Here is a 56854-nt window from a genome sequence, read left to right as displayed (position 1 = left end):
CGACGACGAAGGAGGAGACGACCTAATCGAGCAGCAGCGCCGGTTCCTCCAGCACGCTGGCCACGTCGGCGACGAAGCGGCTGACGACGTCGCCGTCGACGACGCGGTGGTCGAAGGATCCGCCGACCGTCGTGACGAAGCGAGGGCGGACCTCGCCGTCGACGACCCAGGGCTTCTGCTTGATGGTGCCGAGGGCGATGATCGCGACCTCGCCGGGGTTGAGGATCGGGGTGCCGGTGTCCATGCCGAAGACCCCGATGTTCGAGATCGTGATGGTGCCGTTCTGCATGTCGGCGGGCTGCGTCTTGCCGTCGCGGGCGGCGAGGGTCAGGTTCTCGAGGGCCTGCGCGAGTTCGAGGAGGCTCATCGACTGGGCGTCCTTGACGTTCGGGACGATGAGTCCGCGCGGGGTGGCGGCCGCGATGCCGAGGTTCACGTAGTGGCGCACGATGATCTCGGAGTCGGTCCACGCGGAGTTGACGGTGGGGTTCCGCCTGACCGCCCAGATGATGGCCTTGGCCATGATCAGCAGCGGCGAGACCTTGACGCCGGCGAAGTCGGGCGAGTTCTTCAGCCGCTTGACGAACTCCATCGTGCGGGTCGCGTCGACGTCGACGAAGACGCTGACGTGCGGGGCGGTGAAGGCGCTGTGCGACATCGCCGCCGCGATGGCCTTGCGGACGCCGCGGACCGGGATGCGCTCCTCGCGCGAGTCGCCCCACTCCGGCGTCTGGATGTTGCGGAAGACGCTGGCCTGGGAGGCGTGGCGGATGACGTCGTCGCGGGTGACCTCGCCGGCGAGGCCGGTGGCCTGCACCTGGAGGAGGTCGACGTCGAGGTCCTTCGCGAGCTTGCGGATCGGCGGCTTCGCGATGACGGGCAGCGCCGCGGCGGCGGGGACGGACGTGGGGCGCACGGGGGCGGCCGGGCGGGCAGGCGCCTCCGGTGCGGCAGAGCCCGGGCGGCGACGGCGGGTGGCGACGTGGCCGCCCGCGGTGCCGTAGCCGACGAGCGCGGCTCCCGAACCCTCTCCGGGCTCAGTGGTCGAGGGGGCGGGGAGCGCCGCGGTCGCCGCCTGAGCGGGCATCGCCGGGATCTCGGAGCCGACGGCTCCTGCGCCGGACTGCACCGTGATGATCGGGGTGCCGACGTCGACGGTCTGGCCCGGTTCGACGAGCACGTCGACGACGGTGCCCGAGAAGGGCGAGGGCAGCTCGACGAGCGACTTCGCGGTCTCGATCTCGACGAGCACCTGGTTGACGGCCACCTCGTCGCCGACCTTGACCTTCCACTCGACGATCTCGGCCTCGGTGAGGCCCTCGCCGACATCGGGGAGGAGGAAGTGTTCGGTCATCGCGGGTTCTCTGCTTTCTGACGCGGGGGCCGTCCGACGCGGGGAGCCGTCTGACGAGGGGAGGACGCGGGGAGCGTCAGTAGGCGAGGGAGCGGTCGACGGCCTCGAGCACGCGGTCGACGTCGGGGAGGAAGAGCTTCTCGACCTTGGCGGGCGGGAACGGGGTGTCGAAACCGGCGACGCGCAGCACGGGCGCCTCGAGCGAGTAGAACGCCTTCTCGGTCACGGTGGCGGCGATCTCGGAGCCGAGGCTGACGTTCGCCGACGCCTCCTGGGCGACCACGAGGCGACCGGTCTTGCGCACGGAGGCGAGGAGCGGCTCCCAGTCGATCGGCGACAGCGAGCGCAGGTCGACGACCTCGACGCTCGTGCCCTCCTCGCCGGCGAGCTCGGCAGCCTGCAGCAGGACCGAGACCATCGGGCCCCATCCGACGACGGTGACCTCCTCGCCCTGGCGGACGACCCGGGTGGAGTGCAGAGGCACGGCGGATCCGGAGAGATCCACGTCGCCCTTGGGCCAGTAGCGGCTCTTGGGCTCGAAGAACATCACGGGGTCGTCCGACGCGATGGCCTCCTGGATCATCCAGTAGGCGTCGTTCGGAGTGGAGGGACTGACCGCTCGCAGCCCGGCCGTGTGCGCGAAGTACGCCTCGTTGCTCTCCTGGTGGTGCTCGACGGCCCCGATGTGCCCGCCGTAGGGCACGCGGATCACGACGGGCATCGCGAGGGTGCCCTCGTGCCGGTTGGTCATCTTGGCGAGCTGCGAGGTGATCTGGTCGAAGGCCGGATAGATGAAGCCGTCGAACTGGATCTCGCACACGGGCCGGAAGCCGCGCATCGCGAGGCCGATCGCGGTGCCGACGATCCCGGACTCGGCCAGGGGGGTGTCGAGCACGCGTTTCGGGCCGAACTCGGCGTGCAGGCCCTCGGTGATGCGGAAGACGCCGCCGAGGGGGCCGATGTCCTCGCCCATGAGCAGGACCCGGTCGTTCTCGACCATCGCGCGGCGGAGGCCGGCGTTGAGCGCCTTGGCCATGGACATCGACTCCAGCTGCACCTCGGTGAGGGGCTGGGCGGTCGTCGTACCGGTGTCGATGGTCATCGCGGGTCGCCTCCGAAAGAGTCCTCGTAGCGGTGCAGCCACGCCTTCTGCTCGGCCACCTGGGGGTGCGGCTCCGAGTACACGTGGTCGAAGATCACGTCGGTGGGAGGGGCCTCGAGCGAGAGCAGTCGGCGGCGGATGTCGGCCGCGTAGTCCTTCGCCTCCTCGTCGACCTCGTCGAAGAACGACTGGGGGGCGCCCTCGCTGCGCAGGTACGCGGCGAAGCGCGTGATCGGGTCCTTCGCCACCCACGAGGCAAGCTCGTCGTCGGTGCGGTACTTCGTCGGGTCGTCGCTCGAGGTGTGCGCGCCGATGCGGTAGGTGAGGGCCTCGATGAACTGCGGGCCGCCTCCGGAGCGTGCGTCGTGCAGGTGCTTGGCGGTGACGGCGTAGCTCGCGAGCACGTCGTTGCCGTCGATCTGCACTCCCGGGATGCCGAAGCCCGACGAGCGGAGGTAGAGGGGACTGCGCGACTGGGTCGCCACGGGCACCGAGATCGCGTAGTGGTTGTTCTGGAGGAAGAACACCTCGGGGGTCCGGTAGCTGGCGGCGAACACCATCGCCTCGCTCACGTCGCCCTGGCTGGAGGCGCCGTCGCCGAAGTAGACGACGACCGCGGCGTCCTTCTCGGGGTCGCCGGTGCCGGTAGCCCCGTCGAAAGTCAGCCCCATGGCGTAGCCGGTCGCGTGCAGCGCCTGCGAGCCGAGGACCAGGGTGTAGAGGTGGAAGTTGCCGTTGGCCGGATCCGTCGGGTCCCAGCCGCCGTGGGTCACGCCGCGCAGGAGCGCCAGGACCCCGAGGAGGTCGATACCGCGGATCTTGCCGACGACGTGCTCGCGGTAGGAGGGGAAGACGTGGTCCTGCGGTCGCATCGCGAACGCGGAGCCGACCTGCGCCGCCTCCTGGCCGTGGCTCGGCACCCAGAGACCGAGCTGCCCCTGCCGCTGCAGGTTCGCCGCCTCGATGTCGAACCGGCGGACGACCGCCATCTCGCGGTAGAACGACCTGTGCTGCTCCTCGCCGATCCCGTCGAGGAAGGAGGAGTACTCCTCCGCCGCCGGGGTCGGCGCGAAGCGCCCGTCCGCAGAGAGGAACTGGACCGTCGGCGACTCCGTGCTGGTGGCTACCACCCGACTAACCTATCCGCCTGGCCGGATGACCCTCGGGGAGGGTTCCGACAATCTCGGCCGCCGCGCGGAGGAGCTTGTCGACAGAGCCCGCCTCTCCGACGGACACTCGGATGCCCTCGGGAGGGAACGCCCGGACCACCACTCCCGCGCGCTCGAAGACGCCGGCCGCCCACTCCGTCTCGTCGCGCGTGTCGAACCAGAGGAAGTTGGCCTCGGACTTCGGGAGGGTCCAGCCCTGGTCGAGGAGCGCCTGCCAGAGCTGGTCGCGCAGCAGCACGATGCGGTGCACGCGCTCGAGGAGCTCGTCGCGGTGGGCGAGCGACGCGACGGCCGCGGTCTCGGCGAGGCGGGTCACCGAGAGCGGGATCGCCGTCGACCGGGCGGCGTCGAGGATGCGCGGGTGGCCGATCGCGTAGCCGACGCGCAGTCCCGCGAGCCCGTAGGCCTTCGAGAAGGTGCGCGCGATCACCAGGTTGGGGTGGCGGCCGAGGAGGCTCGCGCCGTCGACCGCGCGCTCGTCGCGGACGAACTCGGCGTAGGCCTCGTCGAGCAGGACGAGGACGTCATCGGGGACGCGCTCGAGGAACGCCGCCACATCGTCGGCCGACGCGACCGTGCCCGTGGGGTTGTTGGGGCTGCAGACGATGACCAGGCGGGTGCGCTCGGTGATCGCCTGCGCCATCGCATCGAGGTCGTGCGTGTCGTCGGCCCGCAGCGGGACCCTGACGCTCGTCGCCCCGGCGGTGGTCACGAGGGACGGGTAGGCCTCGAAGGAGCGCCACGCGTAGACGACCTCATCGCCCACTCCCGCCGCCGCGCTGATCAGCTGCGCGATGACCGCGACCGAACCGGCGCCGACGATCACCTCGTCGATGCCGACCCCGTAGCTCTCGGCGAGCGCCGTGCGCAGCGCCGTCGCCGCGGCATCGGGGTAGCGGTTGAAGTCGTCGATCGCCCGCACCTTCTCGAGTACGGAGGGCAGGGGCTCGAAGGGGTTCTCGTTCGACGACAGCTTGAAGGCGTCGGCCGAGGCCGCGCGCCCCTGGCGGTAGGCGGGGAGGGCGAGGATCTCGGGTCGGAGGCGGACGGGAGGCCCCTGCTGGTCGGTCACCCGCACCATGCTAGGCGGAGGCGCCCGCTGCGGCTCGGTGGGCTCGTCGGCCTGGTCACGATCAGGTGTCGAAGCATCGCCGTCCCCCTTGGAGGGGTAACCCCCCGGCGACGCCGCGATTAGGGTGCGACCATGCGGAGTCGACGGCGGACCGAGCGGCGCTCCCGGGCGCGCCGTCTGCTCCCGCGAGCGCCTCTCGTCGTGATGGCCGCACTCGTCGCCGGGACCCTTGTCGCCTGCACGCCGGCGGTCGATCGGGCGGAGCCCAGTCCCACCGTCCGCGTCACGGCGGTGGAGGTGGCCGCCTCCGCCGAGTTCGTGGCGGCGAAGGAGAAGGGGCTCGCGATCCGGGACGAGGCCCTCGCCCTTCTGACGGCGACGGACGGCTCGGTCGAGGGGGCGTCGCGCGCCGATCTGATCGCCGCGCTCTCGGCGCTGAACACCGCCCTCGGCGGAGTCTCGGCCGATGCGATCACGTCGGCGACCCTGGCGACGTCGGACGCCGAGGTGGCGCTCGCCGATCGCGTGCTCGGACTCGCCGAGGCGACGCTCGCCTCCGGGGGCGGATCGTCGGCCCGACGGGCCGCCCTGACCGCCGCGATCGCGCAGCTCGAGTCGGCCAGGGACGGGCTGTCGGGGCTCGGAGCGGCCGCGCAGGCCGTCCTCGACGCGCGCGAACCGCTGGTCCCGCCTCCCGGGAGCGGCGGGGCCCCGCCCCCGCGGCAGACCGCGCCGGCGCCCGCACCCCCGCCTGCTGCCCCGACGACTGCGCCTCCCGCCGAACCGGAGGCGCCGGCGACCCCGCAGCCTGTCCCCCAGCCGACGGCCCCGCCGCAGCCGACCACAGCGCCCGAGCCGGAGCCCGAACCTCAGCCCGAGCCCGAGCCGACCCTCGAGCCGGAGCCCGACTGCTCGACCGACCCCGCCCTCTGCGCGCCCGCACCGACGCCGTCGATCGACGACCCCGTCACCTGAGCGGGTGCTCGCGGCTCGGCCCGGTGCCCGCGATAGTGGACGCATGCTCAGACTTCTGCTCGGACTCCTGACCAGCGCCCTCGCCCTCTGGCTCACCACGCTCGTCGTGTCGGGCGTCCGCGTCGACCCGTACGCCGAGGGGACGACCGCCGCGATCCTCACGTACCTCCTCGTCGCCGTGATCTTCGGCGTCGTCAACTCGGTCGTGGGCGGCGTGATCAGAGTGGTCGCGTTCCCCCTGTACCTGATCACGCTGGGACTGGTGTCGTTCCTGGTCAACGGCCTCCTCCTGCTTCTGACGGCCTGGATCAGCGGGCTCTTCGGTTTCGGCCTCGTCGTGGACGGGTTCTGGTGGGGGGTCCTCGGCGCCCTCGTGCTCGCGATCGTCAACTGGTTCATCGGGCTCGTCGTCCGCCCGCTGCTGCGCCGTCGCGAGGAGTGACCGGCACCGTCGTCAGCCGGGCCGCCGACCGGGAATCGGGTGCGGCCGCCCAGAGGCCGAAGAGAGCCGCGCCCGACGCGGCGAGCCGCGGATCGGCGTCGAGCGTCTGCGCCGTGGCGACGTAGGCGTCGAGCCCGTGCGCCGGCACGGCGCCCTCCCGGGGAGTCTCCTCGGGCGAGGACCGCTCGACGACGACCACGCCCGGCTCGAGGGCGGAGGTCCGTCCGAAGCCGCCGAGCGCCGGCACGAGGTCGTCGGAGTGCTCGATCGACACCGACCGCGTCCCGTCCGGGAGATCGAGCCCGCGCACCGGGCTCCCGAACGTCACGACGTCGTGGACCCGGTACTTCTCCGACTGGGCGACTCGGAGCGCGACCAGGCCGCCCTGCGAGTGCGCCGCGAGGGTCACCGGTGCACCCTCGGGGATCCCGGCCGCCTCCATCGCCGCGAGGGTCCCGGCGACGGAGGCGGAGCCTCCGCCGCTCATCGCCTGCAGGTTCGAGACGGCCCCGAACGCCTGCTCCGGGTCGCTGCTCCAGTCGGTCGTCCCCGAGACGGTGACGAGCCACTCCTCGCCGTACCTCTCGATCACGACCTGGGCGCCCTCCGGATCGCTGGGCGGGATCCGCGCGGCCAGCTCGCCCCAGCTCGACGGCGCCGAGCCCTCGTATCCGAGGGCGATCGGAGGCGGCGCGACGGATTCGACGCGCAGTCGCCGCTCCCCCGCGGCCGGCACGATCCCGAACAGCGTGCCGAGGACGACGAGCACGTTCGCCGCCGACGACACCCCGCTGCCGATGACCTGCTCGGAGGAGGGCCTGCCCAGTGCGTCCGCGATGGGGGGCGGCAGCAGCAGCACGCCGATCTCGGTGCCCAGCCCGATCGTCGAGATGACGCCGCGGATCCCCTCGACGACGAGCGGATCGCCGAGCAGCTCGCGCACGAGCTCCTCGCCCTCCTCGGCGAGCTCGGCGCCGGCGGCCTCGTCGCCGGTGAGAGCACGAGCTGCCGCGCGGGCGGATCCGTACGCCGCCTCCGCCGTCGCCCGGACCAGTCGTCCCGCGTCCTCCCTCGCCCCCGGAGCACGGCGCTCGAACGACTCCACCGCTCGCGACCCGAAGCTCCAGAGCGAGACGAGAGGCGCGACCGAGTAGGGGATGCCGTCGGGCTCCGAGGGAGATCGGAGCGCCTCCTCGGTGCGCTCGTAGGCCGAGGCCGCGTCGAGCAGCGCGGAGTGCAGCTGCGCCGCCTCGTGCTCGAGCGCCCGCAGTCGCCGGGTCAGCAGTGCGAGCTCGCCGACCCGCGGCCCGGCGGCGAGCTCGACTGCGGGCGCCGCACGCCCCGATGCCGCCGCGCAGTCGGCCAGAGCACCCCGGAGGCTCTCGAGCACTCGTCGACGCTCGTCCAGTTCGCCTGTGTCCACCCGCCCGGGCGCGAGCGCGGTGGCCGTCACGCGGCGCCCCCGACCGCCATCGCCCGCGCCGCGCCCTCGGCGACGGCGAGGCCCGCCAGGAACTCGGCCGCCCGGTCGGCGTAGCGGCGCGCCGCCTCGTCCTCCCAGTCGGCGTCGGGGAGGAGCCCGCCCGCCGCAGCCCGCAGCCCGCCGATCCGCTCGGCGAGCGCCGCCAGCTCCGCCCCCGGCCACGCCGGAGCCACCTCGGCCACCGCCTGCTCGACACCCATCCGCACCGCCTCCGTTCCACCCCGACAGCGCCCAGCATCGACGAGCCGTCGAGGCGCCGGAGCCGCTGCCGCCGAACCGGTGGAGAGCTCCGGATCCGGCCGGGTGTGGAGAAGCCGCCGTGCGCCACAATGGGCGGGTGACCCCCCGCTCCCCCTCGCCCTCGGCGTTCGCCGTGTGCTTCGTCTGCACCGGCAACATCTGCCGGTCGCCGATGGCCGAGGTGGTGATGCGGTCGCTCGCCGAGCGCGCCGGACTCGCCTCCGCGATCGAGATCACCTCGGCCGGCACGGGCGAATGGCACCTCGGCGAGCACGCCGATCACCGCGCGCTCGACGCGCTCGCCCGCCGCGGCCTCGACGGAGGACGCCACCGCGCACAGCTCTTCGACCCCACGAGATTCCCCGAGTTCGATCTCGTCGTCGCCCTCGACCAGGGACACGAGCGCGCCCTGCGCTCGTGGGCCCGCACCGAGGTCGACCGGCAGAAGGTGCGTCGGCTGCTCGCGTTCGAGCCGTCCCTCTCGCCGCAGGGCGACGTCCCCGACCCCTACTATTCCGATGCGGCGGCGTTCGACTCGGTGCTCGCGCTGATCGAGCGCGCATGCCGGTCGCTCTTCGCCCAGATAGAACCCGGGCTCCGCGGCAACCGCGTCGTCCGGACCGACTCCTCCGACGCGCGCGCCGGCGTCGTCGCCGGCTCCGCGGCCCGTGCCGCACTCCCGCCGGACCCCCGTGAACCGGAAGGCCCCACCGCATGACCTCGCTCCCCGTCCAGCCGCTGAGCCCCCTCGACGGCCGTTACAGCGGTGCCGTCTCGTCGCTCGGCGAGTACCTGTCCGAGGCGGGTCTCAACCGCGCTCGCGTCCACGTCGAGGTCGAGTGGCTGCTCGCTCTGACCGACCGCCGCCTCTTCGGCTCCGAGCCGGTCGACGAGGCGAGCGCCGAGGAGCTGCGCCGCCGCGCCCGCGACTTCGGGCAGGCCGAGATCGACGAGCTGGCGACCCTCGAGGCGCGCACCCGCCACGACGTGAAGGCCGTCGAGTACCTGGTGCGCCACTGGCTTGCCGACCTCGGACTCGACCGCATCGCCGAGCTCACGCACTTCGCGGCGACGAGCGAGGACATCAACAACCTCTCCTACGCGCTCGTCGTCCGTCAGGCCGTCGACGAGATCTGGCTGCCGAAGCTGCGCTCGGTGGTCGACTCGCTCCGAGCGCTCGCCGTCCGCTACCGCGACGAGTCGATGCTGAGCCGCACCCACGGCCAGCCCGCGACGCCCACGACGATGGGCAAGGAGTTCGCGGTCTACGCCTTCCGCCTCGAGCGCGTCATCGCTCAGATCGAGGCGACCGAGTACCTGGGCAAGTTCAGCGGAGCCACCGGCACCTTCGCCGCGCACCTCGCGGCCGACCCCGACACCGACTGGCCGCGCCTCGCGGAGGAGTTCGTCGCCTCCCTCGGGCTCGTCTTCAACCCGCTGACCACGCAGATCGAGTCGCACGACTGGCAGGCCGAGCTGTACGGCAGGGCGGCGCACGCGAACCGCATTCTGCACAACGTCTGCACCGACGTCTGGACGTACATCTCGCTCGGCTACTTCCGGCAGATCCCGCAGGCCGGGGCGACCGGCTCGTCGACGATGCCGCACAAGATCAACCCGATCCGCTTCGAGAACGCCGAGGCCAACCTCGAGCTCTCGAGCGCGCTGCTCGACTCGCTCGCGCAGACCCTCGTGACCTCGCGGCTGCAGCGCGACCTCACCGACTCCACCACGCAGCGCAACATCGGAGTAGCGTTCGGCCACTCCCTCCTGGCGCTCGACAACATCGCACGCGGTCTGCTCGAGATCGACCTCGACCCGCTCGCGCTCGCCGCCGATCTCGACGGCAACTGGGAGGTGCTCGCCGAGGCGATCCAGACGGTGATCCGCGCAGAGGTCGTCGCGGGCCGCTCCGACATCACCGACCCCTACGCGATGCTGAAGGACCTCACCCGCGGCAAGCGGCTCGGCGCCGACGACCTCGCCGCCTTCGTCGAGGGCCTCGACATCGGCGACGCCGCGAAGTCCCGCCTGCTCGCCCTCACGCCGGCCGGCTACACCGGGGTCGCCTCGGCGCTGGTCGACCGCCTGCCCTGACCCCCCGGAGGCGGATGTCGGCGGTCGTCCGTACCGTCAGGGCATGAGGTGCGCGATCGACGGGTGCCCGTCCCGGGCCGAGGAGGGTGCTCCGATCGGTCTGTGCGCGCCGCACCTCGCGCTCGCGCACGACTGGGTGGACCGCGAGGACGGGGTCGTCGACGCCCTGCCGTCCCCCTGCCTCGTCTGCGGCTCGCGGCTCGGCGTGCGGCTCCCCTCCGCGTGGCTCTGCGCGGTCTGCGAGTGGCGCCTGGGAGACGTCCCCGACGGCGAGCTGCCGCCCCCGCGCATCGACGTCGTCTACTACATCCGCTTCGGCGAGCGGATCAAGATCGGCACCAGCGCGAACCCCCGCCAGCGGCTGCGCCGGCTGCGGCACGAGGAGCTGCTCGCGTTCGAACGCGGAGGGCGGGCACTCGAGCAGCACCGGCACGAGCAGTTCGCCGCCGAGCGGCTCGAGCACACCGAGTGGTTCGCCCGCAGCGCGGGACTCGACGCCCACATCGACGTGGTGCGCGCGGGAGAGCCGGATCCCTGGGCGCTCCACCGCCGCTGGTGGAGCGAGGCCCTGGCGCTGCGCACCTGAGCTCCGCGCGCTCGATCCGTCACTGCCGGCCCGTCGGATGCGGTAGAACGGGCCGGTCGCGACGTATCGAGAGGCGGGACGGTTCGAGGGGCGGGTGGACGGGAGCGCGGGTGGTCACCGCGACCAGGCGTCGACGAGTAGGGAGCCGCGGATCTCGCGCAACTCGTCGACGAGACGGTCGACGAGGGCGCCGGTGACCCCCGACGCGAGCAGGTCGTGCGGCCCGAGCGGCAGGAGGCGCCCGGTGCGGACGCGCACGACCTCCCATCCGGCGGAGCGGAGCGCGCGATCCTTGCGGCGATCCGCCTCCTCACGCCGGCCGACGTGCTCGAGCCCGTGCCTGCCGGTCGAGTCGTACTCGATCGCGACCCGCAGCTCGCCGAGGACGATGTCCGGCCACGCCTCGACGTGGTCGAAGAACGGCCGCCCGAGCCGCACCGCGGTGAGGCCCGGCTCGAACTCGAGGCGCTCGGCGAGCATCGCGCGCAGGCGCGCCTCGACCGCGGAGGCGGGCGGCGGCGCGCACCGGCTGACGAACGCCTCGCCGACGGGCAGCTCGGGCGTCTTCGCGCAGAGCCGACGAGCGCGGACCGGCGCTCGACGAGGTGCGACCGGAGGCGACGCCTCCGGAGGCGGTTCCGGCGCAGCACGCGGGCTCCGCGGCTTCGCGAGCACTGCGCACTCCGGGCACCACGACGACCGCCGCCGCTCCCGACCCGGGCGGCTGCGCTGCTCCTCCGGGGTCGCGACGAAGAGATGACCGGAGTCGCAGAGCCAGCACAGGAAGACATCGGCGGCGGGCGGGATCTGACTCAGGACGATGCCGTCGTTGTACTCCGGACGGTACTGCCGCACCAGCACCGGGTAGGAGGACCACGCCTCCCGATACGTCCCGACCGCATACGGCACGTCGACCCCGCGCGAGAACCGCCGCCGCTCCCACCACCGCCCGATCGCCTCCGCCATGCCCGCACGCTAGCGGGCACCACCGACGGGCCGTGCTCGTTCCGGAGGGGCGTCCCCGCCGCCCCTCCTAGTGAGCGGAGTCCTGCTCGTCGAGGTCGGCGATCTCGGCGTCGTCGGGCTTGAACGTCAGCGAGAACATCGCGATGGCGACCAGCGCGACGATAAAGGTCACCCCGAGGGCGATCAGGGCGACGACGAACTCGCGGGTCGAGAGCAGCACGACTCCGCCGACGAAGGCCGCCATGACGGCCGAGAAGCCGATCAGCTCGAGGGGGCGGAGGCGATCCTTGCGGGTCGGCTGGAAGGTGCGGGGCGCGAAGTCCTCCGGGGGCTCGGGGGTCTGGCCTTCGGCGGTCATCGGTCTCCTCCGGAGGTCGGTGTCGAGGGTGCGACGGCATCGGCACCGGCGGCCCACTTGAGCGAGAACGCGGCGATCGCGAGGTAGACGCCGACCATCACGGCGTAGGCGCCGAGGAGCCCGACCGAGACGACGGGGTGCGGCGGGAGGAGCGCGAAGGCGGCCCCGAGGAGGACCGTGCCGATCCCGACGACCACGGCGTCCCGGGCGGCGAGACCCTGCCGTCGGCGTCCGCTCGAGAACTCGAACGATCCCGACACCAGCGCCCAGCCGGCGACGAGGGCGACGAAGAGCGTGAGGGCGGCGACGGGCAGAGCCACGAGCGCCCCCACTCCGGCGAGGAGGGTGACGCCCGCGGAGGCGAGCGCCGGCGTCCGACCGGGACCGGTGATCGCCCCGAGGCCCAGCGTGAGCGAGACCGCTCCGGTGGCCAGCGCGAAGCCCGCGAACACGGCGAGGCCGAACGCGGGGCTGTGATCGGGCGAGAAGGTGACCACGCAGCCGGCGACGGCGGCGATGACGGCGCGAGCGAGCGGGAGGATCCAGGTGCTCGCCCGGTCGGCGGTGTCGTCGGCGTGGGCCACGGTCGAGCCTCTCTGGTGGTGCGGTGGGTCGGATTCGCGGGATCGCGAGCGGACCGAGCGGCGCTGCCTGGTCCGTCGGCGCTGAGCGCGCTGTCAGGAGGCCGCCCGAGGATCCCGGGCCCGCTCCGCGGACGACCTCGATTTTACGCTCACCGGGAGTGCCGAGGCGCCGCGGCGGCCCCCGGGGGCTCGGATGCTCGGCCAGCACGCAGGCGCGGACCCCTGCTCTCCTGTTACCGCGGCGTTAAAACACTCGGGCTTCGGGGGACGGACTCGTGTCGTTCAGGTGGCTCTCGCTATCGTGGGGCACATCCCGCCGTTCGGTCGCGCCCCCCGCGCCGCACGTTCCCAGGCCCGGAACGCACCACGCCTGCGTTCTGCCCGCCCCCCGACCCTGGAGTTGATGCCTTGAACGGACTGGATCTCGCGATCCTCGCCCAGCGGGCCCGCGATCTGGCCTTCAGCAAGCTGGTCGCCGGCGGTTTCCACCGCTTCGGCAAGGGCTCGCGCATCTGCCTCCCGTTCAGGATCGGCCCGGGCCAGGGCAAGCACATCTCGATCGGCGAGAACGTCCTGATCAGTGCGAACTGCATGCTCCTCGTCCCCTCCGCCGACGCTCCGACTCCCGCGCTGGTCATCGGCGACAGGGTCCGGATGAACACCACGGCGATCACGGCGGTCCTCAGCGTCGTCATCGAGGACGGCGTCGACATGGCCCGCGGGGTGTACATCTCGGATCACTCGCACGGCTTCGAGGACCCCGACACCTTCGTCCGGGATCAGCCGCTGAAGAAGATCGCGCCCGTGCGGATCGGTGCCGGGGCATGGATCGGCGAGAACGCCGTCATCATGCCGGGCGTCACCATCGGCCGGGGCTCGGTGATCGGCGCCAACGCGGTCGTCCGCGAGGACGTCCCCGACTACTCCGTCGCCGCGGGCGTCCCGGCCCGTGTGCTGAGGACCTTCGCATGAGCGGCGCCGGCACCCAGCGCGACGTCGTCTTCACCTTCTCGTACGAGACCTACACCGATGCCGCCAAGCGCGGGATGATGCGGCCGCCGGACCGGATCCTGCACACGCTGATGGAGAGCGACGAGGTGGGGCGGCTCATCGTCGCCAACCCGTTCCGCTTCCTCCCGACGACGCTCGCCCGGCGAGCAGCGGGCCGGGAGGTCCCCTTCCCCGCGACCCCTCTCCGCGTCCTCCACACGCCGATGCGGATGCGCCGCGACGATCCCCTGGACATCGCCGGCATCGAGCGGGAGTACCGCGCCTACGACCTCGAGCTCGCCCGCCTCGCCGACGAGCTCGAGCTCGTCCGGCCCGTCGTGATCACGACGCACCCGCTGGTGGCCGGGTTCTCTCCGTTCGAGTGGGCCGAGCACGTCATGTTCTTCGCCCGCGACGACTGGACGACGTCGACCCGCTGGAAGGCCCAGTGGCCGTCGTTCCAGGAGGCGTACCGCAGGGTCGCCGAGAGCGGGCGGTCGGTCACGGCCGTCTCCCAGGAGATCATCGACCGCATCGCCCCGACGGGTCCGCACGCGGTCGTCCCGAACGGGGTCACTCCGGAGGAGTGGACCGGGCCGGCCCCGGATGCTCCGGAGTGGCTGCAGCGGATCCCCGGCCCGCGCGCCCTGCACGTGGGCACGCTCGACGACCGGCTGGACGTCGAGGGGATCGTCGCCGTCGCGACCGCGCACCCCGAGCTGCAGATCGTGCTCATGGGCCCGCAGCCCGACCCGGGGTACCTCGCGTCGCTCGCGCCGTTCCCGAACGTGCACCTCCACCCCTCCGTCGGCCGCCGTGAACTCGTCGCGACCATGCGCAACGTCGAGCTCTGCCTCCTCGCGCATCGGCGCACGCCGCTGACCGAGGCCATGAGCCCCCTCAAGCTGTACGAGTACGTCGCGAGCGGCTGCCCGGTCATCTCCGTCGACCTCCCGCCTATCCACGGCATCAGCGACCGCATCCGGATCGTGCCGACCATGGCCGAGTTCGCCGGCGTCGTCGACGAGGCCCTCGCCGACGGACCGGCGACCGAGGACGAGCGCCTCGCCTGGATCCACGCGAACTCCTGGGCCGCCCGCCACACGACGGTCCTCGACATCCTGCTCGACCGGGGCGGTGCCCGATCCGGTCTCGCGGTGTCCTCCGGTGGTTCGACGGGCGCGTGATCCCGCCGACTCCGGTGAGTAAATCCTCCTCACGGCGGAGGCCGCGGAGTAGCCAAGGCCTGGGGGCCTGGATATCGTGGGAGCGGCACCGCTGCCGGCCCCCTCGATCTGCGCTCCGCCCGAGCACGCTCACCCTGCAGTTCCCCCGAAGGACGAGTGGGCCATGCGCTGCCGGCCCGCCAGCGTCGATCTCTGACGTCGCCTCCGCGAACCCGACCCGCCCGAGCTCCACCCGAACCCGACCAGGACCACATGCAGCGCAGGACCCCCCTCGTTCCGCGCGCCCGTCCGCCGGAGCACGACCTCCCCGGATCTCCTGACCACCCGCCGACCCCCTGAGCATCGACCGGCCCGAGCCGATGCGTCGGGGAACCCGCCCCCGCGGACACCCATCCGCTCGGGGCCTCGGCTCCGAACACCTGCGGAGCACGTGCTCTCGACCCGATGCACCATCCCGTACTGCAGTCCCATTCAGCATCCGCCGGAGACCCAGCCCCTGGGCTCGTCCCGGTAGGAGGAGGATCCCATGTCGCACTTCCTGTTCGTCTGCTCCGGCGGGGGGCATCTGAAACAGCTCTTCACCCTCTCCTCCCGCTTCGGCATCGACCCCGCCGACCAGCACTGGGTGACCTTCGACAACGGACTGAGCCGCTCGCTGCTCGAGGACCGGAAGGTGACGTTCAGCCGCTTCGCAGCGCCCCGGGACACCCTCCCTATCGCCCAGAACGCCGCTCTCGCCCACCGCATCCTGAACCGCGGCGACTACTCGGCCGTGTTCAGCACCGGTTCGAGCCCCGCCGTGTCCTTCATGCCGGAGGCGTCGCTCCGCGGCATCGAGTGCCACTACATCGAGAGCGCCGCCCGCGCCGACGGGCCCTCGATCACCGGACGCATCGTCTCGCGCTTCCCGGGGGTCAACACCTACAGCCAGTACCCGGTCTGGGCCGACGAGCGCTGGCAGTTCGGCGGATCGATCTTCGACGCCTTCGCCACCGGGCCCGCGACGAGCACGACCGGCATCAGGAGGGCGGTCCTCTCGGTCGGCACTCAGGACCTCTACCCGTTCGATCGGCTCATCGCCGCCTCCGTGCCCCTGCTGAAGGATGCAGAGGTCCTCTGGCAGACCGGCCTCGCCGACGTCTCCTCGCACGGCATCGAGGGCCGCCCGAGCGTCCCCCACCACGAGCTGCAGGAGGCGGTGGAGGCGGCGGACGTCGTCATCGCCCACGCGGGCACGGGAGCCGCGATCACCGCGATCGAGGCCGGCAAGGTCCCGATCCTGGTTCCGCGTCTCGTCGCGCGCGGCGAGCACATCGACGACCACCAGATCCAGATCGCCCGCGAGCTCGATCGACGCGGCCTCGCCATCGCGGCGGCGCCGGAGGAGCTCTCGGAGGAGCTGCTGCTGCGCGCTGCCGGCCTGTCGACGACCCGGGTCGAGGACGTGGCACCGTTCCGCTTCTCGCCCGCTCGTGTCCGCTCGAAGCGGCCGGGGTTCAGCGCCCGCCCCGAGCGTCGCGGAGAGGCTCGGCGCGAGGCGATCTGACCGCGCGCAGGGGGCCGTTGAGCCGGACGCCGGGGGTCGGCAGGCGTCGGGCGGCCAGCGCCCTGGCGTCGCCGAGCCCGGGCCGGTCGCGCTCAGAAGCGCGTCAGGACGCGTTCGCGAGCAGTGCGGTCCAGGCGATGTCGGCGAGCTTGGCCTGACCCTCGATCGACGGGTGGAAGTGGTCGACGTCCGAGATGTCGCCGGAGCCGACCTCGAAGTCGTGCAGCGCTCCACCGTCGTACACGCAGTTCTCGACCGCTGCGCACGCCTCGGCGAGGATCGCGTTGTAGGCGTCGATCGTCGTGTCGACGTTGGCGCGACGTGCGACGGCCTCCTCGGAGTCGGAGGTCGGCTCGTAGAGCAGAGAGTTGCAGCTGGTGCTGCTCCCCCACCGCTGGATCGCCTCGGCGTCGCCGCGCTCCGCCTCGAAGAAGGCGAGCAGGTTCGGGATCGACGACACGAAGACGGTCGCCTCCGGTGCCCCCGTCGAGAGCGTCGTCAGAGCGGTCGTCACCGACGCTCGGAAGGTCTCGGGCGGCGTGATCTCGCTGCTGCGCTTGCGGCAGACGTCGTTGGAGCCGATGAGGACGGTCACCAGATCGGGAGACGCGGCCACCGCCTTCTCGGCCTCACGCGGCAGCTCCGCTGACGTGGCTCCCTTGAAGGCGAAGTTCTCGACGGTCGGCACCGCGCCGACGGCCTCGCCCGCGCGTCGGGCGATCGAGTCGACGGTCTCGTCCTCACCCGTCGTCCACGAGGCGCTCGGGCAGGGCTTGTTCTGCCCGCAGGCGGCCACGCCCACCGAGATGGAGTCGCCCATCGCGACGATCACTCCGGCCTCGAAGGGCAGGGCTCCGGCTGCGGGTTCCGCCGACTCCTCGGGCGCGGGACTCGACGTGCAGCCCGAGAGGAGGGCGGCGGCGATAGCCACCGCGGCGAGGACACCGACTCGACGGGCGCGGGTGGTGCGGATCATGCAGCGCCTCCCTCAGCGGCCGGAGTCGTCTGCGGAGCCGGAGTGCTCGGCCCCTTGGGCTTGGGCTTCCTGACCTGCTTCACGAAGGCGAGGATCTGCTGCACATCGCGGCGGTAGGCGGGGATCGCCATCGCCAGCGCGACCGGGACGAGGGAGGCGAGACCGCCGACGACGAGGTGCACGATCGACGGCAGGTCGGTGTAGGCGCCGACGGCCCAGGCGGCGGCGTACATGAACGGCACGATCAGCGCCGGGCGGAGGACCGGCACGATGACGTCGGCGCCGGTCACGAACGTCCCGCGGATGGCGAGCCAGAATCCGGGTACCAGCAGCGCCAGGGTCGTGAGCCCGTAGAGCAGGGCGAGTCCCTCGACGCCGTTCCACCACAGACCGACGAAGAACGACGCGATGACGAGGGGCCTGGTGACCACGTAGTAGACGAGCTGGCGGTGCACGCGGCCGAGCGAGATGTAGATCCAGCCCTGCACGTTCCCGATGCCCTGCGCGATGCCGGCGATCGAGAGGATCGAGAGGATCGTGGCGGCGCTGGTCCACTGCGGTCCGAGGAGGAGATCGACGAGCGGAGCCGCGAGCGCGGAGAGGACTCCGAAGGTCGGCAGGACCAGGTACCCGATGACGAGGAGGGCTCCGCGCACGTAGCGGCGGTAGCGCTCCCCGTCCTCCTGCAGCGAGCTGAGCACGGGCAGCGCGACGCGCCCGAGCGGCCCGTTGAGCTGCTGGAGCGGGAGCAGGAACAGCGAGTAGGCCCTCGAGTACTGACCGAGGGCGCCGGCGCCGAGCTGGGCTCCGATTAGGACGTTGTCGACGTTCCGCGCGAGGTAGTTGAGCAGCTGGACGCCGAAGATGCTGCCGCCGGTCGAGACGAGCGGGATGACCTCGCGCGAGATGCGCGGACGGCCGAAGGTGGGCCGTGCGGCGACCCAGAGGGCGATGAAGCGGTAGACGAGCGCGCCGCCCTGCAGCACCACCAGCGACCACACGCCCCAGCCGAGGAACGCGGCGATGATCGAGCCGATGACGCCGACGAGCATCGAGACGACGTCGATCTGCGCCATCAGTCCGAAGCGCATCTCCTTCTGGACCTTCGCCTGGAGGGGCATGCAGAGGCTGTTGACGAAGAGCGTCGGAGCGACGGCGATCGTCAGGATGATCAGCTGCTCCTCCTGGTAGATGCCCGCGATCAGCCACGCGGAGGCGCCGATCACGATCGTCCCGGCCACGCCGAGCGCGACCGAGAGCCAGAGCACCGACCGCCAGACGGTCTCGGTCATCCTCTTGGCCTGGATGATCGCGCCGGTGAGTCCGAAGTCGCGCACCAGGTCGGCGACGCCGACGATCGCCGTGACGGCCGCCAGGAGTCCGAAGTCGGAGGGCGAGAGGAGTCGCGCGAGGACGACGGTCGAGATCAGCTGGATCGCGGTCTTGCCCCACAGACCGCCCAGGGTCTGGATGACTCCGCGGCTCGCCTTGTGGCTGAGGTTGGCGGGCGGGACGTTCGGACCGTCGCCGACGGTCGGCGACTGCGCGATCGCGTCGGTCGCCAGCGTCTCGGTCGTGTGCGCCGTGTCGCCGATCGCCGCCTCGATCTGATCGTCGGAGGCGCGGGGGTGGGCGGAGGAGCCGCCTGCGGGCGAGGTGCCCGTCACGCGCGCGTCGTCTCGTCGCGGTTCCATTCGGGTACGCCTCCTCGTGCGATGATCGACCGCGCCTCGAGGCGCGGTCGCAGATAGCCGTAGCAGTAGATGGGGAACGCCGGCCACAGGGCCGGGCGGCGCAGGACCCGCTTGAGCAGCGAGACCATGCCGGACCCGGACTGCGCCGGCCGATCGGGCACCAGCCCGGAGGCGCTCAGCTGCGCGTTCCCGATCGCGATGCGCACCGTGCGCTTGATCTGGTTGCGCATCCGTCGCGGCGCCTTGACCGTGAACACGTGCCCGGGGAGCGTGAGCCGCTCCTCCGGTGCGAAGAGCTGCTGCACGAAGCGGTCGTCGGCGATGATCTCGGGGAACGCGCCGAACCGGCTGCGCCCCTCGGCCGAGAGTCCGTAGATCCCGGAGCCGACGAGCCCGCTCACGCGGTAGTCGGACAGCTCCCAGATCGCGTAGTGCGCCCTGACCGGCCACGAGGCGCCGCGCGTGTCGACGTGGAACTCGGGAGCCGCGGCGAGCGGGCCGCCGGGGCGCGCGAGCTCGTCTCCGAGCGCGAGGAGCGTCTCCGCCGTGACGCTCACGTCCGCGTCCACGTAGATGCGCGGGAACACGGTCGCCAGCTCGTCGGCCGCGTTGAGTCCCGCGATCTTCGACGCCCGCTCCGTCTCGGCCACGACGATCCGCGGATCGACGGCCCTCGCGACCGCCGCGGTGCCGTCCGAGCAGCCGTTCGCTCCGACGACGATCTCGAGGCGGCCCTCCGGGTCCCCGTCCACCAGGGCGCGGAGGAGCCGCCCGATCACCGCCTCCTCGTCGTGAGCGGGGATGACGATGCCGACGCGCGTGCTCACGACTCGATCGGAGCCGACTTGCGGACGACGTGACTGCCCACGTGAGCGCCGATCGCCGGGCCGCTGCCGGGCAGGTGGTGGCCGCCGCGGGTGAAGGCGGAGACGTGTCCCGCATCCTCCGGCGCGAGGCGCCGGCGCGTCGACTTGTGGGGTGCCTCGGTGATGGTCCAGGCCCCGACCGCGAGCAGGATCCAGAAGAGCATGAACGCCTGGAAGAAACCGAACGCGTCGTAGAAGTACGCGGAGACGGTGTAGCCCACGAGCACGATCGCGAGGGCGAACGCGAGGCTTGCGTACTGCGGCTGCGAGCTGTTCTTGAACGCGTAGCGCAGCAGCAGCACGATCGGGATGAGGAACAGGGCGCAGAGGCCGATGATGCCGACGACGCCGGCGTCCATCAGGGTGCCGAGCCACTGGTTGTCGAGGATGAACGAGTTCTTGTCGTCACCCACGACGATCCGGCTGCCGACTCCCGTCCCGAAGAACGGATGCTCGCGCACGATCGCCATCGCCGGCTCGAGGTCGGCCAGGCGCCCCGCGCCGGCCATGCCCGCCGAGGTGTACTGCGAGGCGATGAGCTCCTCGGGGTCGAGGAAGGATCCGATCATGTCGGTCAGGATCTTCGGGATGAAGAGGAACCCGAGGCCGAGCACCGGGATCATCCCGAGCACGAGGTACGCGCCGATCTTCGGACGGAACAGCAGGGTGATCAGGAACATGACGCCGAGGGTCACGATCGCCGTCCGGGAGACCGCGGTGACGACGCCCATGAGCAGCGCGAGCACGACACCGTAGTAGATGATCCGGCGGTTGATCTCGTTCAGCGGCCAGCGGGCCCACTTCGAGAGGTAGATCGCCACCGGGATCATCATCGTGAACATGACGGCGAGGGCGATCGGGTGCTGCGAGGAGCCGTAGGAGCGGTACCCGCCCGCACGGTAGGCCTCCTGCTCGCCGCCGATGAACTGGAGCGGCAGGAACTTGTCGAGCATCTGGAAGATGTTCTCCTGCGTCGCCCGCTCGACGACCGCGAAGAACGCGACCACGACGGCCGACCACACCAGGAAGGTGAGGACGATCTCGACGAGGCGCTCGCTGCGCAGCACGAGTCGGGTGATGAAGAACACCGACAGCATCAGCACGTCGTTGATCAGGGCGCCGACGACACCGCTGCCGAGGCCGCCGCTCGAGATGAACTCGACGTTCGCGGCGACCGAGAGCACGCTCGAGGCCATCCAGATCGCGAGCGGCCAGCCGAACGCGGCGGGTCGCCAGACGAACTTCGGGTCGATCAGGAGGGCGATGATCCCCGCGACGATCATGAGGACGATCGCCAGCCGGTAGGGCTCCAGCGCGAAGCCGAGGGGGATCGGCAGCGAGTAGTAGCGGACCGGGATGAACATGATCACGGCGAGCAGCAGGAGGAACGCCCCGGTCCAGCTGAAGACGACCTTGCGCGTCAGGTAGAGGAAGGAGACCGCGAAGAAGATCGCTCCGGCGTACAGCGGGTTCAGGTAGTAGGCACCCGCGAGGGCGACCGCTCCGAGGAGGAAGGTCGCGATCGCGGAGCGGACCGTGAACGTGCGCCGGACGAGGATCTCGCCCGCGTAGGGGTCATCGCTCCCGGGGACCGGGAGCGGTGCGCCCTTGATCGTCTTGGTGCTGCTGCTCATGCGAGTGCCGCTCAGGTGGCGCTGCGCTTCCCGGAGGAGGCCAGCTCACCCGCCCCGGCGCCCGACTCGGGAGTGGAGGCGAGAGCGGCGGGGTACGGCGCCTCGGCGGTGCCGGAACCGGTCAGGGCGGGGCCCCGGCGGAACGACTCCCCGCGACGCGAGTTGGTGCGGTTGGCCGTGACGCGCTCCCGCGAGATGCGGATGTTGTAGAGGATGAACGCGAGGGCGATGAAGGCGAGGAACACGCCGACCCCGGTGATCGCGATCGGGATGATCGGGTTGGAGCCGTCCTGCTCGGCGGCCGCGCCCTGGTCGGTGACGGTCAGCGTGACGCGCTGCTCGGGGGCGATGCCGGAGGCGTCCTGCTGAGCGGCGAGGTACGACTGGAAGATCGTCGACGCGGTCTGCGAGATGAGAACGGCGCGGTCGGGATCGGTCGACGCTCCGACGATCGAGAGGATCGGGAGGCTGAAGCGGCCCGGGTTCTGCTCGGAACCGGCCGGCTGCGTGGTGCGTCGCACCGCGCTGAGCTGCTCGGTGTCGGCCAGGGGGCCGATCGCGGCCTCGACCTGCGCGCGGATCTCGGAGCCGCTGACCAGGTAGGCGTAGATGACCGCCGTGTTGGTCAGGTCGTTCTGCTGAGCGGCAGTGGTTCCCTCGGTGATCGTCTGCCCGGGGACCTCGGCCTGGACGTAGCTCCTCGAGCCGCCGCCCAGGAGGATCGTGGTGTCCGCCTGGTAGGTCGACTCAGCCCGCGAGACGATCTCGCCGTCCTTGACGGTGTAGCCGGCCGCCATCGCGGCCAGGACGGCGACGATGAGACCGACGGCGAGGAGCCATTTGTAGCTCCAGAGCACTCGAAGGTAAAGGGGGACGGACATCTCGGTCTCGACTTCCAGACGGCGAGGTGTGGGACCTCGGGCGACACGCCGCGTGCTCGGAGGTTGCACTGCTGCTGCAAACGATGGAGCAACTCCTCCGTCCATCACGGCGGTAATGGCGGAACGGGTGGTGTGGCTGTCGACGTCTGGAGACGAGGACGTGACCTGGTGCGTGTGGCGGATTTCGAACGTGGGACGGTGTTCGGCCCGCTCTCCGAGCATGACGCGGAGGGGTCGGAACGAGCACAGTTCGGGACCCCGTTTGAGTGCGGTGCCCCGACACACTCATTGTGACCATAACCCACGACGTGTCGATGCCGGAAGTATTGCGGGTGTGTTAAGTCTGCCGGGCGGACGACCCGCCGAGCAGAGTGCGCACTTGCGTTCTTCTCAGGTGGTCGAGGATGGTAGTCCTTGTTCATTCCTGAGCGCGCCGCCCTCACGACAGGAGACGCATGGATGATGAGCACCAGTGCTCCACCACTGCCGCAGATCCACACGACCGACCCGCTACCCCTGACACCTCGTCGACCGCACTGACGGCCGACGGCACCGCCGCGCCCGCGCTGTCGATCCTGTACTCCTTCCCGCACGCCATCGGCTCCTCGGGCATCGGCTGGACGGCTCTCAACCAGGTGAGGGCACTCACTCAGGCCGGGCACCGCGTCACCGTGGTCGCCGCCAGCGTCGCGGCCCCTCTCGGCCCTGTCGCGCGCACGGTGACGACGCTGACGATTGCCGGGGTCCGCCTGCCCCACCGCGTCCTCGGCCGCAGCCGCAGCATCGCGCACCACGACCGGGTCACGGCGCGCATCCTCGCCGAGGGCGACTACGACGTCGTCCACGGATGGCCGTGGGGATCGGCGCGCACGTTCGACGAGGCCGCCCGTCTGGGCGTGGCCTCGGTGCGCGAGGCGCCGAACACGCACACCGCCCACGCCTTCGAGGTGGTGGCCGAGGAGTACCGGAGCCTCGGCATCACCCCGCCTCCGTCGTCACCTCACACCTACAACGCCGAGCGCCTGCGGCAGGAGGAGTGGGAGTGGGCCTCCGCCACCGCGATCCTCGTCCCCTCCGCCTCGGTCGAGCAGACCTTCCTCGAGAAGGGCTTCTCGCCCCGCAAGCTCCTGCGTCACCGCTACGGGGCGTTCATCGAGACGGACGTCGTCGTCGATCCGGACCCGCGGGACGACCCCGATCACGTCTTCACCGCCGTCTACGTCGGCAGGATCGAGCCCCGCAAGGGGCTCCTCTACGCTCTCGAGGCCTGGCGCGCCTCGCGGGCGAGCGGGATCGGCCGGTTCCTCGTCTACGGTGACTTCACCGCGGGCTACCGCGAGCGGCTGGCCGGTCTGCTGAACCAGCCCAGCGTCGAGCTGCGCGGCTTCACCGACGACGTGGCCGGCGTCTTCGCGAGCTCCGACGTGCTGATCCTCCCCACCATCGAGGAGGGAAGTGCTCTGGTGACCTCGGAGGCGCAGGCCGCCGGCTGCGTGCCGCTCGTCTCCTCCGCGGCAGGAGCGAACCTCGAGGACGGGGTGCAGGGCCTCGTGCACGCGCCCCGCGACGTCGCGGCGCTGACCGCTCACCTCGACCTCGTCTGCTCCGACCACGAACTGCTCGCCCGCATGCGGCGCGCGGCCCTCGCGAACCGCAGTCAGCTGACCTGGGAGCGTGCGGGCGTCGACCTCGTCGCCGCGTACCGGGCCGCCATGCGGCTCGTCGACACCGACGAGCTCCGATCCGACCACCCGAGGAACGACCACCTGTGAATCCCCGCGACGTCTCGATCATCCTGTGCACCCGCGAGAGACCGGACATGCTCCGCGAGGCGCTCGCCGCGATCGCCGCGGGCACCGATCCGGAGGTCGAGGTGATCGTCGTCGACTCCGCATCGACCGACCTGCGCACGCGCGAGGTCGCCCTGGCAGCCGGTGTCCGCTACGTGCGCACCGACACCAAGGGGCTCTCGATCGCGCGCAACCTCGGGCTCGCGTCCAGCGACCGACCCGTCGTCGTCTACACGGACGACGACTGCTCGCCGACCCCGGGCTGGATCGACGCGCTCGTCGAGGCGTTCGACGACGCCGAGGTGGCGGTCGCCACCGGCCGCATGCTCGATCACACTCTCGTCGACTCCGACGTCCCGCCCACCGACCGCATCAGCTACCGCACCCCGGTGCAGGGGCTGGACGCCGGTCACGGGGCCGTGATGGCCTTCCGCCGCTCGACCCTCCAGTCGATCGGCGGGTTCGACGACGTGCTGGGCGCCGGACGCTACCTCGCCGGCGCCGAGGATCTGGACATCTTCTGCCGCGCTCTCGCGGCGGGCAGCATCGCCGTGTTCGTGCCGGGGAGCGTCGTCCTGCACGTGAACACGCGCAATCCCACGGCCTATCGCCGTCTCATGCGCGGGTACGGACTGGGCCTGGGCGCTCTCGTGGGCAAGTGGTGGCGGCTGGCGCCGCTCGTCGGAGCGCGGATGAGCGCCACGCTCGCTGTGCGCAGCGGCCGCCGCCTCGTCCGCTCCGCGAAGGACCGCGGGCGCGGGTCGCGCGACGAGCTGGCCATGATCGAGGGGATCCTCCGCGGCTACCTCCGCTCACGGCACCTCCGGCTCTCTGGCTCGACCTTCGTCGACGAGTACCCGCCGACGCCGATCCGGATCCCCGAACCGGTCGTCGGCACCTCCGACTGATCCGGCCTCCGCTCCCCTCCTCCGCGCCCCCTCCTCCGCCCCCCGACCCGCCAGCAGGGAGCTCCCCATGACCCGTCCCGCCCGCCGTTCCGGCCGCCCGCACGCCGAACCCCTCCGCACGCTCGACGAGAAGTTCGTCTCGAACGCCATCGTCTACGAGGTCGCCCGACCGACCGGATCGATGATCATCGACGGCGCGCCCTTCCGCCGCGCCGACGGGTCGCTCGACCGCGAGCTCATCTACTCGGCGTGGGAGGCCTTCATCCGCACGTCGCCGGCGGTGCGGCAGCGGCTCGCTCGCGCACCCCTCGGGCTCTTCACCCCGTCGTGGGTGTCGGTCGACGAGATCGACGTCCGCGATCACGTGCGCTTCCACCCCGGAGTCGTCGAGTGGGACCCGCGTCACGTGGAGCTGCTCACGGGCGCCTTCAACGGTCCGATGGACCCGAAGGGCCCGCTCTGGGACATCCTCGTGGTCGAGCTCTCGACGGGTCAGCTCGGCTTCGCGGTGCGGATCCACCACGCCCTCGGCGACGGCATGTTCGGGCTCCTCCTCATCCAGGCGTTCTCCTCTGACGAGCCCGTCGACTTCGAGCCCTACACCGGTGCGCCGATGCGGTTCCCGGAGGATCCGCGCCCGCCGCGCGGGCCCCTCTCGCTGACCCTCGCCGCCAGGCGCCAGATCGCCTCGACCCACGCCTCCCTCTCGGACGAGTGGGCGGAGTGGAAGCGCAAGCCGCTGAAGAAGCGCATCACCAGGGTCGGTGGCCGCAACATCCGGTCGGTGCGCGACGCCTACATCCGCCGCTCCGGGATGCTCGAGCGCAGCATCAAGCCGCGCGACGCCGCGATCCTCACGGTCGACCTGCCGACGGCCAAGTCGGCCGCGCGCGCGGCGGGCGGCTCGGTGGCCGACCTCACCGTCGCCCTGGCACTGCACGCCTTCGCCGCTCTGCACCCCGAGCGGGCGGAGATCGCGACGCTCGTCCCCGTCTCGCCGCGCCGGGAGAAGAACGAGGTCAAGCGCAACCACGTGTCGATGGTGCGGGTCGCGGTGCCGGTCGCGCTCGGCCTGGCGGAGACCGTGGCGAGCGTCCGCGAGCAGGTGCAGCTCGCCGTCGAGTCGGGCGAGAGCGGGATCACCCGGGGCCTGAAGGACTGGCAGGGCTACGCGTCCTACCTCCCCGTCTTCCTCCGCCGCCGCTGGTTCGGCGCGGCCGAGATGGACTCGATGACCCTGTGGCCCGTCACCGAGCCGGACGACGAGGCCGCCGTCTTCGCCAGCTCGTTCGCGAAGCGCCTCGACATCGCGATCTCGGTGCGCTCCGACCTCGACGCCGACCTCTTCGTCGGCTCCATCGCCGCGTCGCTGGCCGAGGTGGGCGCTCCCGTGATCGATCCCCTCTCCCGGCGCGCTGCGGTGGCCGGCGACCGGCGCACTGCCGACCACCCGACCCCGACGACCGGCGACCGGGCCACCGACGACCAGCAGACAGGAACCTCCCGATGAGCCAGGGCGGCGGACCGCTGCGCACCCTCACCAAGGTGCGCACCTACCTCCAGGCCGTGCGCCTGCTCCACTTCCACGCCTACAGCCACGCCGACCAGGTGCCGCGCCTGACCCGCGGCGCCGACGTCTCGTTCGCTCCGAACGTGTCGTTCCGCAACGCCGAGCGGATCACGCTCGGCGCGGGCACCCACATCGGCGAGAACTCGCTGATCTGGGCCGGCAACTCGAGCGGACGGATCACCTTCGGCGAGAAGTGCCTCCTCGCGCCGAACGTCACGGTCACCGCGTCGAACTACGGCATCGTGCAGGGCACTCCCGTGATGGACCAGGCGAAGGTCGAGCGCGACATCGTGATCGGCCGCGACGTGTGGCTCGGCGCGAACGTCGTCGTCGTGGCCGGTGTCACCATCGGCGACGGTGCGATCGTCGGAGCAGGCGCCGTCGTCACGAAGGACCTGCCCGCGAACTGCATCGCCGGCGGCGTTCCGGCGAAGGTCATCGGGCAGCGACCGGAGGCGACCCGTGCCTGAGACCGTCGACACGAGCCTGGCGATCGTCGTCGTCAGCTACAACACCCGCGAGAAGACCCTCGCCTGCCTCGCCTCGATCCCCCGCGGCGACGCCCCGACCCCGCCGCACGTCATCGTCGTCGACAACGGCTCGTCCGACGGCAGTGCGGAGGCGGTCCGATCGGCGCATCCCGAGGCCACCGTCATCGAGGCGGGCGACAACCTCGGCTTCGCGCGCGGCGTGAACCGGGGCGTCGCGGTCGCGACCGAGCGCTACGTCCTGCTGCTCAACCCTGACACGCTCGTGCTCGACGGCTCGTTCCGCGCGCTGCTCGAGTTCGCCGTCGCCAATCCGCGGTACGGCGTCTACGGCGGGCGCACGCTGCGGCCCGACGGCACCGTCGACCCCTCCTCCTGCTGGGGAGCTCCGACGCTCTGGTCGCTCCTCACCTACGCGACCATGCTCTCGACCGCGTTCCGCGGCAATCCGCTGCTCGATCCGGAGTCGCTCGGCGGCTGGGAGCGCGACACCGTGCGCGAGGTCCCGATCATCACCGGCTGCCTCCTGCTGATGGAGCGCGACGAGTACGAGCGGGTCGGCCGGCTCGACGAGCGCTTCTTCCTCTACGGCGAGGACGCCGAATTCTCGATCCGCGCGCGCCGCGCGGGTCTGCACCCGGTGATCGTCCCCTCGGCCGTGATCGTGCACGACGTCGGAGCCTCGACCCGGGACGCGGCGACCGAGGGCAACTCGGGCCGCAAGATGGCGATGGTGATGGCGGGCAAGGTCACGATGATCCGCCTCTCGTGGAAGCCGCTGCCCGCGCGCATCGGCATCGCGCTGCTCCAGGCGGGCGCCCTCGTGCGCGCCGCGCTCGAGACGGCGACGCGCCGCAAGCGCCGCGCCTGGACCGAGGTCTGGCAGAAGCGCCGCGACTGGCGGGTCGGCTACCCGGAGGCCGAGCGCACGCTCTTCGGTCGCGAGCCGGGACAGGGCGCGTCGGCGGAGGCGGCCCGATGATCCCGGGAGGCAGCCGCACCCTGCGCGGCCGGCTGCGCACGCGCCTGCGCGGCCTGCTCTCCGGTGAGACCGCCGCGAGTCGCCGGCTCCGCGTGGAGGCCGAGCCCGCCTTCCGCACGCGCTACGCCAACCCCTACAACGCGCGCCTCTACACCGCGATGACGGCGGAGGGCGTGCTGGTGCGCGACCTGTCGTGGGCGCGGCTCCTGTTCGCGAAGGTCGACATCGTGCACCTGCACTGGCCCGACCTCACTTTCCTCAGCGGCGTGCGGCGGTACCGGGTCGTCGCGCGACTGGTCTTCTTCTTCGCGTTCCTCCGGGTCGCCCGGCTGCGGGGCACCCGCCTCATCTGGACCGCGCACAACGTCGCGTCGCACGAGGAGCGGGCGACGCCCTTCCTCCGCAACTGGTACCGCCGGGCGCTCACCGAGAACCTCGACGCGATCATCTGCCTCTCGGAGGAGGGGGTCACCGCGATGCGGCGCTCCTATCCGGAGCTCGCGGCGGTGCCCGCCTACGTGACCCCGCACGGCCACTACCGCCACGACTACGACTTCTCGCCGAGCCGCGCGGACGCGCGCCGACGACTCGGGCTCGACCCCGACGCCCGGCTGATCGTCTCGGTCGGGCAGATCCGCCCCTACAAGAACATCCCCACCCTGATCGAGCAGTTCCGCGCCCGCGACGACGACGGGACGCAGCTCGCGATCGCCGGGAACCCCGCCCGCGGGCCGCTGCGGGGAGTCATCCAGGAGGCGGTGTCGGGGGATCCCCGCATCCGCCTCGAGCTGTCGTTCCTGAGCGACGAGCGGATGGCGCTCTGGCTCCGCGCGAGCGACCTGGTGGTGCTCCCCTACTCGGCGATCCAGAACTCGGGGTCGGCGATCCTGGCCGTGTCGGCCGACCGGCCGGTCCTGGTGCCCGATCTCGGCGCGATGCACGAGCTGGCGGCGCTCGTGGGCCCGGAGTGGGTCCGCCTCTACGACGGCGACTTCGACCGCGCGGTGCTCGACGAGGCGCTCGCCTGGCTCGACGGACTGCCCGCCGACCGCCGCGCGGAGCTCTCGGCGCTCGAATGGGACGCGATCGCGCGATCGACGATCGAGGTCTACCGCCTCGTTCTGGGGGTACACCGACCGCGTGTCGGTTCTTGAATTCGCGAGAACGTAATGCGCGGGAAACGTTTCCAACGCTAGTTTTGGCACGAAACACCCCTTTCACCTTCCGTTCGGCGCTGAGACGCGCCGACCGGTCGTCGGTCGTCCCTGTCCGGCGTCTCGTCCCGGCATCCGCCGCCCCGCCCCGCCCGCCGCGTGAGAGATCCCGCGCAGAAACAGACAGGCCCCCGTGTTCCATCGCTCCATCTCGCAGCCGCGTCCCGCCGGCCGGCTGCGCCGACTCCTGACCGCGACCGCGGTGACCGCCGCCCTGGCCGCGGTCTCCGTCGCGACCGCCGTGCCCGCCCAGGCGGCCGACGCCGGCCGCTACGTCGTGACCGTCGACTCCTCCGCCGTCTCGACCAGCCTCGTGCGCGCGCTCGGTATCTCTCTCGATGCCTCGTACGGCGGAGGCGTCGCAGGATTCACCGCGACGCTCACGGCCCGCCAGCACGCGGTGCTCGCCGCCGACAGCCGGGTGCTCGCGCTCTCGCCCGCCGACCAGGTCGTCGACGGCGCCGCGCAGGTCATGCCCGCCCACGTCCTCGCCGCCGAGGCGGACAAGGCACCGGTCGTCGCCGGCGACGGAGTGACCTCGTGGAGCGGACCGGCCGTCGCGGTGATCGACTCCGGAGTCAGCGCCCACGCCGACTACACCCTCGCCAAGCAGGTCAACTGCTTCGGCTCCGGCACGGCCGAGGACGCGAACGGCCACGGGACCGGCGTCTCGGGCTACATGGCCGCCCTCGACAACGGCTCCGGCTCGGTCGGCATCGCTCCCGGCGCGCCGATCTACTCGGTCCGAGCGCTCGACGCGAACAACAAGGGCACCGTCGCGACTCTGATGTGCGCGCTCGACTGGGTCTCTCAGAACGCGGCGACCTACGACATCAAGGTCGTCAACATGTCGCTCGCCACCACCGGCGTCGACGACGGCAACTGCGGCTACACGAACGGCGACGCCATCCACCAGGCCGTCTGCGACCTCACCGCCAAGGGCGTCAGCGTCGTCTCGGCCTCCGGCAACTCGACGGCCGATCTCGCGAAGTGGATCCCGGCCGCCTACGACGAGGTCCTCGCCGTCACGAACTACGCGAACTACGACGGCAAGCCCGGCGGACTCGCCGCCGTGCCGTGCTCGAACGTCACCACCAAGGACGACAACTACACCGTCACCAGCAACTTCGCGGTCTCGGCCGCCGATCGGGCACACACCGTCGCCGCACCGGGCACCTGCCCCTACACCGCCAAGAAGGGCGGCGGCTTCGCGTACATCCAGACCGGCACGAGCATGTCCACGGCCGCCACCTCCGGTGTCGTCCTGGACTGCCTCGCCGCGGGCGGAGCCTGCGTGGGCCAGTCCCCGGCGCAGGTCATCGCGACGGTCATCGCCCAGGCGAAGTCCGCGACCCTCGACCGCGGGCGCACCTTCGTCGGCGACCCGACCGCCCCCGTCTCGGGCCGGTACTACGGCTACGCCGTGAGCACTGTCCCGGCCGGCGCCACGACGACGCCGACCCCGACCGCGACTCCGACGGTCACGCCCACCGCGACTCCGACGGCCACGGCGACCCCGACGGCCACCCCGACCGCGACTCCCACGGCCACGGCGACCCCGACGGCCACCCCGACTCCGACTGCGACGGCCACCCCGACCGCGACGGCCACCGCGACGCCCAAGCCGACCGCCACCCCGACGCCGACCACCGGTGCCGACACGGTCAAGCCGCAGGCGCAGATCGTCTCGCCGGGCAGCCAGTCGACCGTCGCCGGGACGGTGACGCTCGTGGCCAACGCGAGCGACAACGTCGGCGTCGCCGGCGTCGCCTTCTGGTCGGGATCGACCAAGCTCGGCAGCGCCGTCAAGCAGGCGGACGGCACCTGGTCGCTCACCGCGAACAGCAAGAACTGGCCGAACGCCACCTACGTCGTCGTCGCCAAGGCGACCGACGCGGCAGGCAACGTCGGCACGAGCACGTCGATCACGCTCCTCGTCAAGAACTGACCACCCCCTCCTCCGCGATCACAGCAGCACCACGAACGACAGCCACTCCGCACCAGACGCACCGCCCGCCCGGAACGCAGTGACGCGTCGTCGGGGTCGCACCCCACCGTGCGACCCCGGACCGCCGATCGACTCACGGCTCCCGCCGAGACACCGCCCGGGTACTCCCCTCGCCCTCACGAGTTGATCGGAAGACACCGCCATGACCACAGCGACCCCCACCTCCGCACCTCCTCACCGATCTCTGAGCGCGGTCCTCCTCGCGCTCGCAGTCGTCATCTCGGCCCTGTTCTTCGCCCCCGCGGCGACAGCGGCCACCGCCGACCGCTGGGTCTCGCCCAGCGGAACCGGGAGCGCCTGCACGCAGAGCGCACCGTGCTCGCTCTCGACCGGCGTCCAGAACGCCCCTGCCGGCAGCGCGATCCTGCTGACCTCCGGCTCCTACCCCGACGTCACGCTCAAGGGCGGCAAGGCGACCACCGCGGCGCCGCTCACCGTGTCGCCGGCTCCCGGCGCCTCGCCCCTCTTCAACCGGGTGAAGAGCTACGTGGCCAACGTGGTGTGGAGCGACATCACCGTCGGCATCACCTTCTACCTCTACGGCGCGAACCAGACCGTCGAGTCCTCGCACTTCGACAAGGGCGGCCTCTTCGTCCGCAGCGCGGGCGCGGTCGTCCGCGACTCGCTCTTCGAGGGCGGCTCGTCGATCGACGGCATCCAGGTCGGCGGGGCGTCGAACGTGCTCGTCGAGAACAACCGGGTCCGCGACTACAACCAGAACATCAACAACGGACTCCACGCCGACTGCATCCAGGTCTTCGAGAGCACCGGCGTCACCATCCGCGGCAACACCGTGTCCAACTGCTACAACGCCGGCCTGATCCTCTCTCCGGGCAGCGGCTCCGGCATGAGCGACATCACGGTCGAGTCCAACTTCATCCAGGGCTGCGTCGTCATCACCTCGGCCTGCCGCGGAGGGTCGTCGGCCGACCTGCGCGAGCCGTCGGCGAGCAACCTGCTCATCCGCAACAACACCTTCGTCAACGGGTCGCTGCGCGTGGGCGGAGCGGCGAACACCGTCTTCGACCGCAACATCGTCAGCTACCTGTCGGCGTGCGACAGCCCGATGTCGAACACGATCGTCTCGCGCTGGAACACCAGCCTCTGCGCGACGCCGGTGCTGCTGAACACCCAGGGCAACGTCCAGGGCACCCCGCAGTTCGTGTCGCTCGCGACCGCCGACCTCCACCTCGCGGTCGGATCCGACGCCGTCATCTCGGGATGGGGCTCGACCTCGCCCGCCGCCATCGACATCGACGGTCAGCGGTTCGCCTCGAACATCGCAGGGGCCGACTCGGTCACGGCCACGGGAGGCACGACGCCGACGGCGACGCCGACCCCGACCGAGACTCCGACCCCGACGGCGACGCCCACCCCGACGCCGACGTCCACCACTCCCGTCCCGACTCCGACCGCGACGACACCGGTGCCGGAGGATCCTGAGACGCCGAGCGAGCCCGAGGAGCCCAGCGAGCCCGGTCAGCCCGAGCCGCCGGTCGTGGACACTACCGCTCCTGCCGTCTCCATCACCGCGCCCGCCTCGGGCATCGTGGTGAGCGGCGTCACGACGGCCACCGCCGAGGCGACCGACGATGTGGCCGTGACCGGTGTCACCTTCTACGTCGGCAGCCTCAAGGTCGGCAACGGGACGAAGATGTCGGAGTCGACGTGGTCGCTGACCACGAACACCCAGGGGATGCGCGGGACCTTCCCGCTGACCGCCCGGGCGACCGATGCGGCCGGCAATGTCACCATCAGCGCCCCGGTGACGATCACGCTGAGGTAGCACGACCCGATCGCAGACGGCCCGGCACCCTCCTCGCGGAGGGGGCCGGGCCGTTCGGCGCTCACAGCCCCTGCGCTCACGGCCTCCGCGCTCACGCCCCCTGCGGTCACGCCGGGGGCCACCGCGTCAAGGACCGGCGCTCGCGCGGTCCGGGCCGTAGCGTCGGAGCGGTGCGGCCGACCATCGGCCGCCCGAGAGAGGGTCACCATGAGCGACACCGAGCAGAACCAGCCCGTCATGGACGGAGCGGGAGACGCGAGCAACGACGAGAAGCTGAGCGGCCTCATCGAGCAGGTCGACAACGACCACGGCGACGAGGGAGCCGGCGCGATGGCCGACGCCCTGCGCGCCCGCGCCGACGAGACCGACACCGAGATCACCTCCTCCGACGAGGACTGACCCGCTCCGGCCGCCGCGGGGGATGCCGCCGGTCAGCGGTCCGCGAGCGGGGGGAACGCGCGGCGGGGGGCCGCCGGCCCCGCGGGCAGGCTCGCGCGGGCGCGGTGCAGGAAGACGGCGGTCGTGATGACCCGGGTCCGAGCGGGGGACGCGTCGAGCGGGCCGATGAGGCTCTGGATACGCGCGAGCCGGTCGTAAAGGGTCTGCCGGCCGACTCCGAGCGCGGCGGCCGTGGCAGTCTTGGATCCCCAGAGCGAGGCGAACGTCTCGAGGGTCGTCAGCAGCTCCGAGCGGTGCGCGAGCAGCGGGCCGAGCACCTCCTCGACGAAGTCGTCGGCCTCGGCGTCGTCGCGCAGTGTGCTCGCGAACCGCTCCAGGCGGTGGTGCCGGGAGTCGACCACGCCGACGCCGGCGGGCGCCCAGTCGCGCACCCCCCGCACCTCCGCCAGCTCTCTCTGCACCCGGCCCTGATCGCCGAGGCCGCTGCCCACGCAGATCAGCCCGCCGCCGCTCGAGAGCCGGGATCTCATCAGGTGCGCCGCACCGTCGAGGAGCGCCGAGCGCCCCGCCTCCATCGCCGCCGCATCGGCGAACGGGAGCAGCGCCAGCACCTCGGCGCCGACCACGCCGAGCACGGGCGCCGGATCGGCGCCGGCGGCGGCGACGGTGTCGCGGAGCGCGCGCAGCAACCGGTCGTCGTGGTCGACGTCGGCCCAGAGCCCGAGGTAGCGGCCGCGCGTTCCCGCGCCCAGGCGCCCGAGGAGGGCCTCGACCTGCAGCTCGATCGCCGGATCCGACCGCGACTCGTCGGCCGTGAGGACCGCGAAGAGCTGGGCCGTCAAGCGCTCCGGCACCGACGGCGGCCGGTGGCGCAGCAGCGCGATCGCCAGCACGTCAGGGGCGCGGTCGAGGGCGACGGCGACCGAGTGGAGATCGGCGTCCTCGTGCGCCCGCAGGTAGAGCGTGCCGAGGAGCGAGTCTCCCGCCCGGAGGACGCCCGAGGAGGAGCCCGCCGTCCGTGCGGTGTCGATCCCGCGGCCGGGAGCCGCGCGTGCGAGCTCCTCGCCGGTCAGGGAGACGAGCGTCGCGGAGGCGCCCGTCGCGGTCGAGACGACCCTCATCAGCTCGTCGATCCCGGCGTCGGCGGCCGCCGCCTCGCTCAGCAGACCGGACATTCTGTCGGCCATCCGCAGACTCCGGAACTTCTGCTCGGTCAGCCGGGTGTTGACGCTCTCGCAGACCTGGACGAAGGGCACGCGGCGCGAGAGGGTCAGCACCGCGAGGCCGAGCTCGTCGGCCGCGGCGAGCAGCGGCGACGGAAGACGCGGGAGGCGCAGCGAGAGCTCGACGGCCAGGGCACCGACCCCGGAGTCGACGAGGGACGCGACGTACCGGCGGCACTCCTCCGCGTCCTGGTCGAGCGAGAGGTGGACACCCTCCATCAGGAGCAGCTCGCCGCCGAGGAGCAGCGGCGCCACGTCGAGCTGCTCGCTCGCGTGCGCCCAGCGGATGAGGGCGCGGTCGGCACCCGGTCCGCCGCCGACCAGCACGGGTTCCGCGGCGGCGAGGAGCGGATCGCGGAGGGCATCGGAGAGCAGGTAGGCCATACAGAACGTCCTCTCGCGTCACGGCGAATTTACACGGCCGCGCGCCGCTGGAAACGGCCCGGAACGAGAGTGGACCCACCCCAGCTCCACCTCACGCCCCGAGAGGAACCGCCATGAGCACCGACGCCCTGCACGGCACCGCCAGCGACACCGAGGACGCCCTCAGCCCCCTCCCCGACTCCCGCCGCACCGCCCGCCTCGACGGCCAGTTCTGGATCTGGGCCGGCGCCAACATCGCCCCCATCAACTGGGTGCTCGGCGCCCTCGGTGTGAACATGGGCCTCGGCCTCTGGGACACCGTCACCGTCCTCGTCCTCGGCAACGTCGTCGGCATGGCCGTCTTCGGCTTCTTCGTCCTGCTCGGGCAGCGCACCGGGGCGACCGGCATGCTGATCGGCCGCTCCGTCTTCGGCAGACGCGGCAACTACGCGCCCGCCGCCGTCCAGGCGGTGGTCGTGATCGGCTGGTGCGCGATCAACACCTGGATCGTCCTCGATCTCGTGATCGCACTGCTCGGCTCCGTCGGGCTCGTCGACCCGGAGGAGGCGAACGTCGGCTGGAAGATCGCCGTCGCCGCCGTGATCATGGCGATCCAGGTCGCGATCTCGTTCCTCGGCTACCGCGCCATCGCGGCGTTCGAGCGCTGGACCGTGCCGCCGACCCTCCTGGTGCTCGCGCTGATGTCGATCGTCGCCTGGTTCTTCCTCGACATCGACTGGTCCTACGCCGGCCCCGCCGAGGGCGCCCTCACCGGAGGCGACCGCCTCGCCGCCATGTCGATCGTCATGACCGCGATCGGCATCGGCTGGGGCCTCACCTGGCTCGCCTACGCCGGCGACTACTCCCGGTTCGTCAGCCCCCGCTCCTCGAAGCGGAAGCTCTACTTCGCGAGCGTCCTCGGCCAGTTCATCCCCGTCGTCTGGCTGGGGGTGCTCGGCGCGACCCTCGCGACCACGAACGGCTCGGTCGACCCGGGCCAGCTGATCGTCGAGAACTTCGGCGCCCTGGCGATCCCGGTGCTGCTGCTCGTGGTGCACGGGCCGATCGCGACGAACGTGCTCAACATCTACTCGTTCGGCATGGCGACGCAGGCGCTCGACATCCGGCTCGGTCGCCGCACGCTGAGCCTCATCGTCGGCGTGCTGGCCTTCATCGCCTCGGTGTTCTTCGTCTTCCAGGACGATCTCGCGACCACCCTCGACGCCTGGCTGGTCGGCCTGGTCGGCTGGGTCGCCCCGTGGGGCGCGATCGTGCTCGTGCACTACACGGTGTTCGAGCCGCGGGTCCGCTCGTTCGGGCACCTCTTCGCCCCGGTCGGCTCGCCCCTGCTGCCGGACGTCCGCTGGCGCGCGCTTCTGTCGTTCGCGATCGGTGCGACCCTCACCTGGCTCTTCATGAACGGCTCGGTCCCCGCGCTGCAGGGACCGGCGGCGACGGCGCTCGGCGGCATCGACGTGTCGTGGCTGGCAGGCGGCGTCTCTGCCGGAGTCGCCTACCTCCTCCTCGGGCGCCGCGACGCCGTCGCCTGGGTCGAGCGGCGGGAGGCGGCCGAGCCCGTCGCGCAGCCCGAGTCCCTCCGCAGCTGACTGCAGCCCCTCCCCTCAGCACCACGAACGGAACCGCCATGCCCCTCCTCATCACCGACGCCTCCGTCATCACCATGGACCCGGTCTCGGGCGCCGTCCCGATCACGGCGAGCATCCGGATCGTCGACGACGTCATCACGGCGATCGGCCCCGGCCTCCTCCCCGAGCCCGGCGACGAGGTGATCGACGGCCGTGACCGCCTGGTCACCCCCGGCTTCGTGAACGCCCACACGCACTCGTGGGAGTACCTCTTCAAGGGCCGCTACGACAATCTGCCGCTCGAGCTGTGGATGCTGCTCTCGTACCCGATCCTCGGCGACAGCCGCGTCGCTCCGGATCTCGTGCGCCTGCGCTCGTCGCTGTTCGCCCTCGAGTCGCTCAAGGCGGGCGTCACGACCCTCGTCGACGACGTGCTCGAGAACCCCGACCAGGACGCGGAGCAGCTCGCGGCGGTGTTCGACGCCTACGACGAGATCGGCGTGCGGGCCAACATCTCGGGGCACGTGATCAGCAAGCCGTTCTACGAGACGATGCCGTTCGTCGAGGAGTACCTGCCCGCCGAGATCCTCGACTCGGTGCGCTCGGCCGCGCGGCCGACGACGGAGGGGTACCTGGCGTTCAGCCGCGAGGCGTTCGCCACCCAGCACGGGCGCGGGGGCGGGCGGCTGCGCTACATGGTGGCCCCCTCCGCCCCCCAGCGCTGCGGACCCGAGCTGCTCACCGGAGCCACCGAGCTCGCGCTCGAGCACGACGCGGAGTGCCACATCCACGTGCTCGAGACGAAGACCCAGCTCGTGACCGGCGAGGAGTTCTACGGCTCGACCCTGGTCGAGTACATGGAGCGGGTCGGGGCCCTCTCGACGAACACCACGTTCGCCCACGGGATCTGGCTGACCGACTCCGACATGGCGCTGGTCGCGGCCGCCGGGACCTCGATCTCGCACAACCCGATCTCGAACCTCAAGCTCGGCTCGGGCATCGCGCCCTGGCGGGCGCTGCACGACGCCGGCGTGAACCTCGGGCTCGGCACCGACGGCTGCTCGAGCAGCGACTCCCCGAGGATGCTCGACGTGGTCAAGGCCGCCGCGCTGCTGCACAAAGTGACCGACCCCGACCTCTCGACCTGGCCGACCGTGGCCGAGGTGCTCACCGCGGGGACCATCGGAGGCGCGCGCAGCGCCGTGCTCGACACCGTCACCGGGAGCATCGAGGTCGGCAAGCAGGCCGACCTCGTGCTCTTCGACCTCGAGACGCTGAACTTCACTCCGCGGCAGCGTCTCGAGAACCAGCTCGTCTACTCCGAGAACGGCTCGTCGATCGACACGGTGATCGTGGCCGGGCGGATCGTCGTCGCCGGCGGGGAGTCGACGACGGTCGACGAGGCGGCGCTCCGAGCGGATCTGAAGGAGCAGCTCGGCGAGATCGTCGCCCGGCACGACTCGCTCGATCGCACCAACGGCGTGCTGACCGAGCCGTTCCGCCGGATGTACGAGCGCGCGATGCGACGGGAATCACCGGTCGACCGCTTCAGCGGGCACCGCCTGGTCTGACCCCGCGGCGCCCCGGGGATCTCCTCCGGCTCGACGGATCGCGCTCGGCTCGCAGGAGCCCTGCGAGCCGGCGAGCCGGACGCGGTTCTGCGAGCCCGAGACGCCCCGGTCAGGGCCGGACGGCGCGTCCGGGAGGCGCCCCGTCCCCGGAGGAGGCACGCCGATTCGGAGGAATCCTCATCGGTGACGAGCGCTCGAACCTCGCCCATAGGGTCACTGCAAGAGCGCCGGAGACTCCTCCGGATCCTGCCCAGGCGATCGTCACCCCGCAGTGCCGCGGTAGCGAACGGTCGCCCCTCCGACCTCGACGCCCGGAAGGACGCCCCGTGCCGCCGACCCCAGCGAAGCACCGAGCGGACCTCTCAGGCGCGCGGCAGGCCTTCGAAGTTGGCGGCGCTCAGCTCCTGCACGGCGGGCAGCTTCGCGAGGATGGCCGCGGAGACGGCGTCACGATCCGACAGCACGCGCTCCAGCGCCTCGCCGACCCGGCCGGCGAGACCCGCGCCGGGCTCGACGCAGAGGTAGGGCAGCTCGAACATGGCCATCAGGCCCTCGACCTTCCCCTGCGTGGCGAGGGTGATCGCGGGCACGCCCTTCATCAGCGACATGATCGCCAGGTGCATCCGGCCGGTGACCGTGACGGTCGCGCGTTCTGTGAAGCCGCGCACCTGGGCCGGAGTGAGGACGTCCTCGATGAAGACGACGCCCGACGTGTCCGGCAGGGCCGCGAACACCTTGCGGCACGCCGCGAGGTCGTCGGGTCCGTGCTTGATCACGTGCGGGAGCAGGACGACAGCGAAGCCGCGCGCGCGCAGACCGCCGATGATCTCGACGTAGGCCCCGGTCTGATCGGTGTCGATGAGACCCGAGACGTTGACGATCGCGACGCCTCCGTCGGTGTCGACCGTCGCGAGCTCGGTGCTCGCCCGCTCGGGATCGACCGAGCGGGCCGAGAAGACGATGTCGGCGGAGGCCTTCGCGTCGAGGCCGTCCCGACGGGCGCGCTCGACCGACAGCGGATCGCGGAGGTAGAGGGTCGTCCCCGCACGGTCCGCCTCGCGGAGCTGCGCGAGAGCGGCCGGATGCGCCTTGCCGTTCCAGCTGAAGCCGAGCACCCGGGTGTCGACTCCGGCCGCCGCGGCGCTGCGGGCGACGACGGCCCGGCTCGTCGACGCTCGGAAGTTGTAGGCGCCGTCCATGATATCGGCGCCGACGATCGAGACCGACGCCGCGCCGGGCAGCATCGCCCTGAAGCGGCGCAGGTCGCGCACGAAGCTCGGGAGACCTCCGTAGAGCAGGGTTCCCAGCGAGACGATCTCGACGCGGTCGGCCTGCTCGGCGGGGATGCGGATGTCGCCCGGGTAGCGCGTGATCACGGTGATCGGACCGCCGACGTTCTCGAGGAAGGCGCCGACCAGCGCCGCGTCGCCGATGTTGCCGGCGCCGGGAGGGGCGATCAGGATCGCGCGACCCGACGTTCCGCCGGAGCGGCGAGCGCCGCGGAGCCGGGGGGCGTCGACGAAGACCGCGCGGGCGCCGAACGAGAGCACCGCGGGGCTCTTCAGGATCGGGGCGGTGCGCCGACGCAGCCCTCCGAGGATCGTCCGAACTCGCGACACCGTTCCGCTCACTGCGACACCGTCCTCGGCCCCGCATCGGAGCCGTTCTCGTCCCTGCCCGCCGCGGCCGGTCGCCGCGACGGATCGTGCAGACGAGGGCTCGGCGGCATGTGGATCGGTCGTGCTCGGCCGCCGGAGACGCTCCCGCCGCGCCCAGTGTACGGAGTCGCCCGCCGGACGCCCGCCTCGCCTCGCGGGCACCGGCCCCACCTCGGCGGCTCGGCCGCCCCCTCGTCCCCCCTTTCCCCACCACGAGTCCCCGCTCACACCTTCCCCGATTGGACCGCACGCCCATGACTCGAACGCTCAGCGCGACTCTCGCCGCCCTGCTGGTGGTGATCGCCGCCTTCTTCACGGCGGCCCCCAGCTTCGCGGCGGCGAACCGCTACGCCTCCCCGAACGGCACCGGAACGGCCTGCACCTCGGCCGCCCCCTGCGCCCTGACCACCGCGGTGCAGAGCGCGGCGGCCGGAGACACCGTCCTGCTCACCTCCGGCACCTACCCCGTGGTGTCCCTCACGGGAGGCAGGGCGACCGTCGCCGCCCCCGTCACCGTCCAGCCCGCACCGGGCGCCTCGCCGGTGCTCGGCTCGACCAAGGTCTACACGCCGAACACGGTGTGGAACGACATCTTCTCGAAGAGCACCTTCTACACCTACGGCTCGGGGATCACCGTCAACCGCATGCACATCGACGGCTCCGGCATCTTCGTGCGCAGCGCGAACGTCGTCGTCCGCGACTCCGAGTTCGAGAACGGGTCCTCGATCGACGGCATCCAGGTCGGCGGCGCCAGCAACGCGCTGATCGAGAACAACGACGTGCACGACTACGACCAGAACACCGACAACGGACTCCACGCCGACTGCGTGCAGGTCTTCGAGAGCACCGGAGTCACGCTCCGCGGCAACACGCTCAAGAACTGCTACAACGCGGGGATCATCTTCTCGCCCGGTTCCGGCAAGGGGATGAGCGACATCACGGTCGAGTCCAACTTCGTCCAGGGCTGCATCGTCGTCTCGGCCGACTGCCGCGGCGGATCGGTCGGCGACTTCACGGAGAAGACGGCGAAGAACCTCCTGATCCGCAACAACTCGTTCCTCGACGGGTCGCTGCGGGTCGGCGGGGCGGCGAACACGGTCTTCGACCGCAACATCGTCAGCTACCTCTCGTCGTGCACCAGCCCGATGTCGAACACGATCGTCCAGAACTGGAACACGAAGCTCTGCAAGACCCCGTCGCTGCTCAACACGCAGGGCAACGTGCAGGGCACGCCGTCCTACGTGAACGAGACGACCGGCGATCTCCACCTGACCGACTCGAGCCAGGCGGTCATCGCCGGCTGGGGCTCGACCAGTCCCGCCAGGACCGACATCGACGGGCAGACGATGGGCAGCCGCACCGCCGGTGCGGACCAGGTCGGCGGAGCGACGGCGACTCCGACCCCGACGGCGACGCCGACCGCGACCCCGACGGCCACGCCGACCGCGACCCCGACGGCCACGCCGACCGCGACGCCCACGGCCACACCGACCGCGACGCCCACGGCCACACCGACCGCGACCCCCACGGCCACACCGACGGCGACGCCCACCGCGACTCCGACGGCGACACCCACCCCGGGTGACCGCACGCCGCCGACGGTCGCGATCGTCTCGCCGGCCTCGGGGACCTCCGTCTCGGGGACCGTGACCTTCGTGACCACCGCCTCCGACAACGTGGCGGTCACCGGGGTCAGCTACTGGGTCGGCACGACGAAGATCGGTGACGCCGGACGCGCTGCCGACGGCACCTGGCTCTTCTCGATCAACACCTCGACCTTCGTCAAGGGCACCTACCCGGTGACCGCGAAGGCGGTCGACGCGGCGGGCAACTCGGCGACGAGCGCGACGATCACAGTGAAGCGAGTCTGATCCGCCTCCTGCTGATCGAGCAGCCCCGCGGGGGCGTATCGAGACCCACCGTCCGATGACAGGCGGGTCTCGAGACGCCCGCTCCGCGGGCTGCTCGATCAGCAGGGTCCCGACGACAGGTCAGTCGACGAAGATCGCGCCCACCGGCTCGCGCTTCTCGGCCTGGAACCGGTCCTCGGCCCGGCCCAGCGCCCAGTAGGCCGACAGCGAGAGCGACCGGCGCTCGAGGCCCCAGCCGTCCTGCAGGATCGCGCGGATCCCCTTCATCGCGGTCCGTTCGCCGTGCGCGAAGACCTCGACGACCTTGTCCGGACGGGTCTCGGCGCGGACGGCCGCCGTGAGTGCGCGGCCGGGCTCCAGCCCGCCGCGGTGCAGCCAGCGGATCTCGACGCCTGCCGGGGCCGTCAGCGGCAGCTCGTCGTCGGCGCCGCCCACCTCGAGCAGCGCGACACCGCGGGCGGAGGCGGGCATCGCCTCGAGTGCCGACGCGATCGCGGGGAGCGCCGACTCGTCGCCGATCAGCACCTGGGTGACGGACGGATCGGCACTGGGCGCCCAGGCCCCTCCGGGTGCCGACATCGCCACGCGGTCGCCGGGCTGCGCCGAGGCGGCCCAGGGCCCGGCGACACCCTCGTCGCCGTGGACGACGAAGTCGACGGCCAGGCTCCGCGCGTCGAGGTCGACCGAGCGCACCGTGTAGGTCCTGCGCACGGGCAGGTCCTCCGGTGCGAGGCGTCCGCGCAGTTCGTCGAGGTCGAACGGCGGCTCGAGGCCCGCGCCCGGCCGCGCGAGCAGGAGCTTCACGTAGCGGTCGGTGGCCGCGAGCCTCGCCGGGCCCGCCTCCGCCACGAAGGCGTCGAAGCCGTCGCCGCCGAGGTGCACCCGCACGAGGTGCTCGGTCAGGCGCTGGGTCTGCAGCACGGTGAGCACGTGCTGCCGGCTGCGCGGGCGCCGCTCGGCGGGGCGCGGAGTCTGGGGGGCGGTGGCGTCGGTCATCCCTCCAGCATGCCCCCACCGGGCGCCGCAGTGGCGCGAGCCGCCCGCGTCGGGGGCGCGCGCGGAGTCGCCGGAGCCGCGTCGCCGTAGCCTCGCCGCATGACCGCGACCGCCGCGCCTCCCGCACCCCGGCTCCAGGCCGATCGCCAGGTCGTCCCCGACGCGCTGCGCGGTGTCGCGATCGTGGCCATGCTCGTCGCCCACGCGATGCCGCTGGTGCCGAGCGTGCGGACCGGAGGGGTCGGCTTCGCGACCGGGAACGTCAACGACCTGGCGTCGCCGCTGTTCGCGCTGGTGATGGGCATGTCGGCCGCGCTGGTGCTGCAGCGTCCTGGGGCGTCCGCCGGACGGGTCGTCCTGCAGAACCTGCTCCGGGGCGCGATCCTGATCGCCCTCGGTCTGTGGCTGAGCACCTGGGGCAGCTGGATCGCCGTGGTGCTGTCGTTCCTGGGCATCGTGCTCGCGATCGGCACGCCGATCCTCCTGCTCCGCTCCCGTGCGGTCGCCGCGGCTGCGGCGCTGATCGCCGTCGCGGGTGCCCCGCTCAACGCCGCGGTCGCCGCCGCCGTCGATCCGGTGCTCGCCTCCTCGCCCTCACCGCTCGGCTCTGTGCTGCGCTGGTTCTTCCTCGACCCGCACTACCGGGTGACCAGCCTGCTCCCCTTCTTCCTCCTCGGTGCTCTGCTGCTGCGGCACGGATTCCGGCGCGACCGCCTCCTGGCCGCGCTCGCGGTGACGGCGCCGATCGCCTACCTGGCGCGGCCGCTGCTGCGGCAGGCGACCGGCGGCGAGAACGTCTCGGGCAGCTACCCCGACACCCTGCACGATCTCGGGCTCGTGCTGGCCGCGTACGTGGCGGTCGTGCTGCTCGCAGCCGTCAGGAGGCGACCGGCGAGCTCGGCGATCGGCACCGCGCTGCTCGCGTTCCGTGCCGTCGGGTCGCTCGCCCTGTCGGTGTACGTGCTGCAGGTCGCGGTCGTCGCCGCGATGGCTCGCGCGGGATACCGCTCGGGGGCCGACGAGCCGTGGGCCCTCGTCCTGCTGGTCGGCGGGGTCTGGGCGGCGGGGGTGCTGTGGTGGCGCTTCGGAGGCACGGGTCCGATCGAGTGGTCGATCGGGCAGCTGACGCGGCGGGTGCCCGCTCCTCGACGCGCCGCGGTGGAGTGAGAGCGCGGCCGGCCGGTGACGAGAAGGCACCGGCCGGCCGCGCCTGCGATCAGGACTCGAACGCCGAGGGGAGGTACTCGGCGACGTTGTCCTTGGTCACGACCGGCGCGTAGAGCTGGATCTGACGGGGCACGCCGAGCGACGTGGTGTCGCTCATCGACTTGTTCTGCTCGACGAGTCGGGCCAGCTTGATGCCGTCCGCCGCCTGGGTCGACGGGTAGACGACGGTCGCCTTGACGACCGAGTCGTCGGCCTCGATCGAGCGCATGACGTTGGCCGACCCCGCGCCGCCGACGAGGATGAACTCGTCCCGGCCCGCGCTGTCGATCGCCGCGAGGACCCCGACGCCCTGGTCGTCGTCGTGATTCCAGATCGCGTCGATCTGAGGTGCCGCCTGGAGGAGGTTGGCCGCGGCCTGCTCCCCGCCCTGCACCGTGAAGTCGGCCGCGACGCGGTTGTCGACGTTCAGCCCGCAGCCCCCGAGCGCGTCCGCGAAGCCCTGGCTCCTGTCCTGCGTCAGCGGGAGGGAGTCGATGCCCGCGATCTCGGCGACGACCGCGTCCGGCGTGTCGGCCAGCGCCTCGCAGATGTAGGTGCCGGCGCTCACGCCCATGCCGTAGTTGTCGCCGAGCACCGTCGCCCGCGCGGCGAAGGGACTCGAGAACTCGCGGTCGACGTTGATCACCGTGATCCCCGCGTCCATCGCCTGGGTGGCGACCTCGGTGAGGGCGGCCCCATCGATGGGGAGCAGCACGATCGCGTCGACTCCGTCGTTGATGAAGGTCTCGACCTGGCTGATCTGCAGGTTGACGTCGTTCGTGCCCTCCGCGGTGCGGAGCTCGACGTCGTCGTACTTCTCGGCCTCGGCGATGGCGGCGCGGCTGACCGCTGCCATCCAGCCGTGGTCGGCGGCCGGGGCGGTGAAGCCGATGACGACGGGGTCGCCGGAGGCGTCGTTGTCGGAGGAGGCGACGGCGGCGGTCGTGCCGCCTGCGTCGTCCGATTCGATCGGTGCGTTCGAGATGCAGCCGGTGAGCATCAGCGCGACGGCGCCGGCGGCGAAGCCGGCCGTGCCGAGCCGCGCGAGGCGGTCGACTCGGGAGCGGGAGGCGGAGCGGGTGAGCGACATGGAATTGATCTCCTTCGATTCGTCCATGCGGACCCGTCGGGCACGGGGGCCCGGCGGGTGGTGCGGGTGCTGTGGTTCGAGTGCTGTGGTGGGGCGGGACCGGGCGGCCCCGCTCAGGATCTGCTGCGAGCGGCGAATCGCTGCTGCAGCAGGACGGCGGCGACGATGATGGCGCCCTTCGCCACGGCCTGCGCCGAGGTCGACATGTTGTTCTGCGTGAAGACGTTGGTGAGGGTGGTGAAGATGAGGACGCCGAAGACGGTGCCGACGATCGTGCCGCGGCCTCCGGCGAGGAGGGTGCCGCCGACCACGACCGCCGCGATGGCGTCGAGCTCGTAGAGCTGGCCGTGGGTGGAGGTCCCCGCCGTGGTGCGTGCGAGCATCATCACTGCGGCGATGCCCGCGGTGAGCCCGGCGAGCCCGTAGATGTACATGGTGTGCCGGCGGACCTTGATGCCGGCGAGGCGTGCCGCCTCCGGGTTCCCGCCGACCGCGATGGTGCGCCGCCCGAACGTGGTGCGGTTCAGCAGGATCCACCCGGCGACGGCGACGACCACGAAGATGAGCACCAGCACGGGGATCCCGAGCACGTCGGCCCGGAAGAAGTCGAGGAACGGCGTGACCGTGACGATCTGCGTCTGACGGTTCGAGATCAGCTCGGCGAACCCGCGGGCGGCGACCAGCATCGCGAGCGTCGCCATGAATGCGACGACCCGGCCGTAGGCGATCAGCGCCCCGTTGATCAGCCCGCAGACCAGGCCGACCACCACCGCGGTCAGCACGATGACGAGCCAGGAGGTGTTCGCCGCGTAGTACTGCGTCGACACGGTGCTGGCCCAGACCGTGGCGAGCCCCATCACCGAGCCGACCGAGAGGTCGATGCCTCCCGCCGTGATCACGAAGGTCATGCCGATGCTGAGCACGCCGATGACCGCTGCCAGTCGGAGGATCGTGAGCACGTTGTCGACGCTCGCGAACCTCTCCCCGGCGGTCGCGAATCCGACGATGCACAGGATGACGAGGGCGACCACGAGGCCGACGTTGCGCCCCATCGATCCCTGGAGCATCCGGCCGCCCCGTCGCGGGTCCTTCGGACCCGGGGAGACGGTGGACGCGGAGACCGGCGCGTCCTCCGGCGGGCCGCCGATCGTCGACGTCGAGAACTGACCGCTCACGCTGCGCTTCCTTCCATGACGAGATCGAGCACGCCGTGCTCGTCGATCGAATCGGAGGGTCCCTCGTGGACCACCGTGCCGTCGGAGATGACGAGGACCCGGTCCGAGAGCCCGAGGACCTCGCCGATCTCGCTCGAGACGACGAGGACGGCGGCGCCGCTGGTCGCCAGATCCCTGATCAGGGCGTAGATCTCGGCTCGCGCCCCGACGTCCACCCCGCGGGTCGGCTCGTCCAGCAGCAGCACCCGGCAGCCGCGGACGAGCCAGCGGGCCAGGAGCGCCTTCTGCTGATTGCCGCCGGAGAGGGTGCGGGCGTCGCGGTCGACTCCGTGCGGTCGCAGGTCGAGCGCGACCGCCTGCCGCTGCGCCTCCTCCCGCTCCGCGCGCTCGTCGAGGAAGCCGCGCTTCGCGAAGCGCGCGAAGGTCGAGAGGGTGATGTTGCGGTAGACCGGCTCGTCGAGCAGGAGCCCCTGGCTCTTGCGCTCCTCCGGGCACAGCCCGATCCCCGCGTCGACGGCGGCGGTCACCGATCCGGCACGGAGGGCCGTGCCGGCCACGCTGACCCGTCCGGAGGTGGCGCGCCGCGCGCCGTAGATCGTCTCGAGGATCTCGGAGCGGCCCGACCCGACCAGTCCCGCCAGGCCGACCACCTCACCGGCGCGGATCTCGAGGGAGACGTCGGCGAAGGACCCGCGGAGCCCGAGGCCCTCGACGCTCAGCAGCGTCTCGGCGTCGTCGGCCGGCACGGGACGAGCGGGGAAGACGTACTCGACGGCACGGCCGGTCATCAGGGTGATCAGCGCCTGGGTGGACGTCTCGGCGACGGGGAGGTTCTTGCCGACCGTCGCGCCGTCCTTGATCACGGTGATCCGGTCGCCGATGGCGCGGATCTCCTCGAGCCGGTGCGAGATGTAGACGATGGCGACGCCCGACTCCGTCAGCTGCCGGACCACGTGGAAGAGGTTGTCGACCTCCTCCGAGTCGAGCACCGCGGAGGGCTCGTCCATGATGATGACCCGGGCGTCGTGCGAGAGCGCGCGAGCCATCTGCACGATCTGCTTGCCCGCGGCCGAGAGGCTGCCGACCTCGCGATTCGGGGAGATCTCGGGATGACCCAGGCGCTTCATCAGCTCCCGGGTGACGCGGGACGCGTGCCCGCGAGCTGTGAATCCGCCGCGCGACAGCTCGTGCCCGAGGAAGATGTTCTCGGCGACGGAGAGGCCGTCGACCACGTCGAGCTCCTGGTACATGGTCGCTATCCCGAGCGAGAGCGCCGCGACCGGCGTGGGCACCGTGACGACGCGGCCGTCGACGAGGATCTCGCCCTCTGTGGGCTGATGAGCGCCGGCGAGGATCTTGATCAGGGTCGACTTGCCCGCGCCGTTCTGGCCGAGCAGGCAGTGCACCTCGCCCGGTCGCACGTCGAGATCGACGCCGTCCAGAGCGCGGGCTCCCGGGAAGACCTTGACGATCCCCCGCATCTGCAGAAGCAGTTCCGGTGGCGCGTCGTCGACTCGGGAGGAGGGGCGGGCAGCAGGACTGCCGGGGTCCACAGTGACCATGTGCTCGAAGCTACCGCCGGATTAGTTGCCGGTCCAGCGAAATTCTGAGTCGACTCGAAGGTCCTGCGGGGTCCTCTCCAGCATGCGGACCGGACGAATCGGGGCGGCCGCAGCAGCCGGAGCCCCGCCGATCCGGCGCGGATGCGCGGATCCGCGGCCGGTGGTCGGGACATCGAGTCCGGTCGGCGACCCGTTCGAGGCGGCGGGAAGCGAGCCGCCCGACACCGAAACGTGACCTCTGGGCGCCCTCTCGGTACGGCAGACGGCGCTGGCGCCCGGGCGCCGACTCGTGGCAGGGTCGATCCGCCGACGAGAGGACGAGGATGTCGAACGACCGAGCACTGCGTGTCGCGCTGGTGGGGACCGCCTTCATGGGCCGTACCCACTCCCACGCCTGGCGCACCGCGCCCCGCTTCTTCCCGCTGCCGCTGCAGCCCGAGCTGGCGGTGCTCGTCGGGAGCAATCCCGAGACGACCCGCGAGCGGGCGGCGACGCTGGGCTGGAGCGAGGCGTCGACCGACTGGCGCGCGGTCGTCCAGCGCGACGACATCGACCTCGTCGACATCTGCACCCCGGGTGACACCCACGCCGAGATCGCGATCGCCGCGCTCGAGGCCGGCAAGCACGTGCTCTGCGAGAAGCCACTGGCCAACTCCGTCGAGGAGGCGGAGCGGATGGCCGCCGCGGCCGCAGCCTCCGACCGGGTCGCGATGTGCGGCTTCAGCTACCGCCGCACGCCGGCCCTCGCCCTCGCCCGCCGCTTCGTCGAGGAGGGTCGGCTCGGCGCGATCCGCCACGTGCGCGCCCAGTACCTGCAGGACTGGCTGAGCGACTCCGAGGCGCCGCTGACCTGGCGCCTCGACGCCGCGAAGGCCGGGTCGGGCGCTCTCGGCGACATCGGCGCCCACAGCATCGACACGGCGCAGTGGCTGACCGGCCAGCGGATCACCTCGGTCTCGGCGCAGCTGCGGACCTTCACGACGGAGCGCCCGGTGCTGACCGAGCAGGTGGGCCTGGGCGGCCGCGCCGGGGCGGATGCACCGCGCGGCCCGGTGACGGTCGACGACGCGGCGGCCTTCACCGCCTCCTTCGACTCGGGGGCGCTGGGCGTCTTCGAGGCCACCCGCGTCGCCACCGGCCGCCGCAACGCGAACCGCATCGAGATCAACGGCGAGACCGGGTCGATCGCCTTCGACTTCGAGCGGATGAACGAGCTCGAGTACTACGACGGGCGCGACGCGGAGGACTCGCAGGGCTTCCGACGCATCCAGGTCACCGAGCCGTCGCACCCCTACATGTCGGCGTGGTGGCCGACCGGTCACGGCATCGGCTACGAGCACCTCTTCACGCACCAGGTGGTCGATCTCGTCGAGGCCATCGCCGGAGGAGCGGCCGCGGCGCCCACGTTCGCCGACGCGCTCGACGTGCAGCGCGTGCTCGACGCGGTCTCGACGAGCGCCGCCCGCCGCTCCGAGTCGACCGCTGTCGCCCGCGGGGCGTGACCCTCCCCGGGCGTCCGCGCCCCGGTTCCGTGCCCCGCTCGGGAACTCGCCTCTCGAGGCGATCGTGCGACATAATGCGCCCATGAGCAAGAAGATTGACGCAGCCCACCGCGCCCTGGTAGCGGCCCTCAGCAAGCACGCCGCTCTCGTCACCGACAAGGAGTCGAGTCAGCGCAAGGTCGAGCGAGCGGCGGCCGATCTCCGCGCCGCGGCGACGTCGTACTCCGCGCTCGTGGCCGCCCGGACCGGCACCGCGAGCCCCTTCGCCGACATCGCCGATCCGCGTCTGGACCAGCCGACGATCGCGTCGCTGCGCGCCGAGCGCGACTCGATCGCGAAGAAGCTCGCGCGCCACGAGGCCGCCGAGGCCGACGCGCGGGCCCTCGCGGGCTGAGACTCCCGGCGGGAGCGTCAGCCCGGCGGGAGCGTCAGCCCGGCGGGAGTGTCAGTAGCGCGGCTTGCGCGCCGGCCGCTCCGTCGAGCGCGAGGGGCCGCCCGGGCGTCCCCCGCGGTCGGCACCGGCACGGCTCGGCCGGCGGTCGGGCTTCAGCTCGATCAGCTGACCGCTGATGCGCGTGTCGGCGAGGCGGTCGAGCACCTCCTGCGGCAGATCGGCCGGCAGCTCGACGATCGAGAAGTCCGGTCGGATGTCGATGTGCCCGAAGTCGCCGCGATTGAGGCCGCCCTCGTTCGCGAGCGCACCCACGATCTGGCGGGGCTCCACGCGCTGGCGGCGGCCCACCTCGATGCGGTACGACGCGAGGTTGCTGTTCGACGGGCGCTGACGCCGCTCGGGACGCTCGCCCCGGTCGCCGCCGTCGCGGTCGGCGCGGCCGTCGGTGCGCTCCTCCCGCTCGCGGCGGGCGAAGCGCGGGTCGTCGGGCGAGAGCAGCAGCGGCTCCTCGCCCTGCGCGACGATCGCCAGTGCGGCGGCGACATCCGACTCGACCACGTCGTGGTGCTCGACGTAGTGGCCGATGATGTCGCGGAACCGGTCGAGCCGCTCGCGGTCGGCGAGCGCCTCCGTGATCGCGTCGTCGAAGCGCGAGAGGCGGGTGACGTTGACGTCCTCGACGCTCGGCATCCGCATCTCGGTGAGGGGCTGGCGGGTCGCCTTCTCGATCGCGACGAGGAGGCGGCGCTCGCGCGGCGTGACGAAGCTGATCGCCGCGCCGCTGCGCCCGGCACGGCCCGTCCGGCCGATGCGGTGCACGTACGACTCCGTGTCGATCGGGATGTCGTAGTTGACGACGTGGCTGATCCGCTCGACGTCGAGACCGCGGGCGGCCACGTCGGTCGCCACGAGGATGTCGAGCTTGCCCGACTTCAGCTGCTCGACCGTGCGCTCGCGCTGTGCCTGCTGCACGTCTCCGCTGATCGCGGCGGCGGTGTAGCCGCGGGCGCGCAGCTTCTCGGCCAGCGACTCCGTCTCGCTCTTGGTGCGGACGAACACGATCATGCCCTCGAAGTTCTCGACCTCGAGGATGCGGGTGAGGGCGTCGACCTTCTGCGGGTAGGACACCATCAGGTAGCGCTGGGTGGTGTTGACGGAGGTCGTGGTCTTGTTCTTGACCGTGATCTCCTCGGGCTCCTTGAGGTACTTGCCCGAGATGCGGCGGATCTGAGCGGGCATCGTCGCCGAGAACAGCGCGATCTGCTTCTCGATCGGGGTGTCGGCGAGGATCGTCTCGACATCCTCCGCGAAGCCCATCTTGAGCATCTCGTCGGCCTCGTCGAGCACCAGGAACTTGAGCTGCGAGAGGTCGAGCGTTCCCTTCTCGAGGTGGTCCATGATGCGGCCGGGCGTGCCGACGACGACGTGGACGCCGCGGCGGAGAGCGGAGAGCTGCGTGCCGTAGCCCTGGCCGCCGTAGACGGGGAGCACGTGGACGCCGCGCAGGCCCGACGCGTAGCGCTCGAACGCCTCGCAGACCTGCAGCGCGAGCTCGCGCGTGGGCGCGAGGACGAGAGCCTGCGGGGTCTTCTGCGAGAGGTCGAGGCGCGACAGGATCGGCAGCGCGAACGCGGCGGTCTTGCCGGTTCCGGTCTGCGCGACGCCGAGGACGTCGCGGCCGGAGAGGAGGGAGGGGATCGTCGCGGCCTGGATCGCCGAGGGGGTCTCGTAGCCGACCTCCTTGAGCGCCTTGAGCACGGGGTCGCTCAGGCCGAGGTCGGAGAAGGTCTGCGAGGGGGCGGAATCGGCCTCGGGAGTGGTCGCTGCCTCCGGAGCGGTGTCGCTCTCGGGGGCGGAAGAAGGTGTATCGGTGGTCGCCATACTGCAACGGTAGGCCGTCCGGGGCTCCGAGCGGCGCAGAACCGGGAGTCAGATGGCTCTGCGGGGCTCCCGGAGCCCGATCCACCGAAGGGATCCGGGCAGGGCTCAGTAGAACTCGACGGTGTCCACGCGGTTGACGAGCGGCTCGCCGTCGAGGAACCGGGTGGCGTTCCGCGCGAAGAGCTCGGCGATCAGGCGGTCCTCGGCGGAGTTGAGCGCGGCCGTGTGCGGGCTGATCAGCACGCTCGAGTGCGACCAGAGCGGGCTGTCCTGGGCGAGCGGCTCCTGCGCGACCACGTCGAGCGCCGCGAAGCCGACCCTCCCGTCGTCGAGCGCGTCGAGCAGCGCCTCCTCGTCGATCACGGTGCCGCGGCCGACGCTGACGAGCGTCGCACCCGGGCGCAGCGCCTCGAAGAAGTCGGAGCCGACGAGCTTCTCGGTCGCGCTGGTCCCGGGGAGGGTGACGACGACTCCGTCGATGCGGTCGGCCACGTCGGCGATCGCCGAGGGCGCCACGATCTCGTCCACGTGCTCGACCGACTCCTCGTGGCGACTCGTGCCGATGACGCGGGCGCCGAGCTGCGAGAGCTTGCGGGCCGTCGCGCGGCCGATGGTGCCGAGGCCGACGACGAGGATCGTCTGCTCCGAGAGCAGCCCCATCGTCCACCTCCTGCCCCAGACGTGGTCGCGCTGCAGCTCCTGGAGGCGGGGCAGCGACTTCGCGCCCGCGAAGAGGCCGAAGATCGAGAACTCGGCGAGCGGCTCGGAGTGGACCCCGGCCGACGTCGAGAACGCGACGCGCTCGAGCTGCTCGGGTGAGAGCGCGGCGGCCTTCACCTGCGCGCCTCCACCGGCGGGCATCGTCTGGACCCAGCGCAGCGAGGGGTTCGCGGCGACGGCGCGAGCGAGTGCCGCCGGCTTCTCGTCGGGGACGCCGTAGAGGACGTCGGCCGAGTCGATCAGCTCTTCGAACGCGGCCTGCTGCTCGGCGGTCCGCTCGAAGTCGGGGTCGCCCTGGTGGTCGCCCGGGTGCCGCATCGGCGGGAGGAGGCTCTGGTCGGCGACGAAGTCGATCCGAGGCTCGAGCTCGACCACTCGCGCGATCAGCTCGTCGCTGATCGGGGTGGCGGCGACGACGCGGAGGCGTCCCTGGGTCACGGTGATCTCCCTCGATACGGGTGGGTGGTGCGTACAGGTCGAGCACGGGCGGGACGGGAGCGCGGAGCTGGACTCCCGGGGCCACGATACCGACCGACGCTCGGGGGGAATTCGGATCCGCAGGAGCGGAGCTAGAGTCGGATGGCACCCGCAGCTGCGGAAGGACATCGAGCGGGGAGGTGACGTGACCAGTCGCCGCACGGTCGAGGTGATCGCCGCCTCCGCCGCCCTGCTCGCGCTCGCGGGCTGCGCGCAGGCCGAGCCGGGATCGGAGTCGACGACCGTGACCGTGTTCGCCGCCGCCTCCCTCACGAGCGTCTTCACCGAGATCGCCGACGACTACGAGGCCGCGCATCCGGGGACGAGCGTCGAGCTGTCCTTCGCCGGCTCCTCCGACCTGGCGACCCAGATCGAGAACGGCGCGCCGGCCGACGTCTTCGCCTCGGCCGACACCACGACGATGGCGCGAGTGACGGAGGCGGGACTCACCGCCGCCGAGCCCGTCGCGTTCGCCACGAACGTGCTCGAGATCGTCGTGCCACCCGGGAACCCGGCGGGCGTCGCCTCCCTCGCCGATCTCGCGCGGGAGGGCGTGGCGACCGTCGTCTGCGCACCCCAGGTGCCGTGCGGCGCGGCGACGGCGGCGGTGACCGCCGCGGCAGGGGTGCAGCTCGCGCCCGTCAGCGAGGAGTCGTCGGTCACCGATGTGCTGGGCAAGGTGCGGTCGGGAGAGGCCGACGCGGGGCTCGTCTACGTCACCGACGTGCTCGCGGCGGGAGACGCCGTCGAGGGCGTCCCGACTCCCGAGGCGGCGGCGGCCGTCAACACCTACCCGATCGCGCCGCTCACCGGGTCGGCCGATCCGGAGGCGGCGCGGGCATTCGCGGCGTACGTCGAGTCGGCGGAGGGTCGGGCGGTCCTCGAGGCGGCGGGCTTCGGGGCGCCCTGAGCAGGGGGCGGCCTGAGCAGCGGGCACCCTGACCAGCGGGCATCCTGAGCAGCGGCTCATCGGAAGCTCATCGGATCCGCACAGCGGCGCTGGTCAGCCTGGGAGGCAGAACAGACCAGAGCCGACAGAGGAGCACCACGATGACCCGCATTCCCGAGCCCCAGCGCACCCCGAGCGGACTCGCCTACGAGGGGCGCCGCCTCGACCGCCCCGACGACGAGGTCGTCGACCAGGGGCTCCTCTTCGATGTCGCGACGCTGTTCTCGCGGCGGCGGGTGCTCTCGCTGATCGGAGTCGGCGCCGCCTCGGTCGGGCTCGCCGCGTGCTCGACCGTCGGGGGGACGGCAGCGACCGCCGGGCCGACCGCGACGGCGTCGGCCACCGCCACTGCGTCCGCGTCCGCCCCCGCCGCCGTCTCGGAGATCCCCGACGAGACCGCCGGCCCCTACCCGGGCGACGGGTCGAACGGAGTCGACGTGCTCGAGAACGCGGGGATCATCCGCAGCGACCTCCGCTCGAGCATCGGCGGCGGGGCGACCGCGGCCGGAGTCGCGATGACGCTGAGCCTGACGATCCTCGACGCCGCGAACGGAGGCGCCCCCTTCGCCGACGCCGCCGTCTACGTCTGGCACTGCGATGCCGACGGCAGCTACTCGATGTACTCGAGCGGGATCGAGGACGAGACCTACCTCCGGGGCGTGCAGGTGGCCGATGCGGACGGCACCGTGACCTTCACCTCCGTGTTCCCGGCCTGCTACTCGGGGCGGTGGCCGCACATCCACTTCGAGGTCTACCCCGGCATCGACTCGATCACCGACTCGACGAACGCGATCGCGACGTCGCAGGTCGCGCTGCAGGAGGAGGCGTGCGCCGCCGTGTACGCGCTCGACGCCTACGACGGCTCGACGCAGAACCTCGCGCAGGTGAGTCTCGACTCCGACAACGTGTTCGGCGACGACGGCGGGGCCCTTCAGCTCGCGACGATGAGCGGCGACGTCGAGTCGGGCTACGTCGTCGCGCTCACCGCGTCGGTCGACACGACGACGACGCCGACGGCGGGGAGCGCGCCGGCGAGCCGCTGAGGGCGGGGCCGAGGGTGCGGTGCTGCGCGGCTACTCGACCAGCAGGCTCCCGGCGTCAGCGCAGCCGGCGCAGCAGCGCCCGCCCGCCGAGCACGACTCCGATCGCCGACAGCACCCAGGGACCCGCCACGATCAGTGGATCGAGCGCCTGGTGCCGCACGTCGGAGCGGCCGCGGCGCGACGCGATCGGGTGGCGCCGCGCCTCCGAGAGCACTCCCGTCTCGGTGACCGGGTCATCGGGCCGGAGCGTGGCGAGCGAGCGCAGATGCGCGCCCGTCGCGTCGACCCGGTCGCCGAGGATCAGCAGCAGCCAGTGCACGCTCCGGCCCTCGCTGAAGCGCTCGTAGGCGAAGCGCCGGATCGCCCCCGAGACTCCGTGCAGGGGCTGCGCCGTGCCGAAGACCGGGGGCAGCTCGAGGTGCTCGATGCTCCGCTCGCGGTAGCCCGCGGGATCCATCGGCGACGGCTTCGCCCAGTGGGCGCCCGACGGAGGGAGGTCGAAGCTCTCGCGGGGGAAGGCGGGCCGGTCGGCGTGGTCGAGATCGGCTCCCCAGCCGGGGATCCTAGCGCGCAGGGACTCGCTCGTGGGCGGCGGGACGGGAGTGTCTGCGGTGTACGGCACGGTGGCTCCTACGGGACGACGACGGTCTTGATGCACCCGTCGAGCTTGGACGAGAACATGTGGTACCCCTCGGCGATGTGCTCGAGCGGGATGCGGTGGGTGATCATGTCGCTGGGCCTGAGGTGGCCGGCCCTGATGTGCTCGAGCAGTCGCGGCCACTGCCGCTTGACCGGGGCCTGGTTCATCCGCAGAGTGAGGCCCTTGTTGACCGCGTCGCCGAACTTCACCGCGCTCGGCACGGGACCGTAGGCGCCCATGACCGAGACCGTTCCGCCCTTGCGCACCGAGTCGATGGCCCAGTTGAGGGCGACCGGCGATCCGCCCTGCAGCTTGAGCTTCGCGCCGGTGAGGTGCTGGAGGACGTTCCCGTCCGCCTCCGCGCCGACCGCGTCGATGACGACATCGGCGCCGAGACCGCCGGTCTCCTTCTTGAGACGGACCACGAGATCGTCCTGCTCCGAGAAGTCGATCGTCTCGGCGTAGGCGAAGTCGCGGGCCTTGGCGAGGCGGTACTGCAGCTGGTCGACGACGATCACGCGGCCGGCGCCCATCAGCCAGGAGGAGCGGGCAGCGGCCAGACCGACCGGACCGGCGCCGAGCACGACGACCGTGTCGCCCTCGGCGATGTCGCCGAGCTGGGCGCCGAAGTAGCCGGTCGAGAAGGCGTCGGTGAGCATCAGGGCGTCCTCGTCGGGCAGCCACTCGGGGATCACGCTCGGCCCGACGTCGGCGAAGGGCACGCGCACGAACTCGGCCTGGCCGCCGTCGTAGCCGCCCGCGGTGTGGGAGTAGCCGTAGATGCCGCCGACCGCCGTCGCGTTGGGGTTCACGTTGTGGCAGTTGGAGTAGAGGCCTCTCGAGCAGAACCAGCACGAGCCGCAGTAGATGGTGAAGGGCACCATCACGCGGTCGCCGACGCGCAGGTTCTGCACCGAGGGGCCGATCTCGTCGACCACGCCGATGAACTCGTGGCCGAAGGTGTGCCCGATCCTCGTGTCGGGGAGGAGGCCGTGGTAGAGGTGCAGGTCGGAGCCGCAGATCGAGGCCAGGACGACGCGGACGATCGCGTCGTTCGGGTGCTCGATGCGGGGCCTGTCCTTCTCCTCGACCCGGATCTTGTAGGGGCCCCTGTAGGCCATTGCGCGCATGCGGTACTCCTGTCGGCGTGGTCACCAGCGTGCGACTCGCGGCGGGGCGCGTTGAAGGGGGTTGCCAGCGGCGGCGCGGGCTGGGTACTGCTCGGATTGCGGCGTGCCTCCTCCCCAGGGGCGGATCGGGCCCGCTGTGTCCGGCGCGGGTGTCCTGGCGGCTCCGGTGTCGGTGGTCGCTGGTTCAATACGTGTATGACAGAGATCGGCATGGCGGAGGCGGCGCTCACGCAGGTGCGCGCGCACGGCGACCGCGCGGCCGAGCTCGCGCGCTCCGCTGCGCCGGTGCTGCTGGCGGCCGCTGAGGAGCTGTACGCCGGGTATCGGGCGGTGCTCGCGTGGCCGGAGGCGTTCGCTCGGGGTCTGTCGCGCAGTGAGACGACGGATCTGGTGGAGCGGTCCATCCGGGCGGACTTCGCGGTCGCGTTGGGGGTGTCGGAGCGGGTCGCGTCGCGGGAGCTCGAGCACGC

General features: G+C 71.9%; 50 protein-coding genes. 26 read left to right on the top strand and 24 right to left on the bottom strand.

Going from position 1 to position 56854, the window contains the following annotated elements; translation table 11 throughout:
* Window positions 1-22: 22 nt before the first annotated feature.
* The 4 genes from B9Y99_RS00255 to hisC form a co-directional block, all read right to left on the bottom strand.
* On the bottom strand, window positions 23-1354 hold the full coding sequence (locus B9Y99_RS00255) for a dihydrolipoamide acetyltransferase family protein (RefSeq protein WP_085474625.1): 1332 nt from the start codon (window positions 1352-1354) through the stop codon (window positions 23-25).
* Between the two features lie 76 nt (window positions 1355-1430).
* Window positions 1431-2396, bottom strand: a complete 966-nt coding sequence (locus tag B9Y99_RS00250; protein WP_208856900.1) for an alpha-ketoacid dehydrogenase subunit beta — start codon at window positions 2394-2396, stop codon at window positions 1431-1433.
* A gap of 56 nt (window positions 2397-2452) precedes the next feature.
* Window positions 2453-3586 (bottom strand): thiamine pyrophosphate-dependent dehydrogenase E1 component subunit alpha, encoded by a 1134-nt coding sequence (locus B9Y99_RS00245; protein WP_085474623.1) that lies wholly within the window; start codon window positions 3584-3586, stop codon window positions 2453-2455.
* A gap of 4 nt (window positions 3587-3590) precedes the next feature.
* On the bottom strand, window positions 3591-4706 hold the full coding sequence (gene hisC / locus B9Y99_RS00240; protein WP_085474622.1) for a histidinol-phosphate transaminase: 1116 nt from the start codon (window positions 4704-4706) through the stop codon (window positions 3591-3593).
* Between the two features lie 123 nt (window positions 4707-4829).
* On the opposite strand from hisC, the gene B9Y99_RS00235 reads away from it, so the two are divergent.
* Window positions 4830-5672: a hypothetical protein gene (locus B9Y99_RS00235; RefSeq protein WP_129587833.1), complete on the top strand. Its 843-nt coding sequence runs from the start codon at window positions 4830-4832 to the stop codon at window positions 5670-5672.
* A 43-nt stretch (window positions 5673-5715) separates the two neighbouring features.
* Window positions 5716-6114: a phage holin family protein gene (locus B9Y99_RS00230; RefSeq protein ID WP_085474620.1), complete on the top strand. Its 399-nt coding sequence runs from the start codon at window positions 5716-5718 to the stop codon at window positions 6112-6114.
* On the opposite strand, the gene B9Y99_RS00225 is transcribed toward B9Y99_RS00230, so the two are convergent.
* Window positions 6068-7504 carry an alpha/beta hydrolase family protein gene (locus tag B9Y99_RS00225; protein WP_085474619.1) on the bottom strand — a complete coding sequence of 479 codons (1437 nt, stop codon included), beginning with the start codon at window positions 7502-7504 and terminating at the stop codon, window positions 6068-6070. The two genes, B9Y99_RS00230 and B9Y99_RS00225, sit on opposite strands and share 47 nt — an antisense overlap.
* A gap of 59 nt (window positions 7505-7563) precedes the next feature.
* On the bottom strand, window positions 7564-7797 hold the full coding sequence (locus tag B9Y99_RS00220) for a hypothetical protein (RefSeq protein ID WP_085474618.1): 234 nt from the start codon (window positions 7795-7797) through the stop codon (window positions 7564-7566).
* A gap of 137 nt (window positions 7798-7934) precedes the next feature.
* Here B9Y99_RS00220 and B9Y99_RS00215 point away from each other — a divergent pair, with 137 nt between their 5' ends.
* The 3 genes from B9Y99_RS00215 to B9Y99_RS00205 are packed head-to-tail and all read left to right on the top strand — an operon-like array spanning window position 7935 to window position 10520.
* On the top strand, window positions 7935-8555 hold the full coding sequence (locus B9Y99_RS00215) for a low molecular weight protein-tyrosine-phosphatase (RefSeq protein WP_208856862.1): 621 nt from the start codon (window positions 7935-7937) through the stop codon (window positions 8553-8555).
* Window positions 8552-9934, top strand: coding sequence for an adenylosuccinate lyase (gene purB, locus B9Y99_RS00210; RefSeq protein ID WP_085474617.1), 1383 nt, complete (start codon window positions 8552-8554; stop codon window positions 9932-9934). Before B9Y99_RS00215 ends, purB begins: the two co-directional genes overlap by 4 nt.
* Window positions 9935-9977: 43 nt before the next feature.
* Window positions 9978-10520, top strand: coding sequence for a GIY-YIG nuclease family protein (locus B9Y99_RS00205; RefSeq protein WP_085474616.1), 543 nt, complete (start codon window positions 9978-9980; stop codon window positions 10518-10520).
* 114 nt (window positions 10521-10634) lie between these two features.
* Here the strand turns inward: B9Y99_RS00205 and B9Y99_RS00200 are convergent, their stop codons facing one another.
* The 3 genes from B9Y99_RS00200 to B9Y99_RS00190 all read right to left on the bottom strand — a co-directional run bounded on the left by B9Y99_RS00200 (window position 10635) and on the right by B9Y99_RS00190 (window position 12428).
* Window positions 10635-11486 carry a hypothetical protein gene (locus B9Y99_RS00200; protein WP_085474615.1) on the bottom strand — a complete coding sequence of 284 codons (852 nt, stop codon included), beginning with the start codon at window positions 11484-11486 and terminating at the stop codon, window positions 10635-10637.
* 67 nt (window positions 11487-11553) lie between these two features.
* The gene (locus B9Y99_RS00195; protein WP_244274725.1) at window positions 11554-11844 is read right to left on the bottom strand and encodes a hypothetical protein; all 291 of its coding nucleotides are present in this window, start codon (window positions 11842-11844) and stop codon (window positions 11554-11556) included.
* On the bottom strand, window positions 11841-12428 hold the full coding sequence (locus B9Y99_RS00190) for a DUF308 domain-containing protein (RefSeq protein WP_085474614.1): 588 nt from the start codon (window positions 12426-12428) through the stop codon (window positions 11841-11843). Before B9Y99_RS00190 ends, B9Y99_RS00195 begins: the two co-directional genes overlap by 4 nt.
* Window positions 12429-12836: 408 nt before the next feature.
* Between B9Y99_RS00190 and B9Y99_RS19330 the strand changes: the two genes are divergently transcribed.
* From B9Y99_RS19330 to B9Y99_RS00175, 3 genes are all read left to right on the top strand, one after another.
* Window positions 12837-13400: an acyltransferase gene (locus B9Y99_RS19330; RefSeq protein WP_085474613.1), complete on the top strand. Its 564-nt coding sequence runs from the start codon at window positions 12837-12839 to the stop codon at window positions 13398-13400.
* A complete protein-coding gene (locus tag B9Y99_RS00180) occupies window positions 13397-14605 on the top strand; it encodes a glycosyltransferase (protein WP_085474612.1) in 1209 nt (402 codons plus the stop codon). The genes B9Y99_RS19330 and B9Y99_RS00180 overlap by 4 nt, the downstream gene beginning before the upstream one ends.
* 526 nt (window positions 14606-15131) lie before the next feature.
* Window positions 15132-16151 (top strand): glycosyltransferase, encoded by a 1020-nt coding sequence (locus B9Y99_RS00175; RefSeq protein ID WP_085474611.1) that lies wholly within the window; start codon window positions 15132-15134, stop codon window positions 16149-16151.
* Between the two features lie 103 nt (window positions 16152-16254).
* On the opposite strand, the gene B9Y99_RS00170 is transcribed toward B9Y99_RS00175, so the two are convergent.
* The 5 genes from B9Y99_RS00170 to B9Y99_RS00150 are packed head-to-tail and all read right to left on the bottom strand — an operon-like array spanning window position 16255 to window position 22202.
* Window positions 16255-17127, bottom strand: coding sequence for an SGNH/GDSL hydrolase family protein (locus tag B9Y99_RS00170; RefSeq protein ID WP_085474610.1), 873 nt, complete (start codon window positions 17125-17127; stop codon window positions 16255-16257).
* The gene (locus tag B9Y99_RS00165; protein WP_085474609.1) at window positions 17124-18821 is read right to left on the bottom strand and encodes a lipopolysaccharide biosynthesis protein; all 1698 of its coding nucleotides are present in this window, start codon (window positions 18819-18821) and stop codon (window positions 17124-17126) included. The genes B9Y99_RS00170 and B9Y99_RS00165 overlap by 4 nt, the downstream gene beginning before the upstream one ends.
* The gene (locus tag B9Y99_RS00160) at window positions 18791-19648 is read right to left on the bottom strand and encodes a glycosyltransferase (protein ID WP_165759496.1); all 858 of its coding nucleotides are present in this window, start codon (window positions 19646-19648) and stop codon (window positions 18791-18793) included. The genes B9Y99_RS00165 and B9Y99_RS00160 overlap by 31 nt, the downstream gene beginning before the upstream one ends.
* Complete coding sequence (locus B9Y99_RS00155) at window positions 19645-21321, bottom strand: O-antigen ligase family protein (protein WP_085474608.1); 1677 nt, start codon at window positions 21319-21321, stop codon at window positions 19645-19647. Before B9Y99_RS00155 ends, B9Y99_RS00160 begins: the two co-directional genes overlap by 4 nt.
* Window positions 21322-21332: 11 nt before the next feature.
* A complete protein-coding gene (locus B9Y99_RS00150; protein ID WP_129587832.1) occupies window positions 21333-22202 on the bottom strand; it encodes a YveK family protein in 870 nt (289 codons plus the stop codon).
* Window positions 22203-22657: 455 nt separating this feature from the next.
* Here B9Y99_RS00150 and B9Y99_RS00145 point away from each other — a divergent pair, with 455 nt between their 5' ends.
* The 9 genes from B9Y99_RS00145 to B9Y99_RS00100 all read left to right on the top strand — a co-directional run bounded on the left by B9Y99_RS00145 (window position 22658) and on the right by B9Y99_RS00100 (window position 33347).
* Window positions 22658-23974 (top strand): glycosyltransferase family 4 protein, encoded by a 1317-nt coding sequence (locus B9Y99_RS00145; protein ID WP_085474606.1) that lies wholly within the window; start codon window positions 22658-22660, stop codon window positions 23972-23974.
* The gene (locus B9Y99_RS00140; protein ID WP_085474605.1) at window positions 23971-24900 is read left to right on the top strand and encodes a glycosyltransferase family 2 protein; all 930 of its coding nucleotides are present in this window, start codon (window positions 23971-23973) and stop codon (window positions 24898-24900) included. Before B9Y99_RS00145 ends, B9Y99_RS00140 begins: the two co-directional genes overlap by 4 nt.
* 67 nt (window positions 24901-24967) lie before the next feature.
* Window positions 24968-26410, top strand: coding sequence for a wax ester/triacylglycerol synthase domain-containing protein (locus B9Y99_RS00135; RefSeq protein WP_085474604.1), 1443 nt, complete (start codon window positions 24968-24970; stop codon window positions 26408-26410).
* Window positions 26407-26940 carry an acyltransferase gene (locus B9Y99_RS19325; RefSeq protein ID WP_085474603.1) on the top strand — a complete coding sequence of 178 codons (534 nt, stop codon included), beginning with the start codon at window positions 26407-26409 and terminating at the stop codon, window positions 26938-26940. The genes B9Y99_RS00135 and B9Y99_RS19325 overlap by 4 nt, the downstream gene beginning before the upstream one ends.
* Entirely contained in the window at window positions 26933-27940 is a 1008-nt protein-coding gene (locus B9Y99_RS00125; RefSeq protein ID WP_165759495.1) for a glycosyltransferase family 2 protein, read from the top strand. The genes B9Y99_RS19325 and B9Y99_RS00125 overlap by 8 nt, the downstream gene beginning before the upstream one ends.
* The gene (locus tag B9Y99_RS00120; protein ID WP_085474602.1) at window positions 27937-29094 is read left to right on the top strand and encodes a glycosyltransferase family 4 protein; all 1158 of its coding nucleotides are present in this window, start codon (window positions 27937-27939) and stop codon (window positions 29092-29094) included. The genes B9Y99_RS00125 and B9Y99_RS00120 overlap by 4 nt, the downstream gene beginning before the upstream one ends.
* 193 nt (window positions 29095-29287) lie before the next feature.
* Window positions 29288-31102 carry an Ig-like domain-containing protein gene (locus B9Y99_RS18670; RefSeq protein WP_165759494.1) on the top strand — a complete coding sequence of 605 codons (1815 nt, stop codon included), beginning with the start codon at window positions 29288-29290 and terminating at the stop codon, window positions 31100-31102.
* Between the two features lie 202 nt (window positions 31103-31304).
* Complete coding sequence (locus B9Y99_RS00105) at window positions 31305-32948, top strand: right-handed parallel beta-helix repeat-containing protein (protein ID WP_085474600.1); 1644 nt, start codon at window positions 31305-31307, stop codon at window positions 32946-32948.
* 207 nt (window positions 32949-33155) lie between these two features.
* Window positions 33156-33347 (top strand): hypothetical protein, encoded by a 192-nt coding sequence (locus B9Y99_RS00100; protein ID WP_085474599.1) that lies wholly within the window; start codon window positions 33156-33158, stop codon window positions 33345-33347.
* Window positions 33348-33379: 32 nt separating this feature from the next.
* On the opposite strand, the gene B9Y99_RS00095 is transcribed toward B9Y99_RS00100, so the two are convergent.
* The gene (locus B9Y99_RS00095) at window positions 33380-34954 is read right to left on the bottom strand and encodes a PucR family transcriptional regulator (protein ID WP_085474598.1); all 1575 of its coding nucleotides are present in this window, start codon (window positions 34952-34954) and stop codon (window positions 33380-33382) included.
* Between the two features lie 113 nt (window positions 34955-35067).
* Here B9Y99_RS00095 and B9Y99_RS00090 point away from each other — a divergent pair, with 113 nt between their 5' ends.
* Window positions 35068-36540, top strand: a complete 1473-nt coding sequence (locus B9Y99_RS00090) for a purine-cytosine permease family protein (RefSeq protein ID WP_085474597.1) — start codon at window positions 35068-35070, stop codon at window positions 36538-36540.
* Window positions 36541-36578: 38 nt separating this feature from the next.
* Window positions 36579-38090: an amidohydrolase family protein gene (locus tag B9Y99_RS00085; protein ID WP_085474596.1), complete on the top strand. Its 1512-nt coding sequence runs from the start codon at window positions 36579-36581 to the stop codon at window positions 38088-38090.
* 362 nt (window positions 38091-38452) lie between these two features.
* Here B9Y99_RS00085 and B9Y99_RS00080 read toward each other — a convergent pair whose 3' ends face one another.
* The gene (locus tag B9Y99_RS00080; protein ID WP_085474595.1) at window positions 38453-39721 is read right to left on the bottom strand and encodes a polysaccharide pyruvyl transferase family protein; all 1269 of its coding nucleotides are present in this window, start codon (window positions 39719-39721) and stop codon (window positions 38453-38455) included.
* Between the two features lie 281 nt (window positions 39722-40002).
* Here B9Y99_RS00080 and B9Y99_RS00075 point away from each other — a divergent pair, with 281 nt between their 5' ends.
* Window positions 40003-41619: an Ig-like domain-containing protein gene (locus tag B9Y99_RS00075; protein ID WP_085474594.1), complete on the top strand. Its 1617-nt coding sequence runs from the start codon at window positions 40003-40005 to the stop codon at window positions 41617-41619.
* Between the two features lie 120 nt (window positions 41620-41739).
* Here the strand turns inward: B9Y99_RS00075 and B9Y99_RS00070 are convergent, their stop codons facing one another.
* The gene (locus B9Y99_RS00070; protein WP_085474593.1) at window positions 41740-42615 is read right to left on the bottom strand and encodes a siderophore-interacting protein; all 876 of its coding nucleotides are present in this window, start codon (window positions 42613-42615) and stop codon (window positions 41740-41742) included.
* Between the two features lie 99 nt (window positions 42616-42714).
* Here B9Y99_RS00070 and B9Y99_RS00065 point away from each other — a divergent pair, with 99 nt between their 5' ends.
* Window positions 42715-43782 (top strand): heparan-alpha-glucosaminide N-acetyltransferase domain-containing protein, encoded by a 1068-nt coding sequence (locus B9Y99_RS00065; protein WP_085474592.1) that lies wholly within the window; start codon window positions 42715-42717, stop codon window positions 43780-43782.
* Window positions 43783-43831: 49 nt separating this feature from the next.
* On the opposite strand, the gene B9Y99_RS00060 is transcribed toward B9Y99_RS00065, so the two are convergent.
* The 3 genes from B9Y99_RS00060 to B9Y99_RS00050 all read right to left on the bottom strand — a co-directional run bounded on the left by B9Y99_RS00060 (window position 43832) and on the right by B9Y99_RS00050 (window position 47567).
* Window positions 43832-44911 carry a substrate-binding domain-containing protein gene (locus tag B9Y99_RS00060; RefSeq protein WP_085474591.1) on the bottom strand — a complete coding sequence of 360 codons (1080 nt, stop codon included), beginning with the start codon at window positions 44909-44911 and terminating at the stop codon, window positions 43832-43834.
* Between the two features lie 113 nt (window positions 44912-45024).
* Entirely contained in the window at window positions 45025-45978 is a 954-nt protein-coding gene (locus B9Y99_RS00055; RefSeq protein ID WP_085476156.1) for an ABC transporter permease, read from the bottom strand.
* Between the two features lie 104 nt (window positions 45979-46082).
* On the bottom strand, window positions 46083-47567 hold the full coding sequence (locus tag B9Y99_RS00050) for a sugar ABC transporter ATP-binding protein (protein ID WP_129587942.1): 1485 nt from the start codon (window positions 47565-47567) through the stop codon (window positions 46083-46085).
* A 404-nt stretch (window positions 47568-47971) separates the two neighbouring features.
* Here B9Y99_RS00050 and B9Y99_RS00045 point away from each other — a divergent pair, with 404 nt between their 5' ends.
* Together B9Y99_RS00045 and B9Y99_RS00040 are read left to right on the top strand one after the other, a co-directional pair.
* Window positions 47972-49150 (top strand): Gfo/Idh/MocA family protein, encoded by a 1179-nt coding sequence (locus B9Y99_RS00045; protein WP_085474589.1) that lies wholly within the window; start codon window positions 47972-47974, stop codon window positions 49148-49150.
* 82 nt (window positions 49151-49232) lie between these two features.
* Complete coding sequence (locus B9Y99_RS00040; RefSeq protein WP_085474588.1) at window positions 49233-49544, top strand: hypothetical protein; 312 nt, start codon at window positions 49233-49235, stop codon at window positions 49542-49544.
* A gap of 51 nt (window positions 49545-49595) precedes the next feature.
* Here B9Y99_RS00040 and B9Y99_RS00035 read toward each other — a convergent pair whose 3' ends face one another.
* Complete coding sequence (locus B9Y99_RS00035) at window positions 49596-51425, bottom strand: DEAD/DEAH box helicase (RefSeq protein ID WP_085474587.1); 1830 nt, start codon at window positions 51423-51425, stop codon at window positions 49596-49598.
* 105 nt (window positions 51426-51530) lie between these two features.
* Window positions 51531-52583, bottom strand: coding sequence for a D-2-hydroxyacid dehydrogenase (locus tag B9Y99_RS00030; RefSeq protein WP_244274724.1), 1053 nt, complete (start codon window positions 52581-52583; stop codon window positions 51531-51533).
* Between the two features lie 184 nt (window positions 52584-52767).
* Here B9Y99_RS00030 and modA point away from each other — a divergent pair, with 184 nt between their 5' ends.
* Window positions 52768-53532 carry a molybdate ABC transporter substrate-binding protein gene (gene modA / locus B9Y99_RS00025; RefSeq protein ID WP_425298469.1) on the top strand — a complete coding sequence of 255 codons (765 nt, stop codon included), beginning with the start codon at window positions 52768-52770 and terminating at the stop codon, window positions 53530-53532.
* A gap of 140 nt (window positions 53533-53672) precedes the next feature.
* Entirely contained in the window at window positions 53673-54614 is a 942-nt protein-coding gene (locus B9Y99_RS00020) for an intradiol ring-cleavage dioxygenase (protein ID WP_085474585.1), read from the top strand.
* A 55-nt stretch (window positions 54615-54669) separates the two neighbouring features.
* On the opposite strand, the gene B9Y99_RS00015 is transcribed toward B9Y99_RS00020, so the two are convergent.
* Both B9Y99_RS00015 and B9Y99_RS00010 read right to left on the bottom strand, forming a co-directional pair.
* The gene (locus B9Y99_RS00015; protein WP_085474584.1) at window positions 54670-55236 is read right to left on the bottom strand and encodes a hypothetical protein; all 567 of its coding nucleotides are present in this window, start codon (window positions 55234-55236) and stop codon (window positions 54670-54672) included.
* Between the two features lie 8 nt (window positions 55237-55244).
* Window positions 55245-56384, bottom strand: a complete 1140-nt coding sequence (locus B9Y99_RS00010; protein ID WP_085474583.1) for a zinc-dependent alcohol dehydrogenase — start codon at window positions 56382-56384, stop codon at window positions 55245-55247.
* Between the two features lie 195 nt (window positions 56385-56579).
* Here B9Y99_RS00010 and B9Y99_RS00005 point away from each other — a divergent pair.
* A partial coding sequence (locus B9Y99_RS00005; RefSeq protein WP_129587830.1) for a hypothetical protein occupies window positions 56580-56854 on the top strand: 275 nt, incomplete at its 3' end.

This window comes from Rathayibacter oskolensis (genome assembly GCF_900177245.1).
Classification (GTDB): Bacteria; Actinomycetota; Actinomycetes; order Actinomycetales; family Microbacteriaceae; genus Rathayibacter; species Rathayibacter oskolensis.
The sequence above is the reverse complement of the archived record's forward strand: the minus strand, read 5'-3'. Positions and strand labels throughout refer to the sequence as shown.

Coding starts and splice junctions, on each gene's coding strand:
- B9Y99_RS00255 (WP_085474625.1), bottom strand. CDS start 1,354: ATGACCGAACACTTCCTCCTCCCCGATGTCGGCGAGGGCCTCACCGAG.
- B9Y99_RS00250 (WP_208856900.1), bottom strand. CDS start 2,396: ATGTCCATGGCCAAGGCGCTCAACGCCGGCCTCCGCCGCGCGATGGTC.
- hisC (WP_085474622.1), bottom strand. CDS start 4,706: ATGGTGCGGGTGACCGACCAGCAGGGGCCTCCCGTCCGCCTCCGACCC.
- B9Y99_RS00235 (WP_129587833.1), top strand. CDS start 4,830: ATGCGGAGTCGACGGCGGACCGAGCGGCGCTCCCGGGCGCGCCGTCTG.
- B9Y99_RS00230 (WP_085474620.1), top strand. CDS start 5,716: ATGCTCAGACTTCTGCTCGGACTCCTGACCAGCGCCCTCGCCCTCTGG.
- B9Y99_RS00220 (WP_085474618.1), bottom strand. CDS start 7,797: ATGGGTGTCGAGCAGGCGGTGGCCGAGGTGGCTCCGGCGTGGCCGGGG.
- purB (WP_085474617.1), top strand. CDS start 8,552: ATGACCTCGCTCCCCGTCCAGCCGCTGAGCCCCCTCGACGGCCGTTAC.
- B9Y99_RS00205 (WP_085474616.1), top strand. CDS start 9,978: ATGAGGTGCGCGATCGACGGGTGCCCGTCCCGGGCCGAGGAGGGTGCT.
- B9Y99_RS00200 (WP_085474615.1), bottom strand. CDS start 11,486: ATGGCGGAGGCGATCGGGCGGTGGTGGGAGCGGCGGCGGTTCTCGCGC.
- B9Y99_RS00195 (WP_244274725.1), bottom strand. CDS start 11,844: ATGACCGCCGAAGGCCAGACCCCCGAGCCCCCGGAGGACTTCGCGCCC.
- B9Y99_RS00180 (WP_085474612.1), top strand. CDS start 13,397: ATGAGCGGCGCCGGCACCCAGCGCGACGTCGTCTTCACCTTCTCGTAC.
- B9Y99_RS00175 (WP_085474611.1), top strand. CDS start 15,132: ATGTCGCACTTCCTGTTCGTCTGCTCCGGCGGGGGGCATCTGAAACAG.
- B9Y99_RS00170 (WP_085474610.1), bottom strand. CDS start 17,127: ATGATCCGCACCACCCGCGCCCGTCGAGTCGGTGTCCTCGCCGCGGTG.
- B9Y99_RS00165 (WP_085474609.1), bottom strand. CDS start 18,821: ATGGAACCGCGACGAGACGACGCGCGCGTGACGGGCACCTCGCCCGCA.
- B9Y99_RS00155 (WP_085474608.1), bottom strand. CDS start 21,321: ATGAGCAGCAGCACCAAGACGATCAAGGGCGCACCGCTCCCGGTCCCC.
- B9Y99_RS00150 (WP_129587832.1), bottom strand. CDS start 22,202: ATGTCCGTCCCCCTTTACCTTCGAGTGCTCTGGAGCTACAAATGGCTC.
- B9Y99_RS00145 (WP_085474606.1), top strand. CDS start 22,658: ATGGATGATGAGCACCAGTGCTCCACCACTGCCGCAGATCCACACGAC.
- B9Y99_RS00135 (WP_085474604.1), top strand. CDS start 24,968: ATGACCCGTCCCGCCCGCCGTTCCGGCCGCCCGCACGCCGAACCCCTC.
- B9Y99_RS19325 (WP_085474603.1), top strand. CDS start 26,407: ATGAGCCAGGGCGGCGGACCGCTGCGCACCCTCACCAAGGTGCGCACC.
- B9Y99_RS00120 (WP_085474602.1), top strand. CDS start 27,937: ATGATCCCGGGAGGCAGCCGCACCCTGCGCGGCCGGCTGCGCACGCGC.
- B9Y99_RS00105 (WP_085474600.1), top strand. CDS start 31,305: ATGACCACAGCGACCCCCACCTCCGCACCTCCTCACCGATCTCTGAGC.
- B9Y99_RS00100 (WP_085474599.1), top strand. CDS start 33,156: ATGAGCGACACCGAGCAGAACCAGCCCGTCATGGACGGAGCGGGAGAC.
- B9Y99_RS00095 (WP_085474598.1), bottom strand. CDS start 34,954: ATGGCCTACCTGCTCTCCGATGCCCTCCGCGATCCGCTCCTCGCCGCC.
- B9Y99_RS00090 (WP_085474597.1), top strand. CDS start 35,068: ATGAGCACCGACGCCCTGCACGGCACCGCCAGCGACACCGAGGACGCC.
- B9Y99_RS00085 (WP_085474596.1), top strand. CDS start 36,579: ATGCCCCTCCTCATCACCGACGCCTCCGTCATCACCATGGACCCGGTC.
- B9Y99_RS00075 (WP_085474594.1), top strand. CDS start 40,003: ATGACTCGAACGCTCAGCGCGACTCTCGCCGCCCTGCTGGTGGTGATC.
- B9Y99_RS00070 (WP_085474593.1), bottom strand. CDS start 42,615: ATGACCGACGCCACCGCCCCCCAGACTCCGCGCCCCGCCGAGCGGCGC.
- B9Y99_RS00065 (WP_085474592.1), top strand. CDS start 42,715: ATGACCGCGACCGCCGCGCCTCCCGCACCCCGGCTCCAGGCCGATCGC.
- B9Y99_RS00060 (WP_085474591.1), bottom strand. CDS start 44,911: ATGTCGCTCACCCGCTCCGCCTCCCGCTCCCGAGTCGACCGCCTCGCG.
- B9Y99_RS00055 (WP_085476156.1), bottom strand. CDS start 45,978: ATGCTCCAGGGATCGATGGGGCGCAACGTCGGCCTCGTGGTCGCCCTC.
- B9Y99_RS00050 (WP_129587942.1), bottom strand. CDS start 47,567: ATGCGGGGGATCGTCAAGGTCTTCCCGGGAGCCCGCGCTCTGGACGGC.
- B9Y99_RS00045 (WP_085474589.1), top strand. CDS start 47,972: ATGTCGAACGACCGAGCACTGCGTGTCGCGCTGGTGGGGACCGCCTTC.
- B9Y99_RS00040 (WP_085474588.1), top strand. CDS start 49,233: ATGAGCAAGAAGATTGACGCAGCCCACCGCGCCCTGGTAGCGGCCCTC.
- B9Y99_RS00035 (WP_085474587.1), bottom strand. CDS start 51,425: ATGGCGACCACCGATACACCTTCTTCCGCCCCCGAGAGCGACACCGCT.
- B9Y99_RS00020 (WP_085474585.1), top strand. CDS start 53,673: ATGACCCGCATTCCCGAGCCCCAGCGCACCCCGAGCGGACTCGCCTAC.
- B9Y99_RS00010 (WP_085474583.1), bottom strand. CDS start 56,384: ATGCGCGCAATGGCCTACAGGGGCCCCTACAAGATCCGGGTCGAGGAG.